Genomic DNA, 57,671 nt, shown 5'->3' on the forward strand with positions numbered 1-57,671 from the left:
AAGCGGCAGGCCAATACGATGGATGAGGTCATCAATCAGATCGCCGCCTACCAGGCAGAAGGACTTCCGGGAACAGTCTTTCGTTATAGCAATACAGGTCTGCAAATCGCCGGTGCGGTGCTCGAAAAGATCAGCGGCAAGCGTTTTGAAACCCTGTTTGCCGAGCGGATCGCCGGGCCGCTGGAAATGAAAAACACGGATTTTGGAAAGGGACCAGTAGCACTGCCAGCGGGCGGGGCCAGCAGCACTCCCGAAGACTATATCCATTTTTTAACCATGGTTTTGGACAAGGGCAGCTTCCATGGGAAAAGGATTTTATCGGAAAAAAGCATAGCCCAAATGCAGGTAAACAGAATCACCCCGGATGTAAAGGTGGCCTATACACCTGCTGAGGCGGGTGGCGTGGGATACGGTTACGGGGAGTGGGTGATGGGCAGTGGTGCGGTCAGCAGCCCGGGCCTCTTTGGCAGTTACCCGTGGGTCGATCACAACAAAGGATACTGCGCGTTTTTAATGGCCTTTTATCTGAAGCCCGACGGGCGACAGGCTAAATATGCTGAGCTGAGAAAACTGGTCGATGCTCTGATAGAATAGGGACGATGCACAAAGGGGGCAGGGGCCGTCTGAAATTGCGGCCTCTGCTGACTACGCTCCGTGTCAATGAAATGTTACCTGCGTTATGGCTTGATTTTGTTTTAACAGGCCGATTAAGCGTGTTTTATGGTTGTTTCTGAGTGGGATTGTATGCTTTGAATGTCAGGAAGATGCCGATGAGGATTAAGATGATTTCCAGCCCAAAAATGGAAAGATTATTCTCGAATTCCGCCTGCTGTGCCTGGGGGAAAAACATTCTCAGCAAACCCATGATGAGCGCCGCATAACCCACCAGCGTCAGCACGGTTGGCCAGCCGTAGGTCCAGATATTGTGGTTCCTGACAATGGCCAGCCCCGCAATAAAAAGCAATACGCCATTCAGATAAATGACCGGTACGATTTGCGTATCATACAACGCAGGATTCCATAGCTTCATTTCCGATGCAACCATTACGATCAGCGTCGGCCCGACAATTCCGGCAATTGATTTAGATTTTTCCATTTGTTTTCTCTGGACTGTACTACACCATGCCAGGTAACGGGCAGGTATCGGCCATGGTGTGTCAGCCCCCGCCTTTGCCTAGGTGATATCGCCGTTCGTTATCAGCATGTTGCCCATCAAATTCAGGGTATTCCATTGCGGGCGCACCTGGCCAAATGCAACAAAAATACTAACTATTGATTTTTTCGTGATATCTGTTTACTTCTTAAATCTGTCAATACTTGCCTGGATGCCTTCCGATGTTTCAGGAATTAACCAGTTTAATCCTTGCTCGATGCGGGCTTGTACATTTACCACATAGGGTTTATAAGTTTCGAAATATTTGGCAAACGCCAGGTTGTGATTTCCGTTTGAAGCGTAAAGTTCTTTCGCCAAAATCGTTGCTCCCTGCATAGCCAGGCTGGTCCCCATGCCTGTCGGGAAGCTTGTGGTGTGTGCCGAATCGCCTACCAATGCCACTCTGCCATTTGCCCAAGCGGACATGTGAATTTGACAAACTTCATCAAAATATAAATGATTGGATTGTAACATCGCTTCTAAAATTTCCGGAATACGCCATCCGCTATTTTTGAAATACTCGTGCAAAATTTGTTTATGCTGTTCGGGGTTTCGGTAGTCGTATTTTATTTTCGGTGACCTGAAAGCAAGGAATGCATTTACGACCGTATTAAATGGATATAATGCTGATACCTTGCCCGGCTCGCGATAAATCAACGCAGTATTATTCTGGACTTTCATCTCCGCTGCTTCGGCAATGGCAAAGTAGGCGCCGAAAAATTTAGAAAAATTTACTTCGTCACCAAAGACTAATTTTCGCACCAGAGAATGCGTGCCATCTGCGCCGAAAACAAATGCATAGTTTTCCTTTTCGCCATTTATAAAATTTACTTCAACATGATCTGGATGCTGAGTGAGTTGCTCAATCCTATTCCCAAAAATAAACTCAACATCGCCGGCAGGAATATTCTGATAAAGTATCTCCACCAGGTCGTCACGCTGAATTTCAATGTCCCCTTCGTATTCAGCCTGTTTATTGATTCCAAATCTTATCAATGTTTCACTTTCGGCATTCACCATTTCAACGTCATGTATAAATTCTTTTGCCTTTATTTTTTCATAGATATTCATTTCTCTCGCAACTGATAAGGACCCGGCCCTTACATCTATTGGCGAACCGCCTTTTCGTACCCCTTTGTTAATCTCAACAATACTTACCTGATAGCCATATTTATTTAGCCAATAAGCTAAGGTTAACCCTGCGATGCTTGCTCCTGAAATTAAAACTTTCTCTTTCATTTTTTTTCTGATGATTTATTTGATCTATCTGCAAGATTATTGGTTATTTTACAGATAAAATAGCCCAATAACTAGTAAAAATAGTCGTATAAACGATGGTACATGAAGATGAAAAACAAAGTATTATTCGGTTTTTAGATAAAATCGGCTATGCTAGCGGCGATAATACGGTCGAAAACATTGAGGTACATTTTCAGAAAATATTTGACTTTCTGCCTGACTTAGCCATGTTTGCCGCATCTTACACAGTTAAAAAATCATTTACCCGACTTACCCGTCCTCCCCAAAACATCAAAGACAGTGTTTGTATCTATTTCAAAAATATCTTTGAGATTAAGGATCAGAAAAATGTCAAAGGCATGCCTCAATTTCAGGATGAAAAGCCTTACATCAGGGTCTTTTCACCGGGTTTTTCACATCTTAGCCTGTTTAAAAAGGACTGCCATGTTTCGATAATTGCTTTGTTTGTTAACGGTGATTTTTTAAAAAGCCTTCTAAGAAATGACGCGGAAAAATTTCAATATTTATTCGAAGGAGACAATAATTTTCTACTTGAAGAAATAATGACCGATGACATGATCCGCGTCGTCAATGAAACTGTGAAAAAAGAAAATCAGATACTATTGAGTGATTTTCATTATAAACTGAAAGCCATCGAATTGCTTTACTATTTGTTTCGAAGCTTGGGCAACAGATCACAGTTGGCACATCATAAATTCAATGAAAGCGATATTTTATCCATTTATAAAGTGCGTGATGCCCTGATTTCAAAAATAGATAAGCCGCAATCCATTGCGACATTACGGCAGATAGCAGGTATGAATGAAATGAAGATGCGAAGACTTTTCACACAAGTTTTCGGCATGGGCATATACGAATATTTTCAGTTCATGCGAATGAAAGAAGCAGGCAGGCAGCTAAGAGAAACATCAAAAAATGTGAGCGAAGTAGGTTTTGATCTAGGGTTCACCAACCTAAGCCACTTTACGCGGGAATTTGAAAAATACATGGGCATTAAGCCGAAAAAATACCAGAGGGTGTAGGCATATTGTGTCGCTGTGCGGACATCCGTGGCATTTGCGTCGGGAAGGGGTCGTTTTACCTGGCAAGGAGCTGGTGGGCGACACGCCAAAAAAATGTAAGAAAAGATTTGGTGTTCATTCGACATTAAATGTATTTTTGTCGAATGAACACCAAAGAAGACCATATTGTAAGAGAGCATATCATCCGTATATCCAAGGACGTATTTAAAAGGCATGGGCTCTCAAAAGTATCTATGGACGATATTTCCAAGGCGTGCGGTAAAAGCCGCAGCTCGTTATATCATTATTTTAAAAATACGAAGGACATTTTCGAAGCGCTGGTTGTGGAAGAGTTTTCCGGGCTGATCAGTGAGGCCGACCGTCATTTGCAGCCCACGGCCTCGGTCAACGCTAATTTCTACGGTTATAATTCAATGAAGCTGAAAGGCATTAAGAACCTTATCAAAGAATATTATAACATCGTCGAAGATCTAAGGAATGAACCTGAAATCTTTCTAAAGTTGAACAATGTGTCCCTTAAGGAGGAAAATGCAATGACCAGTAAGATCCTGAGATGGGGAATCGCCAATGGTGATATCGCCCATCTTGACGAGGCAGATATTGAATTTCTCTCTTCGGTTATGGTCACAGCATTTCGCAGTTTTGAACAAGAATTGATCCTCTACAACAGATTGAATGATTTGGAAAACAGGCTTGAGTGGCTCACCAACCTGTTGTGTAAAGCTTTGAAATAAATTTTTTTGCCTAATAATCGACAAAAATGCAAATAACGTCAAATGTTTAATGTATGAATAGCTTTAAGACTTTGAATGGGGCTATGGTCCTGGCCTTGATTGGTATTTTGGGCTGTAACAGCAGCGAAAGGGATTCGGTAAAGTCCCCGGTAAACGTTGCTGTGTGGCAAGCCGACACGGCCGGCAAAGCCGCAACGGGCGCTGAGACTTACATAGGCACTGTGGCTGCCGGCAAAACAGTGGACCTGAGTTTCCAGGTGAGTGGCACGATAACCTCCTTTCCGGTACAAGAAGGGCAGTATGTCGCCAGAGGCCAGCTTATTGCGGCTGTGGATGAAACGGTGTACCGGAACCAGTACGAGGCACAGGCGGCGCAGGTGAAGCTGGCAAAGGAAAATAATGAACGCATATCCGAAGTGTTCCGCAAGGGTAGTATTGCCGAGATTCGTATGCTGGAGGCACGCTCGCAATATGAGCAGGCCGAAGCAGTGGCCCGGGCAACTTACCAGAATATCGCCCATACCAGGATCACCGCCCCGATCAGCGGATACATCAGTGCCAAGCAGGTTGAAGCGGGTGCCACTGTCGGACCAGGTGTACCCATTGCCAAACTATTGGACATATCCTCGGTGAATGTGGAAGTGCCTGTACCGGAAGCGGAAATAGGCAGGTACAAAAGAGGGGCGAAAGCAACGGTGAGGATAGCCGCATTGCAAAACCGGGTGCTGGATGGAATTGTGGACGAAACCGCCGCGATTGCCACAGTCGGAAGCCCAAATTACACCGTCAAAATCAGGTTGAGTAATACCGATCGATCGGTAAAACCTGGGATGGCCTGCGAGGTAGTTTTTGCAAACCTGGAAAAAACAGCTGACGGCCCGGCCACAAACGGCCTGGTTATTCCCATTGAGGCTGTCCAGGTGGATGAACTGGGCAAGCGGTTTGTGTATGTGGCCGATACGTCGGCAGGTAAGGCTGTAAGGAAACAGGTAACAGTAGGGGACTTGTCCAGCGACGGCATAACCATCACTTCAGGTCTTATGGGCAATGAGAAAATCATTACATCGGGTATCCACAAAATTACCGACAACACCCCCATCCATATTGTCAATCCATAAACAGCCGAGATGAGCAAGAAATCAAACATCAATATGGTGGAATGGGCGATGCGCTACAATGCCTTCCCGATGACATTGGCTGCGGTGCTTTTTATAGTCGGTATCTACGCCCTGTTCAATATGCCGCGCAACGAATTCCCCGAATTCACCATCAGGCAGGGCGTAATCATTGGCATCTACCCCGGTGCTTCCAGTGAGCAGGTGGAGCAGCAGCTTACCAAAAAAGTGGAAGAATACCTCTTTTCTTTTAATGAGGTTAACAAATCCAAGACCTACTCTTATTCCAAGGATGGGATGATGTATGTCTTTGTAGAGGTGGCCGAGCATATCAATGACAGCGATACGAAAGCATTTTGGAACAAAATAAAGAATGGCGTGCTGGTCCTGAAAGCCCAGATGCCCGAAGAAGTGCGCGGTATTCTGGTGAACAGCGATTTTGGCAGTACCTCCGCTGTGTTGCTGGCCGTTGAATCCAAAACACGGCCTTATAAGAGCCTGCAACAGAATGTGGAAGATATTGAGGATGGTCTCCGTCAGGTAAAAAGCCTGGCCAAGATCACCCGGGTTGGGAGCCAGAATGAGCAGATCGGTATTTATGTGGATAACAATAAACTTATCCAATATGGCATAACGTCAGGCACGCTCATGCAGGCTCTTCAAAAGGAAGGGGCGATCAATGCGGCCGGAACTATTGAAGGGCGGGTGCTGGACAGACCCATTTATCTGACCTCTTTCTACAAAACAGAGGCGGACCTGGCCAGTCAGATCATCAAAAGCAGTGGCGGAGGCATCATCCGTCTTCGTGATATCGCCGAGATCCGCCGGGAATATGAAGATCCTGAGTCGTATGTGACAGCCAACGGGACCAAAAGTATCGTTATCTCTATGGAGATGGTTACGGGAAAAAACATTGTCCATTTTGGGGAAGACCTGGATGCAAAGCTGGCGGCCATTCAAAAGACACTTCCTTCCGATATCAGGCTGTCCAAACTGGCCAATCAGCCCGAAGTGGTGGACGAATCCATCAGCCACTTCATGAAAGAATTCGGGTTTGCTTTGCTAGGTGTCGTCATCGTTGCTTTGATATTCCTTCCGCTCAGGGTCGCTTCGGTAGCGGCTGCTACAATCCCGATCACCATTGCTGCCACACTGGCGCTGATGTACATGTTCGGGCTGGAGCTGAATACGGTTACCCTGGCCGCTTTGATCATTGTGTTGGGTATCGTTGTGGATGACCCCATTGTGGTGATCGACAACCATGTCGAAAAACTCGACCATGGCCTGGGGGTCTGGGAGGCAGCGAAGCATAGCGCCATGGAGTTGTTTCCGTCGGTTTTTACGGCCACACTCGCCATCGCGGCCACCTTTGCCCCGCTCATGTTCTTTATGACGGGTATAGCTGCGGATTTTATCAGTGTATTTCCACTGACCATTATAATAGCGCTGACACTTTCGCTGGTCATCTCGATGCTGCTGGTACCTCATTTTAATACCCTGTTTATAAAAAGAGGATTGCATGATCAGAACAAGAAAGCCGACAAAAAATCGATGCTGGACCGCCTGCAGGGTTTCTTTGACAAACATATTTCCAATGCGGTGGGTCATCCAGCCATTACCATCGTGCTGGGGGGGCTGTCCGTCATCGCCGGTGTGGGCCTGATGGCCAAACTGCCGCAACAGCTGTTCCCGAAGGTGGAGCGCAACCAGTTTGCTATGGAAATATACCTTCCCAACGGGTATAGCCTGGCGCAAACCGATAGCGTGGTCAAGAAGATGGAGAGGATCATGGCCGCTGATACCCGGATAAAGACTTACACAAGCTTTATCGGCACAGCTTCACCCCGCTTCCATACCGTGTATGCACCTAATCTTCCAGCGAAGAATTATGCCCAGATTCTGATCAACACTACCTCTGAGAAAACGACAGAAGAGATACTTTCTGAATACCAGAAAAAATACGGGGACCAATTTCCGACAGCCTATGTCAGGTTAAAACAACTGAACATGGTGTCGGCTCCCGCCCCGATAGAGGTACGGATATCAGGAGGCGACATAACCGAATTGAAAAGAGTTGCGGGGGCCGTCAAACAGATTGCCTCCAGGCAAGAAGGGGTCACTTGGGTGCGTACCGATTACGAACAGATGCAGGAAGGTATCCGGCTGGATGTAAAAACGGACGAAGCATCGCGGTTGGGCCTTAGCAAAGAAGATATTGCAAACGTCGTTGCGATGAACATGCAGGGATTATCGGCAACCCAGCTTTGGGAGAACGGTTATGCGCTGGATGTGAAGGTTAAAACCGACAAAAGTATCCGCAGCGACGTGGGCAAGCTGGCAGGGCTGAGCGTGCCCGTACAGCAGTCGCGGACCATTGTACCGCTTCGCCAGGTTGCCGGCATCGCGGCAGACTGGCACCAGGGACAGATCGTGCGTCGTAACGGTATACGGACCCTGACGGTGCGGATGGACATTGAGCAAGGTGCTGTAGCCGGACAACTGTTTGAAGAGATGCGCCCGGCAATCGAGAAAATCGGACTTGCCGAGGGTATCAGTCTTTCCTATGGCGGTGAATATGAATTGCAGCAGGAAAATATGCTCCCGATGGGCGGCTCGCTGCTGGTGAGTGTGATCATCATTTTCCTGATACTGGTGTGGCACTTCAAGCACCTGAAACATGCATTGCTCAGCCTTACCACCATGCCGCTGAGCATTCTGGGGGCTTCTTTTGGGTTGATGCTGATGCGGTATCCCTTTGGGTTTACCTCATTCATCGGACTTTTGGCCCTGTGCGGTATCGTAGTGCGTAATGGTATTATCCTGATCGATTTTGCGGAGGAGCTTCGCCTCAAGGAAGGGTTGTCTGTAAAAGAAGCTGCAGTGCATGCTGCCGGGCGAAGGATGCGCCCGATCTTTCTGACATCCACTGCAGCGGCGGTGGGGGTTATCCCGATGATCGTCAGCCGCTCTTCTTTATGGGGGCCTCTGGGTACAGTGATTTGTTTCGGACTGCTGGTTTCCATGCTATTGACACTATTTGTACTGCCCGCACTTTATCTGCTTTTCTTCAGAGGGGAAGACGGACGACAGCTACAAACAGAAGAGCCCCAAACGAAACTTTAAAAAAACAGCAATGAAAAATAGAAGCTTAATATTTGTTTTAACATTGAGCCTGCTGGTATCGCAGGGACGGGCCCAGACCAAGGTACTCGGTCTGGAAGAAAGCAAACAGTCGGCCCTCGCATACAGCAGGACTCTGAAGAACACGGAGCTGCAAATTCAGTCCGCAAGGGCAGATATCATGTCAGCAAAATCGGCCTATTACCCTTCTGTAAGCCTCAATGGCGTAGGGATATATGGCTTCAAGGACCTGATAGGCGCTATGCCACCATTGTTGGAGCAGAGCGTCGGCAACCTGTACCTGGTCAGCGCGGGGGCTACCCAGCCCATTTACGTAGGCGGAAAAATCAAAACAGGCAGCCAGCTTGCAGGTCTGCAGCTGGAAGTCGCCAAAATCAGGGCAAAACAATCCACGGATTCGGTTCTGCTGGTTACTGAACAGAAATACTGGAACCTGGTCAATATCCAGGAGCAGCAAAAAGTGATCGCTGCCAATGAAAAAATGCTGGAGGCCATCTTAAAGCAGCAAAACGACATGCTGACTTCCGGCCTGATAGCCCGTAACGATATGCTCAAGGTAAAAGTGCAGCGCAGCAGGCTGCTGCTCAACAAGAGCAAGCTGGAAAGCGGGCGCAAGCTGGCATTGCTCGATTTTTGTGTGTATACCGGCGTCGCGTTCAGCGACTCCTTGCTGATGCAGGATACGCTCGCCATACCTGACCAAATACTCCCTTTATTGGATCAGAGCGACGCACTGGAAGAAAATAGTACCTATGCATTGATGAAAAAGAGCCTTGAAGGGGAAAAACTTCAGACAAAACTGGCCCGTGGAGAATACCTGCCAACGGTTTCTGTGGGACTTAACGCAGCCCAGATCGGCGGGGTAAGTAACGGCCTGGGCAGTAAATTTATGCCGCTTTCGATGGCGACCGTGCAGGTACCTATTTCCGACTGGTGGGGAAAGGGCAAACAGAAGCTAAGGCAGCGCAAGCTAAACGAGCAAATGGCCCTGAACAGATTTAAAGATGTTGAAGACCAGCTTCGCGTGGGTATCACCAAGGGATGGTACGATATGTCCGATGCGCTTAAGGAAATTGGTTTTGCCTTCGAGAGCCTGCAACAGGCCGAAGAAAACCTGAAAGTGAGCCGGGACAACTATGCAAGCGGTCTTGCCGGCATCAGCGAGCTCATGGACGCCCTGGCTTTATACCAGCAGGCCCATAGCGAGCTTGTAAATTCCCGGGCCAACTTCAGGAGCAAGCAGGCCAGCTATTATTTTCTGGCCGGAAAAAATTAAGTTTTTACCATCAGCTATTGAATTGCAACTGTGGCACAGGATAACAAAACGTATCCTCCTGTCAGTAAGGCATCGTCAGGAGTGTAATGTAGATGCACCTGGTTGTTGAGCTGTAATCTTCCGGTGGAGTATTTTTTTATATTTTGATAACGGACATGGGCACATTTAGCTGCGCAATACGGACTTCATAGGACGTATACTTTTATTCAGCGGTATTGAACGGTGTAGAATGGGTTGTAACTTGCGGTAATTACTCAACGTTACAAAGAGGGCATGGAACATTCTGTGTTTGCTTTGTTTTTCCTCCTCTTGCCAAGTGAAAAACAATACCACAACAGATCCTGTAAAACAGGAGAACCTATGGTTGAAAACAGCCGAAAAAATGGAGCTAATGCGTTTTATCGCCATTAGTTCGGTGATTTGGAACCATTGTCAGCTCGACTGGCAAGAGTGGGACGGAATAAAAAACCTGTTGTTTTTAGGTAAGATTATATTTGAACAGCTTGGCAGGTTTGGAACCACTATGTTCTTTATCATATCAGGTTATTTTTTATCTATACTTTTGCCAAAGTATAGTGTCGCCCGTTACCTAGGGCGAAGATTTGGAAGCACTATCCTGCCCTGGATGGTATTTACTTTGATTTGGGTATTCATCGAGGTTTCTCAAGCCTATCTCAGACGGCCAAATGAATTTACACGTGCCTCCCAAATACTGGAGTTATTCAATGCTTTATTCATAGGGGCATTGTTTTATGCTGCCTACTGGTTTGTACCAGTTTCGATCTTTTCAAGTATTGTGCTTATCTTTTTCAGAAAGCACATCAACAAGGTTTGGTTTGGGGGGATTTTGCTGGCTATCACACTACTGTACAACATTAATTTGTATTTCGGTTGGGTTTCATCCAATCATACCAAGGCATTTCTGGGTTATATTTTCTACCTGTGGCTGGGCGTACAGCTCTATAGGAATCTGGATAAAGTAATGCAGCTTGTTAATCGTATTCCATTGATTGCCATTGCATTGGTTACTTTGCTGGCCCTATTCATTTCTGCACTGGAGGGGCAATATCTGGATGGTATCGGTTGCAAAGACCCGTTCGGTTCCATCAGGCTCTCCAGCGGGCTCCTTTCCCTATTATTAATTACTTTATCGCTAAAAGAGAAGTCCTATGATCAATGGATGCGTTTTCAGCGTTCGAGGATTGTTTTTGGGATGTATTTGGTGCACTGTATATGGATCGTACTTGCCTTTCCTTTTCTGCAAGCGCTGGCGACCCATTACAATTTATACAGTATCCTTAGCTTAAAGATCATCATGCAACTAGCTTGGTTTGTTTTTATTTTAGCTACATCCTATGGCACTGCGAGACTAATTAATAGATCTGGGTTGAATTGGATCATAGGGATCAAAATCTAGTGACAGGAAGCCGAAGGTCATCCATTCCCTACCGCTCCGTCAAACCGGACGAATGAAGTGTATTCCTGTATACAATCCCGTCTTTGATGATGGTCCTTTTTGAGCGTAAATTCTTATAATCCTTTAAAGGATTCTGCTCATAAATAACCAGATTTGCCTTTTTGCCTTTTTCAATCGAACCGTATTTGTATTCCAGGCCGAGCGCGGTTGCCCCATTGATGGTCGAAATTTGCAGGATTGCGGGAACGCTGAAACCGTACTGTGCCAGTAATAACTGTTCCGATAGCAGCGCTTTGCCGCCGTTGGGACAATCGGTGCCAATCCTGATCTTGATGCCTTTTGCATAGGCCCGTTTCGTCAGTTCTAGCAATGACCTGAAACAGCTGTCATAATGTGACCTGCGTTCCTTGCTCCACGCAGGATCAGGCCTGTTGTCCGCATTGGAAAAATAGGATTGCCCGAATTTTTCGGCAAACAAATGCAGTGTGGTTGAAAAAGTAGCCTTGTTTTTGGCCAGTACGCCAAGCAGACGATCCAGCTCTTTGGGACTGCTCGTCACTACATAATTTACAAGTTCTATGGTGTTCTCGAAGAATGGCAGTTCCTGCCATTTATCCTTTCCGTAGTAAAGGTCCAGCGACGCGATAAATCGGGGAATACTACTATCCTGGATCGCGCTCATCGGGATGGTGAACAAGTGTTCGTAATTTTTGAGGCCAGCCTGAAGCGTACTGTCCATTACCATAATATGCTGGTCAATATGTGCGTATGTGCTTATGCCCAGACTGTCGGCGGTATCGAAAGCGGCCTTGAACTCGGGCATTTGTAAACGCCAATATAGCTTTATATGCCTGATCCCACGGTTGTAATAGTCCAAGACCTTTTCCCTGGCAGCCGAAGGGGATTTAACTTCGGTATGCCCGATATAAGGTACGCGCTCCTCGTCAGAAATAAGTGCGGCACCGGTAGTATAGATATCCGGGTATTGGGCCGACGGCTTTGCCGACCATTCCAATATGGCATCGATCCAGGCTTCCGGCTGTCCCATAACCATGACCGTGGTGATACCCCAGGGCAGGTATTTATCGGAAAGTAGTTTTCTGAAATCCGTTTTTGTATGCTTGTTCAGGAATTTTGGGGCTGCATCGTAATCTCCGAACACATGTTGTGGATGAATATGGGTGTCAATCAGGCCGGGCACAACTAGCTTTCCGGCGACATCGATTGTTCTCTTGGCTTTAACCGGGACATTACTATCCACGACTCCGGCAATCGTATCGGCGTTGACCAGAATACTTTGATGCGTTATGACGGTACCGTTTTTTGAATTAAATACACTTGCATTGATGATGGCCAGATCGCATGGCTTCTCTTGCCGGCAAGCATGGATCAGCGACAGGGAAAATAAAAGAAGGTAGTGTCTGTTAACGCGGCCAATTAACGAGTTCATGATCATCGTCTTTTTTTTGAGTCCATCGCAGCTATGGAATACCAGCTGCCTGCCTTTTTTTGGAAATAAAAAATGTAATTGGCAGACCTGGCAGTCTGGAATTCAGCAAAACGTTTAACAACTCTTTTTTATACGGAGGTAAAAGGGCATACCCGAATAAAGTTGCAAAAAGAACAGGAACTTTGCAAGTTGCAGATACAGAATCGATTGAGGTGGTAAAATCGGGCTACCTGTTTCAATGCGCCTGCGTCGGTTGTCGCAAGTCAAACAGGACGGGTGATCCGGGCAGCCATCACGAAATATCAGCCGATTGTTTATATTTGGCCGGTATTCAATGGTTTAAATGTTGTGGAAGGAAAAGAAGACAATTCGTTGATCGGCGTCAAGGAAATTGCACGCAGGGCGAACGTTTCACTCGGGACAGTCGACCGGGTAATCAACAATAGGGCGGGGGTGGCCGTAAAAACCAGGAACCGCGTTAACGCAATTATTGAAGAACTTAACTATCAGCCAAACGTACTTGCCCGCAGACTTGCCCTGACATCCAGGGGAACCCTGCGATTGGCTGTTTTATTGCCCGACATTTCGGAGGAAACCGAGTATTGGAAGGCACCGTTGGAGGGAATCAACAAAGCCGACCAGGAGATAAGGCAATATGGGGTTCAGGTGGAACATTACTTTTTCGACCAGAATGTCCAGTCCGTGTTTGCTGAACAGGTCAACCGGATCATGGAAAACGCCCCGGATGGTGTACTGATCACGCCGACGTTTGAGAAAGAGTCTATCACGCTGATGAAATTTTGCAAAAAGAAGAAGATCCCGTGCGTACTGATGAACTCGGACATTCCCGATCATCCGCGACTTTGTTATATCGGGCCCGAACTCTTCGACAGCGGCTATCTTTCCGGGCAAATAGTCCACTATTGCCTGAAGGAGGCGCAGAAGGCAATGATTGTCAATATCGCCAGGGAGATCGAAAACAATGTGGCGATACTGCGCAAGGAGGATGGATTTCTCGCCTATTTCAGGGAAAAGCTTTCGGAAGACCTGCTTGTTCACCTGAATATGACCGATACCAGTTATGCAGCCGTGGCCGGAAGACTTACCGCACTGCTGGAAGAAAACAAGCAGATCGGCATCATATATGTGACCAATTCCCGGGTGTCGCTGGTGGCTGAATGGCTGGAATCGACAGGAAGAAGTGACATCGTTCTGATTGGTTATGATTATCTGGACAAAAACCTGTACTATCTGAAAAGAGGGGTGATCGATTTTCTGCTTTGCGAAAAACCGCAGGAGCAAGGTTATCGCGGGGTAATGTCCCTGTTTCAATACCTGGTGTTCTCCACGACGGTCCAGGATGACTATCTGATGCCCATCGATATCGTTACCAGCGCCAATTACAGATATTACAGAAACTAGCAGGTTTATTTTTTTAAAATTTCATCTCGTGCACGTGCACAATTTTGTATTTTCAAATGAGGTACCGCTGTATTTTTTTGCTGATCGGTTTTATGTGCATGGCCCGGGCGGCCTTGCCCCAGTCGTTATCCATGAAGAAAGAATATGCCTCCACCTTGGTGAGACTTTCGGGGACATTGCTGGATCTGCAAATCGATGGGGAGGAGCAGCCCAATTGTGGGGCTCTGGCATGCAATACTTGCGATGTACTGCATACAAGGGCGGCGGAGGCCGTTTTCCCTTTTGCGGTTTCCTTCCGGATCACTGGCGAAAAGCGGTATCTAAAAGGTGCCAGGAACGCCGCATCGTGGCTGATCCGGCAGCAACAACCCGATGGCAGCTGGAAAGAGACGCCCGAAGCATGGACCGGTACCACCACGGACCAGTTACTGATGCTGCTGATGGCCTATGACGTCATTTCCGGTGAGCTGGACAGCCACGAGAAAGCCTCATGGCTCACTGCGATCTCCAAGGCCGCCGACTATCTTTACCAGGTAATGAAACCAGAATTTGCAAGTATCAACTATGTGGCCACCACCACCGCTACACTGGCCAAAGCACATCAGCTGACTGGGACAGAACGCTACCGCACCCGTGCGCGCGAGCTTGCGCACAGGACGGTTTCCAAAATGGATGAAAAAGGATTTATCAATGGCGAAGGGGGCAGGGGGATTGGTGCCAAACTAGGCATTGACCTTGGTTATGAAATGGAAATGTCGCTTTGGGGGCTGGGACTTTATGCCAGCATCATGGGCGATACACTGGTGGGCAACCGGGTACGGAATGCTTTGAAAACGCATTTATATTTTATCTACCCGGATGGTTCGGTCGATAACTCCTGGGGCATCAGGTCCAATAAATGGACCATGTATGGCGGGGCTACTTCGGATGGATGTCAGGCGCTGTTTGCGCTCTTCTCGGATGAAGACCAGCGCTACGCGAGCGCATCGTATAAAAACCTTCTTTTTTTGCGTGAGAATATCCTTCCGGGCGGTCTGATTGGCTACGGCCCCCACCATGACCGTGTTTTCAAGGAGCAGCCCTGCATTTACCCCACTTTCACCAAGGCGAAAAACCTCGCGCTGGCTTATCAGTTCGAGAAAAAAGAAAACAGGCAGTACAAGGCATTGCCGACGGAAAAGACTGGGTGGGTCAGATATTTTGACAACGTGGATGTAGCACAGGTACGGACAAAGAATTTCATGGCCACAATGACAGGCTATCGCTATAAAGACCAGAAGGCGGGCTCTAAAAGCAAATACATGTTCCGGCCCGACGGAGGCACACTATCGTACTTGTGGGTGGAAGGACACGGCGCATTGCAGGTATCGAGCGTAACCGAATATTCCCGGCCAGAGCCCATGAGCTTTCCCGAAGCGCCCGGCGTCAAATGCCTCACGCCACGGATTGCCTACCAGGATTCCATCGGATATTTTAGCAATTTGTTTGAGTTCGACGCGCATATGGGTGCCACCGCGCTGGGTAATGGCCGTTTTCGTGTGCGGGCTAATGGTGAATTAAAAAACAGGGATTGGATCAATGGCGGTGTCGCTTATACGATCACCTATACTTTCACTGACGAATTGATAGAAAAAAAGGTGGTGCTGACATACCATGACGCCTTTCCGACGGTGACCATTACCGAGCCTTTCGTGATGCAGCCAGGAATGGAGATCAACCAGGTCAATGACAAGACAGTTACTATAAAAGGAGGGAAGAGAAATTTTGTTTTCACGATCGGTGGAGGTGGCAAGCTGATCTTGGGCAGGGATGCTGAACATTATTGGACGCCCTACCCGGCAATTAAAGCTTTCCCGATAGAAATTGCGATCGCCCCGCCGAAGGAAGGATTCACACAAACGGTGACTTACCGGATTGCCTTAGAGAAGTAGTGGCTTCATGGCAAACCCTGATTTCCCAAAACCATAAATGATTAATTGTCAAAAAGGCCTTCCTGTACACTTTTATACAAATCATCTTCAAAAAGACGATAAATAATTTGGTCGCTATTTTTTTTATTTTAATTTTGTGCACGTGCACGATTGTCGATCACCCCGGCGAAAAGCCCGGTAAGCCAGTGAGAAATTCATGCACATTTTATTTTAGACATTTTTCGTGCACGTGCACGAAATCTTTGGAGAAGAAAAAATATGAATAACCCTGTTGACATATGTTGTGCATACCTCTATATCATCTCACGATATGGGTACCCGCCGCCTATTGAGGATACGGTAAGCCATATACGGGAAATGTCCGGACTGGGTTTTTCGTCCATTGAACTCGAAGGAATTGGTAAAAACAACATCGAATATCTTTTCAGGCATAAAGATAACATCAAAGAATCGCTCGAAGAGCAGGGTTGTGTCGTGCCCGTTTTATGCATCGTACTGCCGCAATTAGGCTCCGACTTGGATGCGGCCGGACAGGCAGCGTGTCTGGAACTATTCGAAATGGGCTGTGAAACAGCCCGGTTCTTCGGGTCAGAGGGCGTATTGGACAATGGGCCGCTTTTACCGCTCCAATATCCTGCCAATATGCCCGTCATGCGCCATTACAGCGGCAGCGAAGTCTATAATCTGCCACCGTTACCCGCTTCTCGCTGGGAGCATTATTGGGGAGATCTGGCAGGCAGGTACCGTTCGCTATGCGCAGTGGCCGCCCGTTACGGGCTCGATTATCACCTCCACCCTTGTGAAGGTTGTCTGACACCGTCCGTCGACTCTTTTTTGCTTTTTGCCGAAGCAGTCGGTGCGCCTAACCTGATGTTTAACCTGGATACGTCAAACCAGTTTCTGATACGGGAAAATCTGCCGCTCAGTTTGATCCGGTTGGGGAATAAGGTTAAATACATCCATATTTCGGATAATACAGGCCAAAAGGCTGGCCATCTTCCACCCGGCAGCGGAAATATCAATTGGGACATCTTCTTTTCCGTGTTGCGGGAGGTGGGTTTCACAGGAAGGCTTGCGATTGACGTAGGTGGGGCAGAGACTGAGATCCGTGACTTGGATGAGGCGTATCTCGGAACGGTACGGTGGCTCAAGCAACGACTTGCCTGATGGGCAAAGGGAGTTTATTTTACGAATGAATTAAATTAAAAATGAATGAATGCGCCTGGTAAACCATTTGCTGTGTGGGGTTGGATAATGCTTCTGGCATTTTATTTTCTTTCTGCCGGAAACCTGACGGCGCAACAGTACGATATCCGCGATTTCGGTGCAGTGGGGGATGGCGTTACCGACAATGCGGTGTCCATCCAAAAGGCCATAGACTCCTGTACCATCACAGGGGGCACTGTATATATTCCCAAAGGCACTTACCTGACGGGTACACTTCACTTAAAAAGTGACGTAACCCTCCACCTGTCGGCAAATGCAGTTTTGCTCGGGCAACCCTCCGCAAATTTTTACCCTTATCAGGACTCCGGGATTCACTTTTACGGTGAGGACTGGGCAAGGCAGGCGATGATTTTTTGTAAAAACCAAAAGAACGTGGCTATTGAAGGGAAAGGGACGATTGACGGACAGGGTGCCGCATTTGTGACCGCTACTTTGAAAAAACCCGACCGGTATAAAAACAGGCCTTATCTCCTCTGGTTCGCAGGATGTGAAAACGTTTCGGTGACTGGCGTACAACTGCGAAATTCAGCATTCTGGATGCAGCATTATTTAGGCTGCCGGAAAGTGCGCATCGACGGCATCAGCATCTGGAACCATTCCAATAAGAACAACGATATGATGGATATCGACGGCTGCAGCGATGTGACGATCTCCAACATTATAGGCGATTCGGATGACGACGGGATTACCATCAAAAGTACTTCACCGCTCATATCCGAGCATATTGTGATCTCCAATTGCGTCCTGAGTAGCCATTGCAGCGCCATTAAATTCGGTACGGAATCTGTCGGGGGCTTTCGCAATATTGCGATTTCAAATTGTGTGATCAGGCCATCGGCCAAAACAACGACCATTTACGGCAAACCCGCCGGGATCGGCGGCCTGGCGATGGAGATCGTAGATGGCGGGGTGATGGAGCATATTACAGTCAATAACCTGATGATCGACGGCCCGGAAGTGCCGCTTTTCCTGAGGCTCGGCAACCGCGCCCGGAAGTACATCGCAGCAGCAGAGGCGCCCAGGCCCGGGACCATGCGCAACATCAGCATTTCCGATGTGGTCGCTACCGGCGCAGGGACGACGGGCTGCTCAATTTCAGGTATCGCCAAAGCAAACGTTGAGAACGTCTCATTCAATAATATTCGCATCGAGTTTGCCGGAGGAGGGGTAACCGCTGACGTAACACGAAAAATCGAGGAACTGGAAGAGCTGTACCCGGAAGGAACAATGTTTGGCACACTTCCGGCATTTGGATTTTTTATCCGGCATGTGAAAGGGCTCAGGATGTCGGGTATCAGTATGTCTGTGGTAAAACCGGAGCAGCGTCCCGCGTTTTTTGTGGACGATGCCAAAGATTTCACCATTCTCGACATAGATACAAAACAGGCAGGTAAGTCGGTGCTCGTACGCAATAGTGTGGACGGACTGGTGTCGGCAAAAAACAAAGGCAAAGCTTCGGAGGATTTTCTCCAAAAGGATGGATCTTCGAAAAGCATCAGGGCCAGACTGGACTAAATTTTAAAATCAAAGTAACAACTCAGTTAACGTATATCTATTGTCGTTAGTCAAAACCATCGGTCTGCTCGTGGGAGCACTTTTGACCTTCTGTCATGCGAACGGAAGACAGGCTGACCATTTTTTGTTCGATATGGGCTCTACAGTTTCCCAGGTCGAAAAGGGTTTTGTTCGCGTAACACCGGCCACCAATTATTCCAAACAGCGCGGCTACGGGTGGCTCTCGGCCTCCCTGCACGCATTCGATACCCTGTATAACCGAATTCCTGATTCGCTTTTCCGCGATGGGATTATAGGTACGGGTAGCTTGGTGTTTAAGGCTGATGTTCCGCCGGGCGAGTATTTTGTATCGCTAACAGTGGGCTATCCCGGACAGCAGGCAATGCCTATGGAAATTACGGTGAACGACAGCCCTTTGGCAACGATCACAGTTCCATGGTACCGGCTTCCATATCGCTCTGTCCGCAGGAAAGTGGCGATTGGAAAGAGCGGGGCAATTGTAAAAGTAAAAGGCACCGGACTGACCCAATTAGCGGGTATTTATAGCCTGGAATGCAGGCCGGTAGCGGCTTGGCCTGCAAATGCTTTTACCGAAGGACCCGAGACAGACTTATCCGAAATGACTTCGGCGGCATTGTCATTGGAGAAACAACTCAGAAATGATCCGGGAAATGTAACGCTGGAAAGCCGGTTGGATATCTTACAAAAACACATCATTGCCACCACATTTTACGAGCAGGCAGGTTGGTCGGCTGAGGTACGGAAAACCAGGATGAACCAGATACAGCGCATGTATGCGGCGGTCGATCTGCTGGATCAGGTCGTAGTTGATCAGGCATCTCCAATATTTGTTAAGTCTCTCTACCTTTTGGCCAAAATACATTATTGGCTTTATAAAGAAGACAATGAGTTGCTTACAGAAAGCAAGGCGCCCACGTTTTTCAGTGAGTTATCGAAGATTTTTCCTGATCACAGGCTGATTAAGATGTACAAAGGCGACCTGATTGAGGATCCATATATTTCGGATGCGGATATGCAGGGTGCGCCGGAATGGGCCAGACTCCAGCAGGAGGCGATGGGGCGTATGCTCAAAGTAATTCACTGGTGGGTGAACGAGCGCCAGGCTGCAAACGGGGAATTGGGCGGCAAGTACGCCGATGACGTGGAAATGCTCCGCTGGTGGCTGCCCGCTATCGTGGGTGCAGATGACGAAACCGCCCGTAAAGGCTATACCCGCCTCGCCGACGGGATCTGGAACAGCGGGGAACTTGTAAGGGGTTACGATAAAAAGATAGACGATGTCGAACACGCAGCAGAGCTTTTTAGGGATTCGCACGCAGGAATGTTCCTGGTCCGATACGGTGACCCTTCCTATGTGGAGCGCGCGATGATCAGCATGCAAAATTTTGACAAAGTCTGGTCGGGAATTACCCATTTAGGGCACAGGCATTTCAAATCGTACTATTTCTCTGCGACAGAAGCTTTGGAAAAATCGCCTTACGGCGTGGACGTCCCGCTGAACGCCAGGGCATTGCTCACCGGATTATGGGCTGCCTGGTACAACCGCAACCCGGTGTTGATCCGCCAGTTTTCCGAATGGGCAAATGCATGGGTAGCCGATGCAGAAAAAACAGAAAACGGCAAACCTGCGGGCATCATTCCGTCCGCTATATCTTTTAAAAATGAGTCGATCGGAGGGAATTCCAAGAAATGGTACGATCCCGGATTGCGGTACAATTACTATCAATGGGACCATCTGGGGCACATCGCAGAGCTTTACAGTTTCCTGAACGGCATGCACGATCTGACCGGAGACAAATCTTTTCTTAACCCGATCAATAAGGTGGCAGAGTTGATGACACGCCAGGATGAAGAGACGGAAACAGCCCAGGCCGGCTCGCTGAAATGGGTAGAACAAACATTGACGACAGGAGGAGACGACAAAATAGCGGCTGCAAATCCGTTTGGCAACTTATTTGCCATGACCGCCAAACTGAGCGGAGATCAGCAATATAACCAGCTGATCAGCCAATATGCTTCGCCTTATAACAAGTACCAGCTGACCGGCGACATGCAGGAACTGCTCGGCGGTTTTGACCAGATCCTGCATTCCCTGCGCTACAATTTCCCGCTGCTGACCAGCGAAGTAAAATTCACTGACCGCGTATATGTGCGGGGAAGCGACCTGCTGACGGGCATGTACACAGGACATTTCGGGAGGGGATTTGAATATCCGGCATTGGTAGCGACCTGGAAAAATACAGGCAGAAATGTGTCGGTATTCGTCAGGAAAGGTGATCGATCTGCTGCGCTTGTTTCGCTTTACAACGCGGGGGGCGCCAGGCAGGTGGAGATGAATACCTGGATGCTGGCACCCGGTGTGTACAAGCTAAGTGTTGGAATGGACGAAAACGATGATACGGTTGCCGAGAAGCTGATTCACGAGGAATTGGTTACGATCCGGGAGCGGGTTGGGGTGATCCGGATTGACCTTCCGGCCAGAAGTGAGGTGGTGGTCACGATAGATAGGGAAAAGCTACTTGAACCCACTGAAACGTCGTTACCAGATATTGCAATTGCGGCCAGGGATATAAGGGTTTTGATCAATGCGGGTAAGCCGGGTATTGAAGCTGATGTGCATAACATTGGGAATGCCCAATCGGGTAAGTCGATGGTATATCTGATTGTAAATGAATTGAATGCTGATAGTGTCGCACTGGCGCCTATTGAAGCTCCAAATGATCTGGTACCACGTGTGCAGAAAGTCCGTTTCGATTTCAATCCAAAAGCCGGCCGGAATCAGATTACAGTGAAGGTGACAAGTGAAGGTCAGGAATTGAATTCTTATAACAATGTTGCGACGATCCAATATGCCGATACAGTCGCCAAAGTGCTGCCGGTACTACCTTTTCCCCAGGTGGTAACGCAGGGAGGAAATCCAATGGCTTTCTCAGCTTCGGCGGATTTTAAGGTAACAGGTTTGGACGCGGGGCAAATACAGCGACTGAGAGCGCATTGGGAGACATTTTTGCCTGAATTGAAAGGAGTTTCTGCAAATCAAAAACAGGTTATTGAGCTCGTTTTTCTCAAAGATATCCTTTCCGCCGACACGGCATTTTTAGCCAAATCAAAACTTTACCGCGATAGCATTGGAGCAGAAGGTTACCTTTTACAAGCCCGTTCCGGAAAAATAACGATCGCCGCCCATACCGAAACCGGACTTTTCTACGGATTGCAGACCTTGCGCCAGCTCACGCGAGCAGGCTGGAAACAAGAGCTTTTCATTGCAGACTGGCCTGCTTTTGCGACCAGGGTTATTTTCGACGATATCAGCCGCGGACCTATTTCGACCATTGGTTATATCAAAAAGCAGATCGAAAGAATGGCCGAACTGAAGATCAACTATCTGTCCTTCTACATCGAACACATCGTGCAACCGCTTTCCCACCCGGATTTTGCACCCAAAGATGGAAAATTGACGATTGCCCAGATAAAGGAGTTATCGGCTTATGCGGAGCGATTCCATATGAAACTGATTGGCGGCTTTCAGTCATTCGGGCATTTTGAGAAAATCCTGGCTTTGCCTCAGTACAAATCCATGGGCGAAACCGGCTCGCTGATCTCCCCGCTCGATCCCAAAGCCAGACAATTCCTGGAAGATGTGATCGGGGAGCTGGCAGATGCGTTTAATGCGCCCTGGTTTAACGTCAATTGTGACGAAACATTCGACCTCAACAAAGGGAAATCCAAAGCGTACATCGACAGCATTGGTGCGGACCGCTTTTATGCCGACCATCTTAATTTCCTGTATGGGGTTTTGAAAAAACACAACAAGAAAATGATGCTATGGGGTGATGTTGCGATACAATACGAAAAGATCCCCGAAATGCTGCCGAGGGATGTAGTGTACCTGACCTGGGAATATGGCGATGCCAAAAGCTACGACCATTGGATCAGGCCATTTGCCAGCCGCAGACTGGAATTCATGGTGTGCCCAGGCGTACTGAATTCGTACCGGATGTTCCCGGATATGGTGATGGCGAAGGCCAATATCAAAGGTTTCCTGGAAGCCGGAAAGTCGCAGGGCGCCACGGGCGCGTTCACGACGTTGTGGGACGACGGAGGTACCTATCTATTCTCGGCCGACTGGTACGGCGTGTATGCGGCAGCCGAAAAAAGCTGGAATCTGGCGACCCAAAATGAGGCGGGATTTGATAGCCGGTACAGTTTAGCCGCGTACGGGTCTAAGGATAACAATTATGTGAAAGCCGCTTTTAAATTATTGGAATTGAGAAGCTTGCCGCTTACCTACAATATGAACGACGTCCTGTGGCAGCAGGAATTACTGCCGGAAACAGGCCAGCCTTTGTGGCTGAACAACACTTCGGTACCAGAAGCGAAAAAAATCCTTGAAGAAGCGTCAAATCTGCTGGCGAATGCGAGACCGGAATTCAATGCGGACGATAGCAAGACCCTCGCGCATTCGATTGCCCAGTACACATTGATGATGGATTCCCGGCAGATACTTGCCTCGGCAGCTGCAAGTTACCGTCAGGCTTTTGCTTGGAAAACCGAAAAACCTGAGGACGCGAAGAAGCTGGTTAACCAGTCGGCCGATGCTGTGACAGGTCTCAAAGAAAGGTATGTTGTTTTAAAAAATAATTACAGGAAAAGCTGGCTGAAAGAAAATCAACCCTATTGGCTCGACGTGGTGATGGCTACTTATGATGTCAAGATCCATGCTCTGGCTCGCCTGGAAAGTGCGCTTAGGAAAGTAATGAAGCCAATTCCGGGAAAGCTTACTTTGCCGGCTCCCGACGCAATAGGTTTCGATATTTCCGAAACACCGCATACCTACTTCACCTACTGGCTGCTGAGTGGTCCTTTTCCGGCAGAGAAAGAAGGTACCGCACCTGGATTTCTTTATTCGGAAAATGAAGAATATAACAAACCGCCCATCCCGGGAGGCATTGCGACTTATAAAGGGAAAAATTACCGCTGGCACAAATTCGCCACCAAAAACGGCGGAATGATCGATCTGGGCAACTATTTCGGAAAAACGGAATCCGCGACCGGTTACGCGTACTGCACTTTGAACGTGACCGGTAAAAATGTCAACGAGGTATTTGTTACATCTACTGCTGGGACGGAGGTTTTTTGCGATGGAAAGCAAATAGCCACGATTGCAGCAAGCGGGAAGATTGCCACCGAGCAGAAGATACCAGTCTCCCTCAGCAAAGGCACCCATCTATTTCTTTTAAAAATACCCCAAAAAACTGGTGTGCCCTGGACATTCAACATGCGGCTCAATGACGAACTACAGGTTGTCAACACCAAGCATAAATATCAGACGAATTCTAAAAATAAAACCTATGAAGTGGAATAACCCCGGCCGTCGTTTGTACGTGTTCATCCTGGCCTTGTTTTGGGCGACAGCGGCCAACGGACAGGCAAAAAAGGAAGATTACCTATTGGCTGTTAACCAGATCGCGCAGTATATCTCCGGCCCGATGATGGATGAGCAGGGGAGGTCGAGATGTGATTATAACATGACCGAGGGGAAATGGTACGAGTACGAAGTTCCCTGGCATACCGGGCAGGCCGTCAACGCGCTGCTGGCCGCCTACAAGCAAACCGGCAACAAAAAATACCTGGCTGCGGCCATCAAGGGAGGCGACTATTGGGCAGGACTGGAAATCAAAAACCATCCGGTCCTCAAAGGGATGGTGAACGCGCACCATGGCGATACGATAGGCGAGGATTTTATTGTTTTCGCGACCGTTTCCGATGGTACCCCGGGTATTTACGAACTCTCGCGGGTAACCAAAAATGACAAATATGCCAAGGTCGCCACGTCGGCTGCCTACTGGATGATGAGAAATATGTACGATGCCGAAAAAGGCATATGCTACGATAATATTGATGCAAAAACCGGCGAAGTGCTCAAAGAAAACAGCCCTTTCTGGAAAAATAAGGCAGAGCAAACGTTGTTCGATGTTTCAAGGCCCAATACAGAAGGCTGGCTGTTCAAAGATGCATTCGAGTTTTCCGGGGATGCTAAGTTCAAGGACGCTTTCATCAATTTGTGTAACAGCCTGATCGAAAAACAGGGACCGGAAGGTGTCTGGATGCGTTTTATGCCCAATTCTGTGGAAGCCAGCTCCTTTCACCCCCGCTTTTCATTGTGGTATGCCGAATCGCTGATCCAGGCATTTAAACTGACCGGCGAGAAAAAATACCTGGACGCAGCTTCCCGCACGGCCGAGGTTTTTGCCAAAGCGCAGCAAAACGACGGGACGATTTATTACGATAACTACCTCAACGGCAGGCAGCCGGATAAAGGATCCATCACCGGTTCAGCCACGGCATTGGCCGGGATTGTCTGGATGCAGCTTTCCCAAAATGGCTACAAGCAATTTGACCAAAACATTGAAAAATCGGCCAGCTGGATCCTGAAAAACCGGTACGCACAGGATCACCGCGATCCGAACCTGCGCGGCGCGGTGCTCGAAACCCGCATCCGGTTCAAAAAAGGCAAAGCGTGGCTTACCAACCGCGACACCGGAAGCACGTTTGCCCTTCGCTTTCTAGTAGATTACATCGGCTACAAATTCAAATAAATCCTACATATAACCGCTCTCGATTCTTTATGAAAAAACTACTCACTAACTATGGAGCCCGCGCGGGCATGCTGGGCGCTTTTTTGCTCATGTTTTTCGTTTCGCCCGTTTTTGCACAGCAAAGCCACGGCAGTGTAAAGGGGCAGGTTACGGGTGCCAACGGAGAAATCCTTCCGGGAGCATCGGTTTTTATCAAAGGGACCAATATCGGTAGCGTTACCGACATTGCGGGCAACTACACATTGCTGAATGTTCCGGCCGGCGGGCAGACCATCACGGTCAATTACATGGGATTTCAGCCTGATGAACAAGCAGTGGGGGTCGTGGCAGGTAAGACTGTTTTTGCAAACGCAAAGCTCAAATCGGCTGGTCTGTACCTGGGCGAGGTAACTGTCACGGCTTTGCTCGAAGGGCAACGCAAGGCGTTGAACCAGCAACGGAACTCTGATAATATCAAGCAGGTGATCTCTGCCGACGTGATGGGACGTTATCCCGACTTGAATGTGGCCGAGTCATTGCAGCGGTTGCCGGGGGTTACTATTGGCAGAAACAGCAGCGGGGAAGGTGCAACCGTGCAGATGCGCGGTACGCCTGGTAACTTTACCAACATCAATGTGAACGGCGAACAGATCATGGGAACCCAGGAAGACGGCTCCCGGAATGCGCAACTGGACGTGATCCCAATTAATGTGCTTTCGTCTATGGAGGTAGTCAAAACGCTTACGCCTGACCTGGATGGGGACGCGATTGCTGGTGTGGTGAATATGAAGACACCGACTGCTGCCACGTTGAAATCGAGATTTGCGGTTGACCTGGGAGCCGGTTATAACAACCTGCGCAGCAACCTGAACGGCATCGGGAATGCCTCGTGGGGCAAACGGTTTTTCGCTAGCGAGAAAAGCCCGAATGGTAAGCTCGGCGTGATCGCCACGGGAAGCTATTTCCGTACTAAAAACGGTTATGACGAGATCAGGGCGCAGGTTTGGGAGAAAAACGATTATGGCAAAGGTGAAATTTATTTCCCTACAGACATCCGGCTGTTGTATGTCGAAAACGAGAGAACCCGGATTGGCACGTCGGCTACGGTCGATTACAATTTCAGCCCGACGACCAATATCGTCGCCAACTTCATGTACAGTACCCACAACAACGACCTGACCCGCTACCGCAAGCGCACCCGGATGCAAACTGCCCGGAATGTGCTGAATGAGGACGGGGAATATACCAATTCGAGGGGAAGGGGTTACAATGAGATCAAAGCCGCTACCGAGGACAACAGTAATCTGAATTTCAATATCCAGGGAGAAACGTTATTGGGCAAGCTAAAACTGGATGCGGGGGTTTTTATGAACAAATCCGAGTTTGTGAACCGGTCGGGGACGTACAACTTTATCACCGGAAATATTCCGCTGGCGATCTCCGACATCAGTACGGATTATCTGTCTGCTTACAAGACAGACTGGAAAAACGACGCTTCGCTCTACACTTACAACACGGTGGAACGGGACTGGTGGAATACCAAGGGCACCAACTTCACTGCCCGTTTAAATGCCAGCGTCCCTTACCAGATTGGCGACAACTCGGCTTTCTTTAAAGCCGGGGTGAAGGTCAAACGCATGCATAATGCACGCTCGCGCCCGGACGAAACCATCGTAACCACCTATGCGGGCGCAGCCGACGCGGGACGGTTGACCAACTTTTCCGGAACGCCGGAAGTATCCGACGATTTGCTGGATGGGCACACCAATTTCGGGCTGGGGGTGGACAAGGACAAAACAATCAACTTCCTCAACGATAACCTTGGCACCGATCTCTTTCCGATTAATGTCGCCGCAACCAGGAACAGCATCGACTCCTATTATTACGACGCGCTGGAAACCGTTTCTTCGGCCTACCTGATGAACCGGATCCAGTTCAACAAACTGATGTTCCTGATCGGGGTTAGGCTGGAAAAAACCAACGTGGACTACAAAGGCAATATCATCCAGACGGACGCGGATGGAAACTGGGTGTCGACTACGCCCAACGAGCAAAGCAACGATTACCTGAAGGTCCTTCCGAACGTTCAGTTCAAATACGATATTGACAAATCCTCGCTGGTGCGCGCCGCATTGACCTATGGCTACTCGCGTCCCAACTTTGTGGACTTGGTCCCGGGCCGACTGATCAGCATCCTGAGTGAAACCATAACAGACGGAAACCCCCAGCTCAAACCGGCGTTTTCGACCAACGTGGACCTGATGTATGAGAAATATCTGGATAACCTGGGGATCATTTCAGGAGGATTTTTCTATAAAAAGATCAATAAGTTTCAGTATAACAGCGTGTTTGCGCTGGCCGGGAATGAATTTGAAGGAGCTGAGCGCTACACAGGATGGAGATGGTTCAGAACGTTAAACGGCGAAAGTGCCAATGTGCTCGGAATGGAGCTGAATGTACAGGCTAACCTGACTTTCCTGCCTGGTATATTGAAGGGGATTTCGGTGATGGCCAATTACACCTACACCCATTCCAATGCAGATGCGCAGTTCCGTAAGGACCTCCGGCTGCCTGGCCAGGCCGATCATGCTGCCAATGGGTCGCTGGCTTTCACGCACAAGAAATTCACGATACAGGGTAACCTCAACTACAACGGCGCTTACACGGTGTTGCTCGGCGACCAGGATGCAACCGACGTGATCCGCAACAAGAGGATCCAGATCGACGCCAATGCGACTTACCGGATCACCGATAAGATTTCATGTTACGTGGAAGCACAAAACCTGACCAAAGCGCCACAAACGGATTATTTCGGGGAGCGTGACAGGATCTACCAGAAACAATTCTATTCGTTCTGGGGCCGCGCCGGGGTGAAGTTCAGGTTCTGAGCATGTGAACAAGGACCATATCAATATCAATTCATTTAAAATTACCTTCTTAATGTCTATTATCAGAAAAGGAACGGCTGACCAGTTGGAAATCAGGGTTTTTGAAAACAGGGAACAGTTGGGTAGGAACGCTGCGAATACGGTGGCTGAAAAAATCAACGAGCTGCATCAGACGCAGGAAACCGTCAACATCATTTTTGCCGCTGCCGCTTCCCAAAACGAATTTCTTGCCAAACTGATCACGCTGGATATCGACTGGACACGGGTCAATGCTTTTCACATGGACGAGTACATCGGCCTTCCTGTCGGCGCCCCACAGCATTTCAGCTATTTTTTAGGGGAGCAAATTTTCAACAAGGTGCCTTTTGCAAATGTATTCTGTCTGGACGGTGGTGCCGAAGATACGGAGGCAGAGTGCGAACGGTACGCGGCTTTATTATTGGAATATCCGACCGACATTACTTGTATGGGAATTGGAGAAAACACGCATCTGGCCTTTAATGACCCTTTTATCGCTGATTTTGATGACAGTAAGTTGGTCAAAGTAGTGGAACTGCACGATGCCAGCAGGCAACAGCAGGTCAACGAAGGTTGTTTTGCTGCCTTGGAAGAAGTGCCAAAAATCGCTTTCACGCTCACGGTGCCGGCTCTGCTCAAGGCAAAGGCGATTTACAGCATGGTGCCTGGTCCCTCCAAGTCCCAGGCGGTCTACCACACTTTGGTGGACGAAATTTCGGTAAAATATCCTTCCACGATTTTACGTACTTTGTCCAACGCGGTTTTGTTCCTGGATGAAGCGAGCACGGAAATGGTTTTTCAGGAGCAGAATGTTGTTTTTGAGTGATGATTGCCAGCCGATGTTGGTGACAACACCAACATGAAGTGTCATTCCGTAAGGGTTAGTTATTGTTCCGGTCCGCTGCACCTGGTGGTCATTTTAAACATTGTTATGCTACAAATCTTTCGGCGCTCTGCGCCTTCACCAACAGGGCGCAAAGCGCCGGAAGATTTGTAGCGAGCATTCAAAGAGCCTTACCATTCAAGGTGCAGCGCACCGCGACAATATGCATACCTAATTGAATTTTGTTTTTTGCATCCACAATAACCCTTAGCCCAAAAAATGATCAATAACACGACCGGAAATTACAGGTGGGCGATCTGTACCCTGTTGTTCTTTGCCACGACAATCAATTATCTCGACCGGCAGGTATTGGGTTTGCTAAAACCGGTACTCGAAATGCAGTATGGCTGGACAGAACAGGACTACGGTTACATCGTGATGGCCTTTTCGGCAACCTATGCCATAGGTCTCGTGGTTTTCGGCCGGGTGGTTGACCGGATAGGCGCAAAAACAGGGTACACGATTTCCGTAACGATATGGAGCATTGCGGCGGTATGCCATGCTTTTGTGACCAGCTCACTGGGTTTTGGGATGGCCAGGGCAGCATTGGGGATAGGTGAATCAGGTAATTTTCCGGCGGCTGTGAAAACGGTGACCGAGTGGTTCCCAAAACGGGAGCGTGCGCTGGCTACCGGTATTTTCGACTCAGGGTCCAATATCGGCGCCTGCGTTGCGCCCATACTTGTTCCCTGGCTTTTGGGTGTTTACGGCTGGCAGGCCGCATTTATCATCACCGGCGCAATCGGCTTTATCTGGCTGGCTGCCTGGCGGCTGATCTACCAGCATCCCGATCGGAATGTAAAACTCTCTGCCGAAGAGCTTGCTTACATCCGCATTGACGATGAACCTGAGGAGGACCTCGCCGCGGCAGAAAAGATTCCGTGGACGAAGCTATTCACCTTAAGACCCACATGGTCTTTCATCATGGGGAAATTCCTTACCGACCCGATCTGGTATTTTTTCCTGTTCTGGCTGCCTTCTTATTTCAGTACTACCTTTAGTCTGGACCTCAAAAAGCCAGGGCTACCGCTGGTTATTGTGTATTCGGCCGCTACCGTGGGCGCGATTGGCGGCGGTTTGTTATCATCCTGGTTTATCAAAAAAGGCTGGTCGGTTTCCAAATCGAGAAAAGCCGCATTGCTGATTGCTGCCCTTTGCGTAGTGCCCATCATCGGGGCCCGCTTTGTGTCGGACATGTGGGTTGCGGTGGGGCTTATTGGCCTCGCGGTTGCAGGCAACGCGGGCTGGAGTTCCAATATCTACACCATTGTTTCAGATATGCTTCCCAAAAGTGCGGTTAGTTCGGTCATCGGCATTGGCGGGATGGCGGGTGCCATCGGAGGGGTTTTGTTTCCCTTGTTCATTGGCTATACCCTTGATTTTTACAAAGAAGCCGGTAACCTGATCGCCGGCTACAATATCATATTCATCGTATGCGGTGTATCCTTTCTGATCGCCTGGCTGACGATCCATTTCATCACTCCCAGGATGAAGCCTGTTGAACTTTAAGTAAAATCTATTCAGTTTATGAAAACCATCACTCCTGTACTGCATCCCCTGCAATCGCTCACCGCTGAGGAAATCAGCCGGTTCGTTGCATTTGTCCGTCGTGAAAAGGGTTTCCCTTACGAGACCACCCGGTTTGTTTCTATTGTACTCAAAGAACCTTCTAAGGCAGAGTTTGCCCGATTTACCAATGGTGGAGAAGCGCCTGCACGGGCCGCTTTTGCTGTCATTTACGACAGCCTCACCGGCATCACCCACGAAGTAACTGCACTGATCAACGAAGAACAGATCATCAAATGGGACTCCATCCACGGCGTGCAGCCGACGATGACTGCGGACGAGCAAATTGAATGTGAAGAAGTGATCAAAAATGATCCTGCTTTTGCGGAGGCTCTGAAAAAACACGGAGTGGCTAATCCGGACCTGGTGATGATCGATATCTGGACAGCGGGTAACTACGGTGCGGAAGAGGAAAGCAACCTGCGGCTGGCACGTCCGCTTTGTTTTGTGAGAAGCGACGAAACCGATAATGGTTATGCGCGGCCTATTGAAGGCTTGCGTCCGGTAGTGGACTTACGGCTGATGAAACTGATCCGCATCGAAGATTATGGCTACACGCCCCTTCCGCAGCAATCGGCGAACTATCGCGCCGACCGTGTGCAAACGTTCCGGACAGACATCAAACCGCTGGAAATCTCACAACCTGAAGGGCCAAGCTTTACGGTGAAAGGATACGAAGTGGCGTGGCAGAAATGGAATTTTGTAATAGGTTTCAATTCGAGGGAAGGCCTGGTTTTGCACAACATTACCTATCAGGATGAGGGTAAAGTAAGACCAATTCTTTACCGTGCGTCCCTTTCGGAAATGGTGGTCCCTTACGGAGACCCGACGGCGACGCAAAAGAGGAAAAATGCATTTGATACCGGTGAATATGGCATGGGACAATGTGCCAATAGCCTTACGCTGGGCTGCGATTGCCTGGGATATATCCATTACCTGGACGCCGTGATGAACAACAGCCGGGGCGAGATCGTGACGATCGGGAATGCGATATGTATGCATGAAGAAGACTATGGGATCCTCTGGAAGCACACCGACCGCCGTGATGGAAAAGCCGAGGTAAGGCGTTCGCGCAGGTTGGTTATATCATCGATCTCTACCGTTGAAAATTATGAATACGGGTTTTTCTGGTATTTCTATCAGGATGGAAATATCCAGTTTGAGATTAAGCTGACGGGTATTTTGTCCCTGGGTACCTTGCCTGAGGGTGTGAAATCCAAATATGGTACGCTGGTCGCCCCACAGGTATACGCGCCCAATCATCAGCATTTTTTCAATATGCGACTTGATTTTGATCTGGATGGAGAAGCCAACTCGGTATATGAGCTGGATGTCGTCCCGGAGGAGGAAGGACCGGATAATCCTTTTGATAATGCATTTTATGCAAAAGCAACTCTGCTGGATACCGAGAAAAACGCAAGAAGAAAAATAAACCTTCCCACTGCCCGTACCTGGAAAATTGTGAACCCGCATTCCAAAAATGCGCTGGGTGAGCCGGTTGGCTACAAGCTGATGCCCGGGGATAACTGTTTCCCTTTTGCCACTGAGCGAACCAGCTGGTACAGAAGGGCAGGGTTTGTGCAAAACCATTTGTGGGTCACCCCATTTGCCGAGTCTGAAATGTTCGCTGCCGGCGATTATCCCAATCAGCATCCGGGCGGTGACGGGCTGATCAAATGGACGGAACAGGACCGGAAAGTCGCCGATCAGGACATTGTAGTTTGGTATACCATGGGACATACCCATATCCCGAGAATGGAAGATTATCCGGTGATGCCAACAGCTTACATTGGATTTTTATTGAAGCCAAACGGGTTTTTTACGCAAAATCCCGCCAATGATGTGCCGCCGTCTGTCCCCCAGAAAGCTGGGAACGCAATCTCGGGGTCTTCCTGCTGTCACTGAAAACGCTTAGAAGGAATCACCTGATGGATAGACATGGAGATACCGTCAAACAACTTTTGGGCTGGACGCAGGAAGCCAGCAAAATGGCTGCCGCGGTAGGCATTTTGCTCTTGCCTAAATGCGGCTTGTGCCTGGCTGCCTATCTGAACCTGTTCAGCATATTCGGGCTTTCCTTCCGGCCTTATGCCTCCTGGGTTTTGCCGGTATTGCTCTCGCTGCTGGCGATCAACCTGATCCTGGCCTACCTGAAAGCCCGCAGAACAGGAAGCTACCTAGCATTTATGCTTTTGTTGTTAGGGGTAGGGCTGCTTTTTGCCGGCAAGGTCTGGTTGCTGAAAGAGACTTTAAGCTACGCGGCCCTGTTTTTTATGACTGTCGGATCAATGATCCAGATATGGCAATCACGCAAAACGTGCAGCCGCTCTTTTGTATAGACCGCTGAAATGACCGGGTATTTCCCTTCGGAGGAAGCTGCGCAGCAATTCCATCCCGCCTTATCTTAATGGGGCGGGATGTTTTTTTGCCAGATGGTTTTTCAGAAGCGTTTGCATTGAGATTTATTCACTCGGTTTTCGGCAAGATGACTATGATACGGAGGGTGCCCGATCATGAATTGACAGGATTCGGCAGGTCTTCGCGCGGAGAATGTTTTACGGAGGCTGAACTTTCGCGGTAATGCCGGCCTTTTCATCAGCGGAGCATTTTCTTTTTTTCTGAACTTGTCCAGGCTTCCTGCAATCGGAAGAGCTTAGCTTTTTGGCTCGGCTTCGTCTGTAAAACTACCATTGCGTTGAACTCTTTTTTGCAACTTTCCGCTGACCATCCTGTCTAATCTGGAAATGGAATATAACGACAATGACAGGTTGACGGACCAGCATTTGGTTGAGCGTGTGTTAGGTGGTGACAAGGCCGCGTTCCGATCGGTTATTGACAGGACGCAGGGACTTGTCACCCAGATTGTTTTCAAGATGATCGCTAACCATCTGGATTTACATATCAATGAAATAGAGTTAAGCCTGGTCAGCAAGGATTTGTCAAGGATATTGGCTTATCATTCTCTTCAACCTCTGATTTTTCAGCTGTTGCAAGAAGCAATGGAATTGCGATTTTCATCGGCGAAGAAACTTTCCAGGCCGGGTTACCGGCGAATGTAGTGAAAGGACTCTCCCCAGGTCATATTCAGTATCTTAAAGTGTGAGGCTTTGAGTTCAGGGTAAGTAAGCTGAAGGAACTCGGAATCTCCCCAAAAAGGCACCCTGTCGTCTACCGGATGCCCTAATTCATTTTCATGTCCTGGTATAACAAGCTCAGGCCCGAAGCCTTTTACGATACGGAATATTTCATTTGTCCAGCTTGGCGGCATCAGCACATCGACGTGGTGATTTTTGGCCACCTGATCAATCCATTCATAATCGATCATAAATGGTCCCTCATTGATCTGGTCACCCATATGTGAGAAAGACAAGCCTTCGGGCGTATATACCAAAGGGACATTGTTTTCCGTGCGCTGCATCTGGTGACCGGGATAGAGTACAATTTTCAGTTTCTGACCGTTTTTGAGAACCAGTTCCTGCAAAGTGTCGGCTTGCCTTTTCAGGTGGGTGATCGTTTGATGGATCGGCTTTCCCGACCAGATTTGGGGTGGGGCAACCACCGGCTTTCCGCTGTCGATAAAAAGTTTGGCAATCGCTTCATCGGCATGGTCCCTGTGATAGTGGCTGACAAACAGCACATCGCATTGCCCGATTAGCCGGCTGATCATATTTTCGGGAAGGGCAAATGAGTCGGCGCGGGCACTTTTGCCATCAACGAGATCGAAGGCAAGCGTTACCGTTTTGGTGCGGATTATAAAACCCATGTTGTACAGTTTCCATATCACGGCTCCCTGTTCCACCCGGGTATGCTCCATTTCCAGGAGTGTCCTGGCCATTCTTTCATGAAAGAAATCCTGTACTGGCTTCCGGTAAGCAGCATGTGTGTCGTGCAGCACGGCATCGAGCAGCATCAGGCTGCTCAGCCTTTCCGGTTGAGGGAGCGGTTTGGGCGGATACTTCTTTAATGTTGCATTGATTTGGGTGAGAAACGCCTGCGTTTGCCGGTCCATGTATGCATTGCCTTTAACGTCCAGGCAAGGATCGGGGGAGTTACTGTTCTGGGCAACCGAGACGGAGGTGGAAAGCAGGAGAATGGCCAGAAGAAGGCGGACTTGTACCATAGAGAGAACTTAAAAGTACTGGGTAAAAGAAATCATCATTTCATTTACCCCCCATTCTCAATTTAATACCTGTTCCCATCCTTAAAATTTAACGAAAAGACACTAAGTCCGAGCCCTCCGCTTATGAAAATGAAACAGGGCGCGCCAGACACCCTATTTCATTTTATCATTAAGCGCAAAATAATCCAGCAGGTTTCTTCCCAAAAGCAAAAGCGTTGCCGCTTCAATATCGATCAGTAAACAGCCTGGAGCTGGTACGTTTTCCCTTTCTCGGTTTTGAATTTGTAGATGTAGTCAGCTCCTGTTTTTTCCGTCGTAGCCACAGCGCCTGTTACTTTTAGGGGAGTATTTGTTTTGATCACGCACCATTCGCCATTCAGCGATTTGACCTGGGAGTGGACCAGTTTACCACTTTTCCAGTCGATATCCACCTCGAATCCCGAACGTGCCCGCAATCCTTTCACCCTGCCATCCTTCCAGGCAGAGGGCAGGGCAGGCAAAAGATGAATTTCTTTCAAATGGCTCTGAATCAGCATCTCCGACATTCCTGCCGTTCCTGCGAAATTACCGTCGATCTGAAACGGCGGATGCGCATCGAAAAAGTTGGGATAGGTACCGCCTCCCCTGAACTCGTCTTTCCCTTCATTGGTGTATTTCATGAGCTGGCGAATGAGTGTATAGGCATGATCGCCATCCAGCAGCCTCGCCCAGAAGTTAATCTTCCAGCCCTTACTCCATCCCGTTCCACCGTCGCCCCTTACTTCCAGCGTCTTTCTGGCAGCCTGAAAATAATCCGGGGTATCCTGTGAAATACGGTGCCCCGGGTGCAGCCCGAACAGATGGGATACGTGCCGGTGCAGGGTATCCGTCTCGTCAAAATCCTTGTACCATTCCTGGATTCTGCCCCGGCTGTCTATTTTCAGCGGGTAAAGTTTTGCTCGTTTTTCAATGAGCAATGTCTTAAAGCTCAGGTCATTGCCCAGCACATCGGCTGCTTCGATCAGGTTGGAAAAAAGATCGTATACAATGGAGATGTCCATGGTGGTAGCCACAGAAACGGCAGCTTCACCGCCTTTCGGATCTTTGAATTTGTTTTCCGGCGACGTAGAGGGAGCGGTGACCAGATAACCATCTTGATCTTCAACCAGCCAATCCAGGGTGAACAAAGCCGCCTCCTTCATGATTGGATATGCTTGCTCCTTCAGAAAAGTTTTGTCGCCCGAGAAGCGGTAATGTTCCCATAGATGCTGGCATAGCCAGTTTCCGCCCATATACCAGTTTGCCCAGACCGGATCACCGTCCCCCACGTTTCCGACAGGGTCCGACAATCCCCATATATCCGAATTGTGATGTGCCACCCAGCCTTTTGCGCCGTAAAATTCTTTTGCCGTGACCTTCCCTGTTTGCGAAAGGTCCCTGATCCATGAAAGCAGCGGAGTATGCATCTCCGACAGATTGGCGACCTCGACAGGCCAGTAATTCATCTGCGTATTGATATTGATTGTATAATTCGAACTCCAGGGCGGTCTCATTTCTTTATTCCAGATACCTTGAAGATTGGCAGGCGGACCGCCGGGAACTCCTGGAATGGCCCCGCGGGACGACGAAATCAGCAGGTACCTCCCATATTGATAGTACAGGGTTTCAAGTTTGGGATCATAATCGCCTTTCGAATAAGCGATCAGACGTTCATCCGCCGGCAATTTTGTATTCGGATTATTCTTCGTGCTATCGGTAACCTCGAAGCTCACCCGGTTGAAATAAGTATGGAAATCGTCCAGGTGCCGCTTCATCAAAACGCCGTAGCCTTTGGCGAGCGCCCTGTCCAAATAGTTCTTTGCCAGTTGCTTCTCGTCCTTGCCGTCCCTGTCCGGACATTTATCGAAACCGTTAAAGCTCGTCGCCGCGGACACATAAACCAACACTTCACTTGCGTTCTTTACATGAATACCCGAAGTATCCGTCGAGATCGCGCCGTCTTTACTTTCAGCCTTTATTCTGAACTGGAAACGGGTCCCGTTGCAGCCGGTCGGATCTTCGTAAATGACAGGCTCTTTGCCCGGCGGATTATAGTAATTGGGGCTTACATGTGATGGAGCCTTTCCATTAACCACAAGTTCTCTGGAGGAGCCGGTTTCCAATTGATAGCGCAGCTGGCTGTTTGCCGAGATAGTCAGGTTCAAATGCTTAGGCGCTGAAGAAGAGATCCTGATTATCAAGATATTGTCGGGTGCGGAGGCAAAGATTTCCCGGGTGTAAGTCACGCCGCCGATGGTGAACCGTGTGGTCGCTTTTGCGTTGGCAATGTCCAGGTCACGGTAATAATAGGTGGGCTTTTCACCCTTAAAATCCTGGCTAATCTTTAAATCACCCATCGGCATATACGATTCGGTGTACAACCCCTGCATTTTTTTCAGCAATTCATTCGCCTTCTGGTAGTCGCTTTCTTTCAGAAGCGCCTCCCTCACTTGCGGAAGATAGGACGCAGACGCAGGGTTAACATTCGTTTTTACAGGCCCGCCAGACCAGAGCGAGCTCTCATTGAGTTGTAGTAGCTCTTGTTCGATCCCCCCGAAAACCATCGCGCCCACGTGCCCGTTCCCAATTGGTAGGGCTTCTACCCACTGATCAGCGGGTTGCTTGTACCAAAGTTTCAGGTCGGGCTGATTTTGGGCGAAGGAATTGAGAAAGAGCAGTGTAAGGAATGCCGGGACAAGTAGCTTTTTAAGTCGATACATAGGAGTTACTGATAGGTGAAAATGGATTCGCTCGCAGCGCAATTTATTGTTTCTAACTGGCAGAATGTGACCGTGGCGGCAAACCCCGCCTTTGACGGCCCCGCAATATTGAACTTACCGCCGTCGGTGCTTTATACATCATCTTTACTGGTTAAAATTTAAATGAGCCCGTCTCAATGACCGGGCTGCTAATTTAGTTGCTTTATTGCTATGTGATACATCGGCCGGGGTCTTCATGGATGTGCTGATATAGAAATAATAGGTCTGAAGCTTTTTGCATGCGTGATCGGGTCGTAAAGAGGGCCGATCCAATTTAAGTTCCACCGGTGACAAAAATCAAGGCGTATATATTACTGCGTTAGTTTGATTGCGTTGCGATGTCGGATCAGGATAAACCTTTGCCGCCTGCACTGAGCAACAAATTTATTGTCAGCGGCTTGAGTACCTCGGGGCTGTGAAAAAAAATCCCCGTTTCCTTGATTTTTTACAGTAACTTCTTCTAAGTTTACTCTTATTGCCGCATGAGTTGACCATTTTACGCGGGTTAAGGGAGTTCACTCCGTCGTTAAGTTTTCAAAAAATGTATTTATAGTCCTTTCAAAATGGAGCCAGAGGTTTTTGATGATGGTTATTTGGTGGAGCGCATACGGAGCGGCAGTGATGAGGCCTTTACTATTGTCTACCACAGATACCATCGGTATCTATATTATTTCTCACTTCGATTTGTCAAGTCGCCTGCGCTGGCCGAGGAAGTAGTGCACGATGTATTCTTAAAAGTATGGGAAAACCGACTGAGGCTCAGGACGGAGTTGTCTTTCAAAGGGTACCTGATCAAGATCACAAAAAACCACGTCCTCAATCTCCTTGCCCGCGCTTCCCGCGAAGAGCAGATCAGGTCCGAAATTCTTTTTTTCAGTCCGGAGGGAACAGATGATACCGAAAATAGTATCTATGACCGCGATTATCAAAAACATGCCGAGGAAATCATTTCGATGTTGCCCGAGCAGCGTCAGCGGATTTTCCGGATGTACCGGTTTGATGAAATGACAAGCGAGGAAATTGCGGCTCTTCTCAATATCTCGAAAGGGACCGTAAAGGACCATTTACTGAAGGCCAACCGCTTTATCCGGAAATACCTTCACAGGATCGTTCCGCTATCGTCCGATCTGCTGATACTCTGCTTTATTCAATTTATGTAACTCATTGAATCCTATTTAAATACGGGTCGATTGCATCCCCAGGCGGTGGTTTCCCCTGACAGGAAATCGAGTAGGGCATCGTGTGAACTTTACTCATTTGCGTAAAAAAGCGTCCCGTGGCAGTATACCTGAGGAAGTTCTATTTTTTTTATGGTTTTTATAATTATTTTTTCAGGCTAAGCATGCCCACATGGGCAATTGACGGTATTACGTACAGAGCAGATATGATCTATGGCTAACCAGATATATATAAAGTCGCTTCTTAAGAAGTTTGTTGAAAACCGCTGTTCGAAGGAAGAGCAGGCGGAATTGTTCAACTTTCTGCAAACGCCCGAGGGACAGTACTTTCTAAAGGAATCGATGGATGCGGAATGGGACGAGGTTTACCAGCTGAATGCGGATTTGGACCCGGCAATCAGCGAGCGGATTTTGGGGCGTCTTCGTGAAAGTGTTGCCAATAGTGAGTCAAAAGCAACGATAAAACGCCTGGCTGGCAACGGAAGGGCCTGGCGTCTAGCGGCTTCCCTGGTTGGATTTTTGCTTGTTTTTGGCCTGGGACAACAGCTGCTCAGCAGGTACAAAACCTACCATTATGCAACCGAAAAAGGTCAGCAGCGCACCGTCATCTTACCGGACGGCTCCCGTGTTTCACTGAACAACAATTCGTCAGTGACCTTTCGCAATGGCTGGAATTCCCGTAACGTGACACTGTCCGGGGAAGCTTACTTTGATGTCAGCCATGATAAAGACAAGCCTTTTTATGTTAAAACCTCAGTCATCGAGATTAAGGTTTTAGGGACCGCTTTTAATGTAAAGGCTTATCAGTCAAGTAAAACCGTTGAGACCGCCTTGATTCGTGGCCGTGTACTGATCAAGGATATTTCGAAGGGGGATGAAGGGGGCGATGAGTTGGTATTAAGTCCGAACGAAATAGCCTTTTTTGACCGGGACCAGTCGACCATGAACAAGGCAAGCCAGGTTTCATCGGAATTCAAGTCCTGGCACCGCGGTAACCTGGTTTTTGAAGACGAACCGTTACATGTGATTATTCCTGAGCTGGAGAAGTGGTTTGATACACGCATCAGCATAGATCCCCAATCCATGAACTGCCGTTTCAGTCTGAACATTGACAGGGAATCGCTTCCCGAAGTAATGAAACTATTTGAAGTGTCGAGCGGGGCAAAACTTGAATTTGCGAAGAAAGAAGTTAAGCTGAGCGGAGCACTTTGCCAATAACCCATTTTACATTTTAAAAACGCCGCCTATCGAGAAAAAACTACTCAAAACATGCGATTGACCCTGTTTGCCGGGAGTAGTTAAACAGGTTTCAAAAAAAATGCTTTCCATTATCTCGCCAAAGACCATCGGAAAGCATTCAGGTTTAATTCAGCTTTTAACTTTTACTAAACCAACCCAAAAGTATGAAAAATACTTTACATCAGGGCTATGGCCTTGCTGCAAACCTCATTAAATCGAACAAATTAAAGTGCGCCTGTATGTTGACCTTGGTTCTTGTACTGATGCAGGCACTTCCTTTTCAGGCGAAGGGATCGCCTTCGGAGAGTAAAGTGTCGATTTCAAGTAGGGAAATGCCTTTAAAGGTGGTATTGAACAAGCTTGAAAAACAAAGTGATCATCATTTTTTTTATAATACCGAGCAGATCGACGTGAACCGGAAAGTGTCCATCAAGCTGGAAGGATCTCTTGATGAAGCTTTGAAGATACTTTTTGAAAATACCGACGTCTCATACCAGATTGCCGGGAAGCAAATCCTGCTTAAAAAGCGCCAGTTGGCAAAGGCAGGCCCATCGGACGTTACAACCCGCTTACAGATCGAAACGGAGATCAAGGCCCCGGCAATTGATCTGAGACCGCAGTTGGTTGAGAAAATGCTGGTACACAATGCCGACCTTCTTGTAAAAGGACGGATAGCCGAAGAGAGTGGCCAGGCTTTGCCGGGGGTTAATGTGGCTATCAAAGGGACTACCAGAGGTGCCATTTCAGACGCTAACGGCAATTATTCCATTGAAGTGCCGGACAGGAATGCGGTTCTCGTTTTTAGTTTCGTCGGGTATGAGAGGAAGGAAGTGATTGTAGGCGAACAAACAGCCATTGATGTATTGCTGAAAGTAGATCCCAAATCGCTGAATGAAGTGGTCGTGGTGGGGTATGGAACGGTTGCAAAAAAGGATATAACCGGTTCGGTTTCTTCTATTTCCTCGTCCGATTTCAAAAACCATCCGATGAATGATTTTACCCAGGTACTGCAGGGCAGGGCCCCGGGACTGTCTGTCACCAATACGACGGGATCTCCCGGCCAGGGAGCCAAAGTGAGGATCAGGGGGGCCAATTCCCTCTCCGGGGGCAACGACCCGCTGTTTATCATTGATGGAATTCCAAGTACTTACGACGTCAATATCAATGACATTAAATCCGTCGAGATTTTAAAGGACGCATCAGCAACAGCCATTTATGGTTCCAGAGGGTCCAACGGCGTGATTATCATCACCACCCAGCGAGGTGAAGCGGGCAAACCTCAAATCAGGCTTTCCAGCAACGTTGGTTTTAGCAAGGTGCGGAAAAAGTATGATCTGCTTGGCCCTGCCGAGTACGCCAGGCTTACCAACACCATTTACGGCAACCCGGTCTACACCGATAGCCAGATCCAGGAATTCGCGACGAAGGGAGGGACTGACTGGCAGGATGCGATTTTCAAATCAGGAATGAGCCAGAATTACCAGCTGTCTGTATCCGGAGGCGCGAAAAATGTCCGCTATCTTTTGTCCGGTAACTACACAGATGAAAAAGGGACGCTGATCAATACCAGCAGAAAACGCTTGACTTTCAGAAGCAATCTGACGGCCGACCTGACGCAGAAACTGTCCGTGGGTTTTGACGTCAATGCGCAGAGAAACGAGCGTCATAACCCGGATATGGGTAATGGAGGGGATAAAACCAACCCCATCTATCAAAGCCTTTTGTGGTCTCCCACCGAGCCGATCTACAATGCCGACGGAACTTACAACAAGGTCGATAAATATGGTGCGCTTGGCAAAAATCCGGTGCTGCTAGCCAAAGAGCTTCTTACCGAGAATGCTTCCCAGGGCGTTACGATTAATAGTAACCTGAAATATAAGATCATTGAAGGGTTGACTTTCAGCGGTATCGCGGGCATCAGCAAAAGCACCGGCGATGTCAGGAGTGCTACGAACGAAAATCTTTCCAGCGCAATTTCGGCGTCCAGAAGCACTTCCGACAACTTGTTCTGGCAGTTGAATGCACTGCTTGCCTATGAAAAGAAATTTTTGGACAAGCACTCTGTATCGTTTCTGGCGGGGTTCGAAGAGTCGGCTAACGAAAGCAACGGGTTTTCAACCACCGCCATGGGGATTACAGATTATTATAATTTAGGCAGCAGTTCCAGTGTGACTTCAGGCAGCGGATATTCTTATTCGGCTCTACAGTCTTATTTCGGGCGGGTTAACTATAGTTTCAACTCGAAATATTTGCTGACAGCCACCTATCGTGCCGATGGATCTTCCAAATTTAAGGACAAAAACAAATGGGGCTATTTCCCTTCCATGGCAGTCAGTTGGGTAGCATCGGAGGAAGAGTTTATCAAGGACCTGGGTGTCTTCGATAATCTCAAATTCAGGGGCAGTTGGGGCATTACCGGAAATCAGGCGATTGCTCCTTATGCTACCTTGTCATCCCTAGGCACTGCTTCCTATTCTTATGCGTCTTCGGTTTCTTATAAGGGTACCAAGCCAAACGGCGCTGCCAATACCGGCCTGCGCTGGGAGGAAACCACCCAGCAGAATGTTGGTTTGGATTTCTCATTGTTCAAAAGCAGGGTTTCGGTTACACTCGATTATTTCAAAAAACAGACGAAGGGCGTCCTGATTTACAAATCGCTGCCAGATTATGATGCAGGTTACCGCACCCTGCAGAACATTGGCAGGATCGATAATAAAGGATTTGAACTCAATGCGGACTATCTGGCTCACCAGGGCAAAGACTTCTCATGGCGGATCAATTTCAACCTTTCGACGGTGCGGAACAAGGTTATAAGCCTGGGGGATGAAAAACGTATCCTGGCCGGAGATGGCAGCTACGGCGCAGGCGTCATGAATACCAGCCCGTATGTAATCGAGCCGGGGCAGCCGCTGGGATCATTCTGGGGTATGACCTACCTGGGGATCTGGGGCGCCAATGAGGCGGACAAAGCACTTACATTCGGAAACAAGCCTGGTGATTCCAAGTATGAGGATATCAACAAGGACGGGAAAATAGATGCATCCGATTATCATATCATAGGCAATGCCAATCCCAAATTCTCGTGGGGTTTTAGTAACTCGTTCACTTACAAGAACCTGGGTCTTGATATTCTTTTGCAGAGCGTACAAGGCCGCCAGGTGTATAACATTACCTATGCGTCCGCAGCCGTACTGATCCCCGACGCAAGAACGATTACATTGCGGGAAGCGTCCGATATCTGGACTGCCTCCAACACCGGAGCGTCGTGGCCGGCTGTAAGCACAACCAATACCAATTATATGAACTCATCCAGGTGGCTTCAGAATGGAGGATATGTGAAAGTGAGAAACATCAGTTTGTACTATCTGTTCCCAAAAAGCCTTGTGAAGATTGGTGACATTAAGGCTACTTTAAGCGGGCAAAACCTCTTTACTCTAACCAAATACAAAGGTTTCGATCCTGAGGTTTCCTCTTCGGGAGGCAGCGACGTGGAAGCAGGAATGGACTTCGGGGTTTACCCGACCTCCAAATTGATAACAGCAGCTCTTTCCTTAACCTTCTAATGATCAATGACATGAAAAAGTATATCTATATTTCTTTTCTGATCTGTTCCTTCATCTCCTGTCAGGTTTTGGATGAAAAAGTAAAGGGACTGGTTACGCCGGAGACCTATTACACAACCGCAGAACAACTTGAAGGAGCCGTTGTTCCCATATATAATAAAATGGTGAACCTGTACGACCGTGCCGGACGCGTAACCTGCGCCATGTACGGGGCCGATGATGTTACCACCAGCAAGGCGCTGCCCGATCACATTGAGTATGAAGTTTTCAAAACCACTGGCGCCAACGCCTGGCTGAGATATTGGTGGAGCAATGCTTATGGCGGAATTAACAATGCCAACAACGTAATCGTGAATTCCGGCAAGGTGCCTGATTCGGAAGCAAAGAACCGCGCGCTCGGACAAGCTTACTTTATGCGCGCCTGGCTATATTTTTACCTCGTCAGGATCCATAACAAAATACCCCTGATCACCGATATTACCGCGCATCCGAACATCGAAAGGTCCGAAGCCAAAGAAGTTTATGCACTGATCGTGTCGGACCTGCAAAAGGCAGAAACATTGCTGCCTGATGCATGGACGGATTACCGCGCTAAAATTGCGGTGACCAGCGGGGCTGCAAAATCGACCCTGGCGCTGGTTTACCTTACGATGGCAGGCTACCCGCTCAAAGATGAATCGAAGTATGCCCTTGCAGCCGAAAAAGCCAAGGAAGTGATTGATAATTCAGCAAGATGGGGATACAAGCTCGTGCCCAATTTTGCTGATTTGTGGACCAAGGAACGCTTTAACGATGAAATTGTTTTCGGCCTTTTCTATAACAACAATAATGGTGACGCGAACCAGTCGGCCCCATTGTGCGGGGCGCCATCGGAATACTCCGGGTGGGACTATTACTTCGCCGAGCTGAATTTTTACAAAGCGTTTCCCGAAGGGCCAAGGAAAGATGCTACGTTCTGGACTAAGTTTCCCATCGAGAACAAGGACAAAACCGTAACCATCAAGGACTGGACCCAGTTACAACAAAAACATCCCTATTATAAGAAATACGTGGAGATCGATGGTTACGACTGGAACAAGCCCTGGGTTTACATTGACTGGAACTCGAGCCGTACCAGTCAGCTGATCCGGTATGCGGAAGTGTTGCTGGTATATGCAGAGGCCAAAGCAATGAGCGGCGCACCTGATGCGACAGCCTATGCGGCGATCAATCAGGTCAGAAAAAGAGCTGGTCTGACAGACTTGCCCGCAGGATTGTCAAAAGAAGCATTCCGGGATGCAGTCATTGCGGAACGCGGTTGGGAATTTGCCGGTTTGGAACCAAACGGCAGCCGATGGTTCGATCTGGTACGCACAGAGGGCGTCGAAAAAGCGGCTGCAAACCGCGATCCGGCCGAGATTCCGTTGCTGGTGACACCTACCAAAGCGAATTATTTCGCTCCGCTGCCGGATGGCGAGCTGCTGCTGAATCCAAATCTTGCGAAATAAAATAAAAGTACGGGTCAGCGATCTGCTGCGGGTGATTTGGCCCGTGGCGGATCATTGACCGCATGCAAAATCGTCGGCATAAGGATGTGAAGCCCGACTTTCTGTTCAAAATCGGGAAAGCATCGTGACGACATTTCACTCAAACTCTTGAATGACCATTAAACAGATGATGAAAAATATCCTTCTATCCGTCGCGATACTGTTCGTACTGGCATCCTGCGCCAGCAAGAAAAAGTTACTTACTGCCCAGAATAAGGCAAACGAAATTCAGATCGCACTGGACAAGGTCAGGGCGGACCTGAATGACTGCGATAGCAGGAGCGCAAAGCTGAACGGCGACTTAAAATCAAAAAATGATGAACTGGCGGCCAGGATCTTAAAAATCAAGGAGCTCGAAGAGCAGATTGCATTTTTAAAGAATAATAACGACAACCTGCTCAACCGTATGTCGGACCTTTCGGTGATCAGCAAGGAAGGGTCTGAAAGTATCAAAAAATCATTAGCCATGATGGATTCCCAGGGAAGCCAGATACGCGGCCTGCATTCCAGCCTACAACGTAAGGATTCCCTGAACATGGCGCTGGTCCTTAACCTGAAGCGTTCGTTGCAGGATGTAAGTGACCAGGATGTTCAGATCGAGGTCAAAAAAGGGGTAGTCTATGTGTCGCTTTCAGATAAAATGCTGTTCAGGTCAGGAAGTTCGGTGATCAACGGCAAAGCTGAAACAGTGCTGTCGAAAGTTGCCAAAATTCTCAATGACTACAAGGAAATAGAGATTCTGATCGAGGGGCATACAGACAATGTGCCGATCTCCACAGACCGGATAGCAGATAATTGGGATTTGAGTGTGCTGCGCGCTACATCCGTTGCCCGCGCGCTGCAAAAGAAATATGGTGTGGAGCCGGTTCGTCTCATCGCGGGTGGCCGCGGGGAGTTCCTTCCAAAGGTCGCAAACGATACGCACGAGAACCGTAGCCTGAACCGTCGCACCGAAATCATCATTACGCCTAAGCTGGACCAGTTTTTCAACCTTTATACGTCCAGCGCGGGTAAGTAAGACACGAGCTTGGCTCAGAACACGACATGTTAATGTCTGGGATCGGACGGGAGTCGCGGAACGGAAATAGAGAAAGTGAATAAAGATTTCCCAGTTATGAAAAATATACTGTCAATTGCGGCACCGCTTCTGTTTGTCATCGGGGTTGGCCACAGCTATTCTCAGAACGTCCCGAGGACCGGGGTAATGCATTACAAATCTGTGGGGACTTTAAAATCCAAGGGGATACCCATGTTTTCAGAGCCGTATGTGCGAAAAACCGCCAACGGACTTCCCATACACACCTATGGCTACACAGACATACTCGACGAAAGCCCGGACCTGGTAGACAATCCCCAAATGCAGGTCGGGAACAGGAATCCAATGGTGAAGGTGCATCCCAGGGAAAGCAGGGAAATTGGGTTCAATGGGCTGGGGGCGACTACCCCGCGTATGCCGCGTACCGTGGCCAATGACTATCTCCCCCTGGAACCGGTACATCTGATCGATGGCGACAACCAGACCTGCTGGTCCAGCAAAACCACCCCGCAACCCGATGCCGAAGCGGCCTGGATCCGCATTGACCTTCCCTTTGAAAAATCGATAGAAGGAGTCGTGCTGAAAAAAAGGAAAATAGAATTTATCCGCGGGAAGGTGGGAATGGTGTCTCCGCTGCCCGACGCCGTGGAAGTGGGCAGGAGCATTCCAGGTCATCTGACAATCAAAACAAGCCAGGACGGCATCAACTGGAAAACGGTTTTTGATGGTAAAACGATGGATAAATCGGATGCTGAGGAATTTGCCTATTCATTTGGTCCGGTGAGGGCCAAGCAGATCTGGGTCATCGGATCGGATCTGCCAAAAGTAGAGAACTGGCATCACGCTTTCTCCATTTCGGAACTGGAAATCAGGGATATCAACGGGCAAAATACCGCGTTGCTCAGCAAAGGAGCGGGGATAACGGTCAGCTCAACAGAACATAATCCGGGGCAAACCCGCGAGGAGCACCGTTGGCTGTGGCCAATTCACAAAGATCTGGGATTGAAATGGGCTAGGGTAGGATACCACGACGACCCGATCAACTGGCATTGGGTGGAGAAAGTGAAAGGTCGGCTGGAAATCGATTCCGAGGCCGATTCCTCCATTTCCTACCTGGTTCAAAATGGGATCGATATCGATTTTGTGCTTGCATTTGGCAATCGCCTGTACACGCAGCGGGACCCGGCCCGTCACCTTCCGCAGCTCTGGGAATTGTACCACGAAAACCCCGCACCCCCGATAACTGACGAGGCGCTGGCTGCCTGGGAGCGCTATGTACGTTTTATTGTTCGCCATTTTAAAGACCGGGTAAAGGTTTTTGAGATCTGGAATGAATGGGACATTCCCGAATACTGGGGAGCGCAGCCGAATTATGATCAGTATATCGCAATCGTGAACAGGACCATCCCGATCATCAGAAAGGAAGCGCCCAATGCCAAAATCATGCTGGGCTCCGTCTCCGGATTTTTGCACGGTTTTGCCGATTGGAACCCGGAAGAAATAAAAAAAAAGGAAACCGAATCCGTTTTAATGAAAGCCGTGGCAGCGGTGGGCGCCAAAGTCGACATCGTCGGCTGGCACCCATTCTATCAGCCCGATGCGGATAGCAGGCGTTTTCGGGGATACGCTGATGACGTGCTGGCTTTTAAGAAATGGGCAGCGGGGAAAGGCTTCAAGGGACAATTTTTTGCATCTGAGTGGAATTTTAGCGCTTTTTATCCTGCACCAACGCAGCCGGTATGGTGGGGGAAATTCAATTATACCGAGCTGGATAAGGCAAAATACATCGCCAGGCTTTCGGTCCTGCATACTGCACTCGATATGGGCTCTTTTTTCTGTGAAACCTGGAACAGCACCTATTCCATGGATCTGAGCCTGCTGCGCCGGACTTTCCACGCCAATCCGGTTTCGGTTTTGCAGCCGCAGGCGGGTTATTATGTGACACGTAACCTTTCCACCGCATTGAATGGGCTTCATTCGGCGCATTTTGATGTCCAGGTCAGCGGAATCGCTGAAAAGGAATTCTATACGCTCGAACGTGCCGGCGAAAGGGTAGTCGCCGTATGGACGCCTGGCTATGCAAAAGATGATTCCCAGCCCCAGGTGGCAGAGATTACAGTGGAGGGAAGGTACAGGTCCGTGGTCGCATACGACTGCGCAAATGGGGTGCAGCAGGAACTCGAAACTTCGGTTAACGGCCAGGGCATGGTGCTGAAGGGTATTTTTGTCAAAGATTACCCCGTCTTATTGCGATTCGTCAAATAGTACTTTAAGAATTATGGTTAAAATGACAGCCCATTGCATACGGAAAGTGTTCCTGGTCCTCACACCCATGGTTTTCGTTACACTGATCAGTTTCAATCTGCTTGCGCAGGTTTCCAATAGGGGGACAAAGGATTTTACTCAAAATAAATACGGTTTGTTTGTACACTACGCATTCGGAAACGCTTATCCGGTGACCCGCATGGAGGGAGGGCGTGTACCGGATCATCTTGACGAGCTGGCAGATGGTTTTGATGCCGAAAAGTTTGCTGCCGACCTTCAATCATTTGGTGTAGAGTATGTCATTTTCACCGCCTGGCATTGCAGCATGAATGTGCTTTATCCCAGTTCAAAAATGGGCCAGTGGCGGAAGGACGGACGTCATGCATCTCACAGGGACGTGATCCGGGACCTGATTACTGCATTAAAGCCAAAAGGAATCGAGCTGATTTTGTACACGCACCCCTCCGACGGGATGGATTTCTCGGCGACTGATCAACTTACAACCGGATGGAACGATTCAACCGGGCATTACAAAATCTGGAATAATTTCGTTAGCGACATTTACCAGGAATTGGGCGAGAGATATGGCAAGGACATCGACGGCTATTTTTTTGATGGAGGATTTCCCGGTCAGGTGGACCGTCTGAGGCTCAGGAATACGGTTTTGAAATTTAATCCGGGTGCATTTCTGATCGACAATGGTCCCAGGAATGAATGCTGTGATTTTGGTACAAAGGAATTAAATGATCCCAGGTTTAACCTCTGGTTCGATGAATATCAGCCAGCCGCCAGCATGGATGATGTGAATTCCTGGTGGGGTTATAACTCACTCGCAGCATTGCTGGCCACGGAATCGCAGGGGGCTTGGTGGGCCAGCGGCGGTAAACAGCGTTTTTCCGCAGAAACTATGTATAAGTACACGGTTGTTCAGGCGGCAGTCAGTCACGGAGGCGGGGTCGCCTGGGCCGCTTCCCCATATCCGGACGGGAACTGGGAGACCGGCGTTGAACAAACATATCGAAAATTGAATGCACTGATCGCACCAGTTGGCGAAAGTATAAAAAATGTCGCGACCAGCACCGCATTCCCTTCCCCGGAAGGAACCAGGATTTCCAATCTGCCCTGGGGAGGGGTTGCCACCCAATCCGCCGACGGCAGGTACACCTATCTTCATATTCTGGTCAAACCGGCAGGGAAAACGCTGAAATTGCCAGCCCCGGCAGACAACAGAAAATTTGATTCTGCAGCATTGATAAAAAACAAACATCGAGTGAAGCTCGCCACCACAGATTCAGGGATTTTGATCACCCTGACAGGCAATGATCATTGGGACGACCTGGACACGGTCATCAAACTCAGGGCAAAATAATCCGGTGTTGTGAGCATGTCTCAGGCAGACAGAATCTGTATTATCAATAGCTGCCCAAGGCCTAACCCCATATCACGACCACATTCTTACGACTTTTATGAAAAACACCTTTCGGATGTTGCTGCTGGCTGTTATGGCCGTTATGATTGTTAGTTTCATCACAAGTGAACATCGTCCAGGCCATGTTCTCCCGCCGAAATTTGAATTAAAAAAAGGAAGCCGCATCGCGCTGATCGGCAATACGCTTGCCGACCGCATGCAGGAGGACGGATGGCTCGAAACGTACATACAATACCGTTTTCCGGAAAAGGAACTCAGTTTTCGCAACCTGGGATTTTCTGCTGACGAAGTAGTGCTCCGGCAGCGCGAAGAAGCATTCGGCACGCCGGATGAATGGCTTACACATGTAGGGGCCGACGTCATCTTCGCATTTTTTGGGTTCAACGAGTCTTTTGCCGGAGAGAATGGTTTGCCGCAGTTTAAAAAGGACCTCACAGATTTCGTCAAACACAGTAAGGGACAGAAGTATAATGGCAAATCAGCCCCCGAACTGGTCCTCTTTTCTCCTATTGCAAACGAAAACCTTAAAACCCGGTTCCTGCCCGACGGAAAAGAGAACAACGCGCGCATCGAGTTGTACACCAAGGCAATGGCCGAAGTGGCGGCTAGCGAAGGGGTTACCTTCGTCGACTTGTTCAACGTTACCAAAAAGCTATATCTCGCCAATGAAGGAAAAGATCCGTTTACGATCAACGGGATTCATTTTAACAATAAGGGCAATAAAGCAATCGCCGACGCGATAGACACCGACCTGTTTGGTCCCGCACCCGATCGCAAAAAGCAGAAAATTGCCGCGCTGAATACCGCCGTGAAAGACAAGGATTTTCACTGGTTCAACCGTTACCGTACTACAGATGGCTATAACGTATACGGAGGCCGTTCGTGGCTGAGCTGGGAAGGACAGACCAACCGTGATGTGATGTTGCGCGAAATGGAAATGTTTGATGTGATGACCAGCAATCGGGACAAAATCATCTGGCAGCTCAATAAAACCAGGCCGAAACTGGCCGAGGACGGATCGGAGCTGGCTTACCCGAGGCTCAAACCGGACGATAGCAACCTGCCCGAACCATTGCCTGTGAAATCATATGAATCGGGCGTGAAAACACCCCGGACCGCACCTTATCAGTACCTGGGAGGCGAGGAGGCGATTGGCAAAATGACGATCCCTTCCGATCTAAAAATCAATTTGTTTGCCTCCGAAGAACAATTTCCCGATCTCATCAATCCCATGCAAATGGCGTTTGATGCCGACGAAAGGTTGTGGGTCGTTACCTGGCCAACCTATCCGCACTGGAACCCCAGGGGCGAATTGAATGACAAACTTCTGATACTTCCGGACGACGATCACGACGGCAAAGCCGACCGCTCCATCGTATTTGCCGACAGTCTGAACAGCATCACCGGGTTTGCATTCTGGAATGGCGGGGTTGTCGTGGCGGCGCCTCCTGTTTTATACTACATGAAAGATACAAACGGGGACGATGTGGCGGATTATAAAATACGGCTGCTGGACGGCTTGTCGAGCGCCGATTCACACCACAGCGCGAACAGTTTTCAGCTAGGCGCCGATGGTGCATTGTATTATTCAAGAGGGATTTTTAATAAAAAGGCCCTTGAAACTCCCTATGGCCCATTTCGCTCTTCCTCGGATGGAGTTTATCGCTTTGATCCGCTCACCTTTGAATTCAGCTTCCATTTCCCCGTTGGCCCCAATCCGCATGGCGACGTGTTCGACCAATGGGGTTACCAGTTCGTCACCGACGCGACAGGTGGCACCGGTTACTATGTCAATATCGGAAAGGGCTTCGGGGCAAGGCAGCTTTACGAACAGAAGGTGAGGCCTGTGCCGGGCATCGGCATTCTTTCCAGCGAACATTTCCCTGCCAAATACAACGGGCAATTGCTTATTGCCAATGTCATCGGTTTTCAGGGCATCAAAAGACACGATTTTAAGTACGAAGGAGCAGACATTCGCGCCATCGAAACGGGTGACCTGATCTCATCCACCGACCCCAATTTCCGTCCGAGCGGCATGGATATCGGCGGTGACGGCGCGCTTTACATTCTCGACTGGCAAAATGCGCTCATCGGGCATATGCAGCACAACATGCGCGATCCGGGCCGTGACCATACCCATGGCCGGGTTTACAGGCTGACAGCCAAAGACCGTCCGCTTTTGAAGCCGGCCAGAATGAAGGGTGCCCCGGTTGGAGAAATACTTAAAAACCTCCGGTCGAAGCAAAACGGAACGCGTTACAGGGTGAGAACTGAACTGACAGGACGGCCAACACCCGAAGTGCTGGCGGCGGTAGACAAGTTCAGCGCGGGACTGGACCCCAAAAAGCCAGCCGATTACCAGCCTCTGCTCGAATGTCTATGGATATATGAAATGCACCGCGTCCCCAACAAGGCTTTGCTTGAAAAAGTCTTCAGCATTTCAGATGCCAGAACACGGTCGGCAGCCGTGCGGACGCTGGGACACTGGGGCCCGAAAGTGGACAACGGGATTGCAATCCTCAAGAAGGCCATAGGCGATCCCGAACCGCTGGTGCGTGCCCAGGCTATCCAGGCAGCAACAGGGTTCAAAAGTCTGGCAGGGGCAGAGATTATGATGGCCTCGGAGGAATACCCGCTTGATATACAATTGAATGAACAGATCGCGGCTGCACGGAAAACATTGGATCCCTATTGGCGCCAGGCGTTAAAAAAAGGCATACAACTGTCGAGGTCTGGGACTGCATTTGTACTGAAACACGGCACGCCGACCGAGATCGCATTGATCAAGCAAAATGAGCAGATCAGCAGGCTGCTGTTAGCGCAGGGGCAGATCCCCTTCGGTATCGGCTCTGATGCGGTTGAGAATATCCGCAAGCTTACCGGCAAAAGCAAAGCGGCCATTTTGCTGGAACTGATCGGTAAAAAACAGGCTGTTACGCCGGTGCTTTATCAAATGCTGGCGCAGCTTCCCAAGGAAGAAGTGATCAAAAATAAAGCTGCCCTGACCGCCCTTCTGCTGAATGAAAGCCAGAACGGACAAGCCCGTGCAGGCGCGGCAGGTGCGCTGCTGCATGGCGGAATTCCTGTCAGCAGCCTGTTGGGCCAGGTAGCGTCCAGCCCGAAAGGCAAGGCGGCTCTATTGAATGCCATTCAGCTACTGCCCGACGGGGCGCAACGGGATGCGTGTTATCAGGACGTAAAGGCGCTTTTAAACGGACAGGCGGCAGGCCTGGATGCGAAAGTGGGGGTAAGCAATATCATGGGAAGATATGTGTACATCATACTCCCTTACAACGACGCAACATTGTCGCTTGCAGAAGTAGAGGTGATCAGTGGCGGAAAAAATGTGGCCATTGGCGCCAAGGCAAGGCAATCAGGTGTGGTAGGCGGCAGATCTGCCGACCGAGCAATCGATGGCATCAAAGGAGAGAACCCGGATAATTATACCCAGACCGAAACTTTCTGGAACCAATGGTGGGAGGTGGACCTGGGCAAATCATATAACATCAGCCAGATCAACATCTGGAACCGGGAAGACTGCTGCACCGAGCTGCTGGATAATTTCACCATCAAGGTCCTGAACGACAATTATGAGGTGGTCTTGAAAAAGGAAGGCAATAAAAAGCCTGACCCTTACACGGGTCTGCTTATTGCGGAAATGGCTCCGCAGCAAAGCCTGGCCCAATTGGCCATGTCTACATTGCTGACTATGCCATCGCACCAGCAAAATGCACTGAATGATCTTGCCCAGCTTCTGAACGAAGGCAAAATGGGAGGGGCTGTCATCAATACCATCGGCAGCCTGGACCTTAAAGGACTATCGGTTGATAAGATCCGGGATCTTGCAGACAACATTCTCAAAAACCTGGAAAGCATCCCGCCGTTTGACAGGGACCAGGATACATTCAAAAACGGGACGGATCTCATGTACAAGCTTTCCATGAGGCTGCCCGCGCCTGAAAAAACGAAGATCAATAATGCATTGAGAAACATCCAGATGGTTGAGGTCTCGATCAATTCCATTGCCGAGCAGATGCGTTTCGATATCAATGAATTCAAAGTCCTGGCAGGCCAGCCTGTGAAGATCACCTTCAAAAACCCGGATGCAATGCCGCATAATGTGGTGGTTCTCAATCCTGGTAAGGCGAAGGAAATTGGAGAGTTGGCAGGAACCATGGCCGATGGCTTTGCGAAGAATTATGTGCCCGAAAGTAAGGATGTACTCGCCGCCACGAAGCTGGTAAAAGGCGGACAAACAGACGTCGTTAAATTTATGGCCCCTTCAAAACCGGGAGATTACGAGTATATCTGCTCCTTTCCGGGCCATTGGGCCATGATGAAAGGAACGATGAAAGCCAGACCGGTTGGTGACGGTGATTTTGAAAAATACCGGGTCACCTACCAGGGCGATTCCGGACCGGGACTGGGCAAGAAGATCGTGTTCGTAGCCTCGGACCACGAGTACCGCGGGGAAGAAACCCTGCCTGCACTGGCGCGTATTTTAGCCAAACGTTACGGGTTTACTTGTACCGTGGTGTTCGCTCTGGATCAGAACGGACATATCGATCCGGGTGGAAACGACCTCAGGGGCCTGGACGTACTGGACGATGCCGACCTGATGTTTATTTTCACGCGCTTCTCCGACTTCCCGGATGAAGAAATGCAGCACATCGATCATTACCTGAAAAGGGGCGGGCCGGTTGTCGCGTTAAGAACCTCTACGCACGCTTTCAACAATATCGGAAATGCCAAATGGGAGCATTACTCTTATGACTACAATGGCCCCAAGGAAGCCTGGAAACAGGGTTTCGGTGAATTTATCCTTGGCGAGACCTGGGTCTCGCATTACGGGGCCAACCATACCCAGTCGTCGCGTTTACTCATCGAAGACGACCGGCGGGAACATCCTGTCCTGAGAGGCGTGAAAGATATGTGGGTACAGTCGGGCGGATATACGGCTTATCCCAAAGGCATGGTACTGGCGCGCGGGCAGGTGCTGAACGGCATGACCCCTGACGCGGAAACAGACAAATCCAAGGAACTGCTGCCGGTGGCCTGGGTGCGAAGCTATAACCTCGAATCGGGTTCGACCGGCCGGGTTTTCGCCACGACGCACGGAGCTTCGGAGGATATACTCAATGAAGGTTTCAGGAGGATGCTGATCAATGCGGTCTTTTGGTCGATGGAAATGGAAAAGGACATCAAACCCGACAATGACATCAATTTTGTCGGACCATATAAACCGACCACCTTCAATTTCAACGGCAACAAGGAAAATGTGAAACCTGCCGACCTGGCTGGATGGGATTCACTAATCATGCCGGGGCAATTCCGTATCAAACAATAAGAGATCATGCGCCGGATCTCCGCTTTTGGTATTTGCATGCAGGATGTGTGGGCCAAGTTTTTGATTGTATGGCTGATTAGTGCGTTGCTCGTTCACCGGGCGGGAGCGACGAACTATTACCTCGCATCCCATGGAAACGATACCCGCAACAACGGGAAATCGTTAGCTTTTCCGTGGAAAAGCATTCAGAAACTGAATGCCGCCATACCGGATTTATTACCCGGCGACTCGGTGTTTTTCAGAAGAGGCGATATTTTTAAAGGCGGTATCAACATTGGCAGGAGCGGAAGGTCCGGGTCACAGATCTATTTCGGGGCATGGGGTAAAGGTTCCAGGCCGGTGATTTCGGGACTGGAAAAGGTCAGCGTATGGAGAAATGTTTCCGGCCATATATGGGAGGCAGTCTGCACATCGTGCGGAAGCGAATTTACCAACCTTTTGGTCAACGGTAAAAGGCAGCCCATGGGAAGATGGCCGAATGCAACCGATCCCAACCGGGGATATCTGAAAGTCAGCTGGGCATCGGGAAATAACCGACTGAGCAGCCCCGGCATCCCTGACCCGGAGATCTGGCAGGGAGCCGACGTCGTGATCCGCAATAACAGGTGGGTCCTCGAACGGCTGCCCATTCTTTCTTCCAGGAAAGACACACTTACGATTTCCCCGACACCCTACGAAATTGATAAGGAATTTGGCTTTTTCATCTCCGGTCACCCTTCGACGCTGGACCAGGAAGGCGAATGGTTTTACGACAAGCATACAAAAAAGATCCTGCTATTTTCAAAAGCAGACCCGGCAAAACTGCTGATCGAAGCCGCTGTTCAGAGAGCCCTGGTGCACATTGAAAAACAACAGTTCATCACCATAGAAAATCTGGTGCTCCGAGGCGCGCTGCATCACGCGGTTAGCGCGTTGGGATCCAGCCATTTAACCATCCGGAATACCGAAGCGCTTATCTCCGGCACCGACGCCGTATTTTTAGATCATTGCGACCATACTCTGTTCGAAAAAAATAAAGTCAGGATTGCCAATAGCTCGGGGCTTATGTTTGCGACCAGCCGCGATGCCGTGATCAGAAAGAACGAGATCCGGAATGTTGGCATGATCGCGGGCATGGGGTCTGGCGGTGCAAGCTACAATTACAGTGGGATCGCTATCTACGGAGCTTCCAATCTGCTGGAAAACAATCGCATAGATAGTGCCGGCTACCATGGCTTGCGGTTTGACGGCGATTCGATGACTGTCCGGAATAACGTAATTTCCAATTTCTGCATGGTCAAGGATGACGGCGGGGGCATCTATACCTGGGGCAACGGGGGCAGTAATCCCGGGGCCCGGCGCCGCATTGTCGGAAACGTAGTGTTTAACGGGATCGGTGCCGCGCACGGTACGGATGACACGCTACGGGTTTCGGCAGAGGGGATTTATGTAGACGATAAGTGCAATCATGTCGACGTCGTCCGCAACACGATTTTCCGGTGTGGGAATGTGGGTATTTTCATCCATAACTCCAGTAACATCACGGTCCGGAACAACCTGGCATATGACAATGGCATTCAGTTTCAATTGCTTTCAGCAGGTATGCCGCTTTATCCGATCCATAGTTGTGATGTCGGGAACAACACCTTCGTGGCAAAGAAGGCCAGCCAGCGTGTCGCCACTTTCATTACCGACAAATCCTGGCAGGACATCGGCAGCATGGGTACCCTCGATTCCAACTACTATGGTCGTCCCGCCGATCCGGAAATGATCTTGCTCTGCTCCTACAAATCGGGAGGGCGCGATGTGAACCAGACCTATTCACTGCCGGAATGGAAACAGATATCGGGCAAAGACCAACATTCCATGGGCGCACCCATCAGCTTTCATTACACGGTACGGAAAGTATTTCCCGGGAGAACATTGACCTACGGTTTTTACAACGCAGGGCGTGATATCTGGTATCCGGGCCTTCTAGCGGATAGCAAAACAATTGCCCGTTTGCGGGGCGAAGGTTTGGACGAGGGAATGAATAAATGGATGATCGCGTCCACGGATTGCGCCTTCGGGCCGGGAGAAAACAATCAGTTCGTATTAAGATTTGATACAAGAAGCTTGAAAGGCGGAGAAATCATCAAGGCCAATTTCAAAACAAAGGATAACCAGATTATCTGCACAAAGGAATTCAGGCTGACGACCGATTTCACGACTAATGAATTGCTTTTCATCCCAACCCGCAGAAATGAACCTTTCGAGCGGGTCAATTTTGAATTCAGCGATGCAGTAACTCCCGTCTGGATCAGGAATATTTCCTTCTGTGAGGTGGCGGTGGATGTGCCCGATCCGGCAGACCATATCCGGTTCGTCGTGAATGATACGGAGTTATCCAGAAGCGTGCCGCTGGAAAAAGGCCTGACAGATGTCCATGGAAAAAATACGGGAGATGTGAAAGTGTTAAAACCCTATTCATCAGCCATTTTTTTTAGAAAATAAAACTACCCGAGTGCCTATCCGAATACCTGGTTATGAATAAGTTGCTGATCATTGCCGCTTTTGCGGGCCTGCTCTTTCTGCTTTGTTGTACCCAAACCGACA

34 protein-coding genes (2 of these 34 only partly in view) are annotated in these 57,671 nt (G+C 49.0%); 29 read left to right on the top strand and 5 right to left on the bottom strand.

Annotated elements, in window-relative coordinates; translation table 11 throughout:
* A protein-coding gene (locus tag AC1XUF_RS00825; RefSeq protein ID WP_483339660.1) for a serine hydrolase domain-containing protein crosses the window boundary here: on the top strand, nt 1-594 show its 3' portion. 471 nt of this gene lie to the left of the window's left edge; 594 of the gene's 1,065 nt are visible here — the last part of the coding sequence; its start codon lies beyond the left edge, outside the window; the stop codon is at nt 592-594.
* Nucleotides 595-718: 124 nt separating this feature from the next.
* Here the strand turns inward: AC1XUF_RS00825 and AC1XUF_RS00830 are convergent, their stop codons facing one another.
* Together AC1XUF_RS00830 and AC1XUF_RS00835 are read right to left on the bottom strand one after the other, a co-directional pair.
* A complete protein-coding gene (locus AC1XUF_RS00830) occupies nt 719-1,096 on the bottom strand; it encodes a hypothetical protein (protein ID WP_483339661.1) in 378 nt (125 codons plus the stop codon).
* A gap of 198 nt (nt 1,097-1,294) precedes the next feature.
* Nucleotides 1,295-2,392 carry an FAD-dependent monooxygenase gene (locus AC1XUF_RS00835; protein ID WP_483339662.1) on the bottom strand — a complete coding sequence of 366 codons (1,098 nt, stop codon included), beginning with the start codon at nt 2,390-2,392 and terminating at the stop codon, nt 1,295-1,297.
* Between the two features lie 95 nt (nt 2,393-2,487).
* On the opposite strand from AC1XUF_RS00835, the gene AC1XUF_RS00840 reads away from it, so the two are divergent.
* From AC1XUF_RS00840 to AC1XUF_RS00865, 6 genes are all read left to right on the top strand, one after another.
* Nucleotides 2,488-3,435 (top strand): helix-turn-helix domain-containing protein, encoded by a 948-nt coding sequence (locus AC1XUF_RS00840; protein WP_483339663.1) that lies wholly within the window; start codon nt 2,488-2,490, stop codon nt 3,433-3,435.
* A 143-nt stretch (nt 3,436-3,578) separates the two neighbouring features.
* Nucleotides 3,579-4,169 carry a TetR/AcrR family transcriptional regulator gene (locus AC1XUF_RS00845; protein ID WP_483339664.1) on the top strand — a complete coding sequence of 197 codons (591 nt, stop codon included), beginning with the start codon at nt 3,579-3,581 and terminating at the stop codon, nt 4,167-4,169.
* 53 nt (nt 4,170-4,222) lie between these two features.
* Nucleotides 4,223-5,287, top strand: a complete 1,065-nt coding sequence (locus AC1XUF_RS00850; protein WP_483339665.1) for an efflux RND transporter periplasmic adaptor subunit — start codon at nt 4,223-4,225, stop codon at nt 5,285-5,287.
* 9 nt (nt 5,288-5,296) lie between these two features.
* Nucleotides 5,297-8,407 carry an efflux RND transporter permease subunit gene (locus AC1XUF_RS00855; protein ID WP_483339666.1) on the top strand — a complete coding sequence of 1,037 codons (3,111 nt, stop codon included), beginning with the start codon at nt 5,297-5,299 and terminating at the stop codon, nt 8,405-8,407.
* A gap of 10 nt (nt 8,408-8,417) precedes the next feature.
* Complete coding sequence (locus AC1XUF_RS00860) at nt 8,418-9,701, top strand: TolC family protein (protein WP_483339667.1); 1,284 nt, start codon at nt 8,418-8,420, stop codon at nt 9,699-9,701.
* A 316-nt stretch (nt 9,702-10,017) separates the two neighbouring features.
* A complete protein-coding gene (locus AC1XUF_RS00865; RefSeq protein WP_483339668.1) occupies nt 10,018-11,118 on the top strand; it encodes an acyltransferase family protein in 1,101 nt (366 codons plus the stop codon).
* 28 nt (nt 11,119-11,146) lie between these two features.
* Here AC1XUF_RS00865 and AC1XUF_RS00870 read toward each other — a convergent pair whose 3' ends face one another.
* A complete protein-coding gene (locus AC1XUF_RS00870; protein WP_483339669.1) occupies nt 11,147-12,568 on the bottom strand; it encodes an amidohydrolase family protein in 1,422 nt (473 codons plus the stop codon).
* A gap of 276 nt (nt 12,569-12,844) precedes the next feature.
* On the opposite strand from AC1XUF_RS00870, the gene AC1XUF_RS00875 reads away from it, so the two are divergent.
* From AC1XUF_RS00875 to AC1XUF_RS00930, 12 genes are all read left to right on the top strand, one after another.
* Nucleotides 12,845-13,990, top strand: a complete 1,146-nt coding sequence (locus tag AC1XUF_RS00875) for a LacI family DNA-binding transcriptional regulator (protein WP_483339670.1) — start codon at nt 12,845-12,847, stop codon at nt 13,988-13,990.
* A gap of 131 nt (nt 13,991-14,121) precedes the next feature.
* A complete protein-coding gene (locus AC1XUF_RS00880; RefSeq protein WP_483339672.1) occupies nt 14,122-15,921 on the top strand; it encodes an ulvan lysase-like protein in 1,800 nt (599 codons plus the stop codon).
* A 258-nt stretch (nt 15,922-16,179) separates the two neighbouring features.
* Nucleotides 16,180-17,088 (top strand): sugar phosphate isomerase/epimerase family protein, encoded by a 909-nt coding sequence (locus tag AC1XUF_RS00885; protein ID WP_483339673.1) that lies wholly within the window; start codon nt 16,180-16,182, stop codon nt 17,086-17,088.
* 45 nt (nt 17,089-17,133) lie between these two features.
* Complete coding sequence (locus AC1XUF_RS00890) at nt 17,134-18,663, top strand: glycoside hydrolase family 28 protein (protein ID WP_483339674.1); 1,530 nt, start codon at nt 17,134-17,136, stop codon at nt 18,661-18,663.
* Nucleotides 18,664-18,703: 40 nt separating this feature from the next.
* On the top strand, nt 18,704-24,049 hold the full coding sequence (locus tag AC1XUF_RS00895) for a glycoside hydrolase family 20 zincin-like fold domain-containing protein (protein ID WP_483339675.1): 5,346 nt from the start codon (nt 18,704-18,706) through the stop codon (nt 24,047-24,049).
* Complete coding sequence (locus tag AC1XUF_RS00900) at nt 24,036-25,283, top strand: hypothetical protein (RefSeq protein WP_483339676.1); 1,248 nt, start codon at nt 24,036-24,038, stop codon at nt 25,281-25,283. Before AC1XUF_RS00895 ends, AC1XUF_RS00900 begins: the two co-directional genes overlap by 14 nt.
* A gap of 29 nt (nt 25,284-25,312) precedes the next feature.
* Entirely contained in the window at nt 25,313-28,150 is a 2,838-nt protein-coding gene (locus AC1XUF_RS00905; RefSeq protein WP_483339677.1) for a TonB-dependent receptor, read from the top strand.
* Nucleotides 28,151-28,202: 52 nt separating this feature from the next.
* A complete protein-coding gene (locus AC1XUF_RS00910; protein ID WP_483339678.1) occupies nt 28,203-28,994 on the top strand; it encodes a glucosamine-6-phosphate deaminase in 792 nt (263 codons plus the stop codon).
* A gap of 276 nt (nt 28,995-29,270) precedes the next feature.
* Nucleotides 29,271-30,560, top strand: a complete 1,290-nt coding sequence (locus AC1XUF_RS00915; protein ID WP_483339679.1) for an MFS transporter — start codon at nt 29,271-29,273, stop codon at nt 30,558-30,560.
* An 18-nt stretch (nt 30,561-30,578) separates the two neighbouring features.
* A complete protein-coding gene (locus AC1XUF_RS00920) occupies nt 30,579-32,522 on the top strand; it encodes a primary-amine oxidase (RefSeq protein WP_483339680.1) in 1,944 nt (647 codons plus the stop codon).
* 23 nt (nt 32,523-32,545) lie between these two features.
* Nucleotides 32,546-32,956 (top strand): hypothetical protein, encoded by a 411-nt coding sequence (locus AC1XUF_RS00925; RefSeq protein ID WP_483339681.1) that lies wholly within the window; start codon nt 32,546-32,548, stop codon nt 32,954-32,956.
* Between the two features lie 405 nt (nt 32,957-33,361).
* Nucleotides 33,362-33,676 carry a hypothetical protein gene (locus AC1XUF_RS00930; RefSeq protein ID WP_483339682.1) on the top strand — a complete coding sequence of 105 codons (315 nt, stop codon included), beginning with the start codon at nt 33,362-33,364 and terminating at the stop codon, nt 33,674-33,676.
* Here the strand turns inward: AC1XUF_RS00930 and AC1XUF_RS00935 are convergent.
* Nucleotides 33,661-34,737 (bottom strand): MBL fold metallo-hydrolase, encoded by a 1,077-nt coding sequence (locus tag AC1XUF_RS00935; RefSeq protein ID WP_483339683.1) that lies wholly within the window; start codon nt 34,735-34,737, stop codon nt 33,661-33,663. The two genes, AC1XUF_RS00930 and AC1XUF_RS00935, sit on opposite strands and share 16 nt — an antisense overlap.
* Nucleotides 34,738-34,970: 233 nt before the next feature.
* Nucleotides 34,971-37,475, bottom strand: a complete 2,505-nt coding sequence (locus AC1XUF_RS00940) for a glycoside hydrolase family 95 protein (RefSeq protein WP_483339685.1) — start codon at nt 37,473-37,475, stop codon at nt 34,971-34,973.
* Between the two features lie 602 nt (nt 37,476-38,077).
* Between AC1XUF_RS00940 and AC1XUF_RS00945 the strand changes: the two genes are divergently transcribed.
* From AC1XUF_RS00945 to AC1XUF_RS00990, 10 genes are all read left to right on the top strand, one after another.
* Nucleotides 38,078-38,674, top strand: coding sequence for an RNA polymerase sigma factor (locus AC1XUF_RS00945; RefSeq protein WP_483339686.1), 597 nt, complete (start codon nt 38,078-38,080; stop codon nt 38,672-38,674).
* 231 nt (nt 38,675-38,905) lie between these two features.
* Nucleotides 38,906-39,910, top strand: a complete 1,005-nt coding sequence (locus AC1XUF_RS00950) for a FecR family protein (RefSeq protein WP_483339687.1) — start codon at nt 38,906-38,908, stop codon at nt 39,908-39,910.
* 185 nt (nt 39,911-40,095) lie between these two features.
* Entirely contained in the window at nt 40,096-43,494 is a 3,399-nt protein-coding gene (locus AC1XUF_RS00955; RefSeq protein ID WP_483339688.1) for a TonB-dependent receptor, read from the top strand.
* Between the two features lie 11 nt (nt 43,495-43,505).
* Nucleotides 43,506-44,981: a RagB/SusD family nutrient uptake outer membrane protein gene (locus AC1XUF_RS00960; protein ID WP_483339689.1), complete on the top strand. Its 1,476-nt coding sequence runs from the start codon at nt 43,506-43,508 to the stop codon at nt 44,979-44,981.
* A 169-nt stretch (nt 44,982-45,150) separates the two neighbouring features.
* A complete protein-coding gene (locus AC1XUF_RS00965; RefSeq protein ID WP_483340629.1) occupies nt 45,151-46,038 on the top strand; it encodes an OmpA/MotB family protein in 888 nt (295 codons plus the stop codon).
* Between the two features lie 96 nt (nt 46,039-46,134).
* Nucleotides 46,135-48,321: a discoidin domain-containing protein gene (locus tag AC1XUF_RS00970; protein ID WP_483339690.1), complete on the top strand. Its 2,187-nt coding sequence runs from the start codon at nt 46,135-46,137 to the stop codon at nt 48,319-48,321.
* A gap of 13 nt (nt 48,322-48,334) precedes the next feature.
* Nucleotides 48,335-49,690 carry an alpha-L-fucosidase gene (locus AC1XUF_RS00975; RefSeq protein ID WP_483339691.1) on the top strand — a complete coding sequence of 452 codons (1,356 nt, stop codon included), beginning with the start codon at nt 48,335-48,337 and terminating at the stop codon, nt 49,688-49,690.
* A gap of 97 nt (nt 49,691-49,787) precedes the next feature.
* On the top strand, nt 49,788-55,097 hold the full coding sequence (locus AC1XUF_RS00980; RefSeq protein WP_483339692.1) for a PVC-type heme-binding CxxCH protein: 5,310 nt from the start codon (nt 49,788-49,790) through the stop codon (nt 55,095-55,097).
* A gap of 6 nt (nt 55,098-55,103) precedes the next feature.
* Complete coding sequence (locus AC1XUF_RS00985; RefSeq protein ID WP_483339693.1) at nt 55,104-57,569, top strand: right-handed parallel beta-helix repeat-containing protein; 2,466 nt, start codon at nt 55,104-55,106, stop codon at nt 57,567-57,569.
* A gap of 32 nt (nt 57,570-57,601) precedes the next feature.
* A protein-coding gene (locus AC1XUF_RS00990; RefSeq protein WP_483339694.1) for a DUF7133 domain-containing protein crosses the window boundary here: on the top strand, nt 57,602-57,671 show its 5' portion. Its footprint extends 2,174 nt past the window's final position; 70 of the gene's 2,244 nt are visible here — the first part of the coding sequence; it begins with the start codon at nt 57,602-57,604; its stop codon lies off the right edge, out of view.

The organism is Dyadobacter sp. HNCC25DJ185 (assembly GCF_056895195.1).

What these genes read in the sequence shown, in the direction of transcription:
- AC1XUF_RS00830 (WP_483339661.1), bottom strand. Translation starts at nt 1,096, where the DNA reads ATGGAAAAATCTAAATCAATTGCCGGAATTGTCGGGCCGACGCTGATC.
- AC1XUF_RS00835 (WP_483339662.1), bottom strand. Translation starts at nt 2,392, where the DNA reads ATGAAAGAGAAAGTTTTAATTTCAGGAGCAAGCATCGCAGGGTTAACC.
- AC1XUF_RS00840 (WP_483339663.1), top strand. Translation starts at nt 2,488, where the DNA reads ATGGTACATGAAGATGAAAAACAAAGTATTATTCGGTTTTTAGATAAA.
- AC1XUF_RS00845 (WP_483339664.1), top strand. Translation starts at nt 3,579, where the DNA reads ATGAACACCAAAGAAGACCATATTGTAAGAGAGCATATCATCCGTATA.
- AC1XUF_RS00850 (WP_483339665.1), top strand. Translation starts at nt 4,223, where the DNA reads ATGAATAGCTTTAAGACTTTGAATGGGGCTATGGTCCTGGCCTTGATT.
- AC1XUF_RS00855 (WP_483339666.1), top strand. Translation starts at nt 5,297, where the DNA reads ATGAGCAAGAAATCAAACATCAATATGGTGGAATGGGCGATGCGCTAC.
- AC1XUF_RS00860 (WP_483339667.1), top strand. Translation starts at nt 8,418, where the DNA reads ATGAAAAATAGAAGCTTAATATTTGTTTTAACATTGAGCCTGCTGGTA.
- AC1XUF_RS00870 (WP_483339669.1), bottom strand. Translation starts at nt 12,568, where the DNA reads ATGAACTCGTTAATTGGCCGCGTTAACAGACACTACCTTCTTTTATTT.
- AC1XUF_RS00880 (WP_483339672.1), top strand. Translation starts at nt 14,122, where the DNA reads ATGAAGAAAGAATATGCCTCCACCTTGGTGAGACTTTCGGGGACATTG.
- AC1XUF_RS00885 (WP_483339673.1), top strand. Translation starts at nt 16,180, where the DNA reads ATGAATAACCCTGTTGACATATGTTGTGCATACCTCTATATCATCTCA.
- AC1XUF_RS00890 (WP_483339674.1), top strand. Translation starts at nt 17,134, where the DNA reads ATGAATGCGCCTGGTAAACCATTTGCTGTGTGGGGTTGGATAATGCTT.
- AC1XUF_RS00900 (WP_483339676.1), top strand. Translation starts at nt 24,036, where the DNA reads ATGAAGTGGAATAACCCCGGCCGTCGTTTGTACGTGTTCATCCTGGCC.
- AC1XUF_RS00905 (WP_483339677.1), top strand. Translation starts at nt 25,313, where the DNA reads ATGAAAAAACTACTCACTAACTATGGAGCCCGCGCGGGCATGCTGGGC.
- AC1XUF_RS00910 (WP_483339678.1), top strand. Translation starts at nt 28,203, where the DNA reads ATGTCTATTATCAGAAAAGGAACGGCTGACCAGTTGGAAATCAGGGTT.
- AC1XUF_RS00915 (WP_483339679.1), top strand. Translation starts at nt 29,271, where the DNA reads ATGATCAATAACACGACCGGAAATTACAGGTGGGCGATCTGTACCCTG.
- AC1XUF_RS00920 (WP_483339680.1), top strand. Translation starts at nt 30,579, where the DNA reads ATGAAAACCATCACTCCTGTACTGCATCCCCTGCAATCGCTCACCGCT.
- AC1XUF_RS00925 (WP_483339681.1), top strand. Translation starts at nt 32,546, where the DNA reads ATGGATAGACATGGAGATACCGTCAAACAACTTTTGGGCTGGACGCAG.
- AC1XUF_RS00930 (WP_483339682.1), top strand. Translation starts at nt 33,362, where the DNA reads ATGGAATATAACGACAATGACAGGTTGACGGACCAGCATTTGGTTGAG.
- AC1XUF_RS00935 (WP_483339683.1), bottom strand. Translation starts at nt 34,737, where the DNA reads ATGGTACAAGTCCGCCTTCTTCTGGCCATTCTCCTGCTTTCCACCTCC.
- AC1XUF_RS00940 (WP_483339685.1), bottom strand. Translation starts at nt 37,475, where the DNA reads ATGTATCGACTTAAAAAGCTACTTGTCCCGGCATTCCTTACACTGCTC.
- AC1XUF_RS00945 (WP_483339686.1), top strand. Translation starts at nt 38,078, where the DNA reads ATGGAGCCAGAGGTTTTTGATGATGGTTATTTGGTGGAGCGCATACGG.
- AC1XUF_RS00950 (WP_483339687.1), top strand. Translation starts at nt 38,906, where the DNA reads ATGGCTAACCAGATATATATAAAGTCGCTTCTTAAGAAGTTTGTTGAA.
- AC1XUF_RS00955 (WP_483339688.1), top strand. Translation starts at nt 40,096, where the DNA reads ATGAAAAATACTTTACATCAGGGCTATGGCCTTGCTGCAAACCTCATT.
- AC1XUF_RS00960 (WP_483339689.1), top strand. Translation starts at nt 43,506, where the DNA reads ATGAAAAAGTATATCTATATTTCTTTTCTGATCTGTTCCTTCATCTCC.
- AC1XUF_RS00965 (WP_483340629.1), top strand. Translation starts at nt 45,151, where the DNA reads ATGAAAAATATCCTTCTATCCGTCGCGATACTGTTCGTACTGGCATCC.
- AC1XUF_RS00970 (WP_483339690.1), top strand. Translation starts at nt 46,135, where the DNA reads ATGAAAAATATACTGTCAATTGCGGCACCGCTTCTGTTTGTCATCGGG.
- AC1XUF_RS00975 (WP_483339691.1), top strand. Translation starts at nt 48,335, where the DNA reads ATGGTTAAAATGACAGCCCATTGCATACGGAAAGTGTTCCTGGTCCTC.
- AC1XUF_RS00980 (WP_483339692.1), top strand. Translation starts at nt 49,788, where the DNA reads ATGAAAAACACCTTTCGGATGTTGCTGCTGGCTGTTATGGCCGTTATG.
- AC1XUF_RS00985 (WP_483339693.1), top strand. Translation starts at nt 55,104, where the DNA reads ATGCGCCGGATCTCCGCTTTTGGTATTTGCATGCAGGATGTGTGGGCC.